The 57671-nt window shown below is 42.5% G+C and carries 49 protein-coding genes and 1 pseudogene (2 of these 50 running past the window's edge); 9 read left to right on the plus strand and 41 right to left on the minus strand.

The genetic code is table 11. From position 1 onward, the window contains the following. Together sppA and IGJ15_RS08580 are read right to left on the minus strand one after the other, a co-directional pair. Positions 1 to 589, minus strand: partial view of a signal peptide peptidase SppA gene (gene sppA, locus IGJ15_RS08575; RefSeq protein WP_086295247.1) — the 5' portion only. Its footprint begins 443 nt before the window's first position; only the first 589 of its 1032 coding nucleotides appear in the window; its start codon is at positions 587 to 589; the stop codon falls past the left edge of the window. A 31-nt stretch (positions 590 to 620) separates the two neighbouring features. Beyond that, entirely contained in the window at positions 621 to 911 is a 291-nt protein-coding gene (locus tag IGJ15_RS08580; RefSeq protein WP_194186084.1) for a hypothetical protein, read from the minus strand. A gap of 445 nt (positions 912 to 1356) precedes the next feature. On the opposite strand from IGJ15_RS08580, the gene glmS reads away from it, so the two are divergent. After that, positions 1357 to 3168, plus strand: coding sequence for a glutamine--fructose-6-phosphate transaminase (isomerizing) (gene glmS / locus IGJ15_RS08585; RefSeq protein WP_144808636.1), 1812 nt, complete (start codon positions 1357 to 1359; stop codon positions 3166 to 3168). A gap of 289 nt (positions 3169 to 3457) precedes the next feature. On the opposite strand, the gene glmM is transcribed toward glmS, so the two are convergent. From glmM to nifJ, 4 genes are all read right to left on the minus strand, one after another. Further along, the gene (gene glmM / locus IGJ15_RS08590) at positions 3458 to 4813 is read right to left on the minus strand and encodes a phosphoglucosamine mutase (RefSeq protein WP_430599017.1); all 1356 of its coding nucleotides are present in this window, start codon (positions 4811 to 4813) and stop codon (positions 3458 to 3460) included. A gap of 39 nt (positions 4814 to 4852) precedes the next feature. After that, a complete protein-coding gene (locus IGJ15_RS08595) occupies positions 4853 to 5944 on the minus strand; it encodes a CdaR family protein (RefSeq protein ID WP_167822811.1) in 1092 nt (363 codons plus the stop codon). Further along, positions 5941 to 6822, minus strand: coding sequence for a diadenylate cyclase CdaA (gene cdaA / locus IGJ15_RS08600; RefSeq protein WP_005235688.1), 882 nt, complete (start codon positions 6820 to 6822; stop codon positions 5941 to 5943). Before cdaA ends, IGJ15_RS08595 begins: the two co-directional genes overlap by 4 nt. A gap of 268 nt (positions 6823 to 7090) precedes the next feature. Next, on the minus strand, positions 7091 to 10774 hold the full coding sequence (gene nifJ / locus IGJ15_RS08605; protein ID WP_194186085.1) for a pyruvate:ferredoxin (flavodoxin) oxidoreductase: 3684 nt from the start codon (positions 10772 to 10774) through the stop codon (positions 7091 to 7093). A 227-nt stretch (positions 10775 to 11001) separates the two neighbouring features. Between nifJ and IGJ15_RS08610 the strand changes: the two genes are divergently transcribed. Beyond that, positions 11002 to 11517, plus strand: coding sequence for a DsbA family protein (locus IGJ15_RS08610; protein ID WP_167822813.1), 516 nt, complete (start codon positions 11002 to 11004; stop codon positions 11515 to 11517). An 88-nt stretch (positions 11518 to 11605) separates the two neighbouring features. Here IGJ15_RS08610 and whiA read toward each other — a convergent pair whose 3' ends face one another. The 7 genes from whiA to uvrB all read right to left on the minus strand — a co-directional run bounded on the left by whiA (position 11606) and on the right by uvrB (position 21659). Continuing rightward, positions 11606 to 12541: a DNA-binding protein WhiA gene (gene whiA, locus IGJ15_RS08615; RefSeq protein WP_005225954.1), complete on the minus strand. Its 936-nt coding sequence runs from the start codon at positions 12539 to 12541 to the stop codon at positions 11606 to 11608. 18 nt (positions 12542 to 12559) lie between these two features. Then, entirely contained in the window at positions 12560 to 13561 is a 1002-nt protein-coding gene (locus IGJ15_RS08620) for a gluconeogenesis factor YvcK family protein (protein ID WP_010748165.1), read from the minus strand. Continuing rightward, positions 13558 to 14448 (minus strand): RNase adapter RapZ, encoded by an 891-nt coding sequence (gene rapZ / locus IGJ15_RS08625; RefSeq protein WP_005225952.1) that lies wholly within the window; start codon positions 14446 to 14448, stop codon positions 13558 to 13560. The genes IGJ15_RS08620 and rapZ overlap by 4 nt, the downstream gene beginning before the upstream one ends. A 113-nt stretch (positions 14449 to 14561) precedes the next feature. Continuing rightward, the gene (locus IGJ15_RS08630; protein WP_194186086.1) at positions 14562 to 15272 is read right to left on the minus strand and encodes an amino acid racemase; all 711 of its coding nucleotides are present in this window, start codon (positions 15270 to 15272) and stop codon (positions 14562 to 14564) included. A gap of 3 nt (positions 15273 to 15275) precedes the next feature. Next, positions 15276 to 16529, minus strand: coding sequence for a carboxylate--amine ligase (locus tag IGJ15_RS08635; RefSeq protein WP_167822815.1), 1254 nt, complete (start codon positions 16527 to 16529; stop codon positions 15276 to 15278). Positions 16530 to 16837: 308 nt separating this feature from the next. Beyond that, entirely contained in the window at positions 16838 to 19654 is a 2817-nt protein-coding gene (gene uvrA / locus IGJ15_RS08640; RefSeq protein WP_005225949.1) for an excinuclease ABC subunit UvrA, read from the minus strand. Positions 19655 to 19667: 13 nt separating this feature from the next. Further along, positions 19668 to 21659, minus strand: a complete 1992-nt coding sequence (uvrB, locus tag IGJ15_RS08645; RefSeq protein ID WP_010748162.1) for an excinuclease ABC subunit UvrB — start codon at positions 21657 to 21659, stop codon at positions 19668 to 19670. Positions 21660 to 21929: 270 nt separating this feature from the next. Here uvrB and IGJ15_RS08650 point away from each other — a divergent pair, with 270 nt between their 5' ends. Continuing rightward, positions 21930 to 24083, plus strand: coding sequence for an amino acid ABC transporter substrate-binding protein/permease (locus tag IGJ15_RS08650; RefSeq protein WP_010748161.1), 2154 nt, complete (start codon positions 21930 to 21932; stop codon positions 24081 to 24083). Between the two features lies 1 nt (position 24084). Beyond that, positions 24085 to 24822, plus strand: coding sequence for an amino acid ABC transporter ATP-binding protein (locus tag IGJ15_RS08655; protein ID WP_005225946.1), 738 nt, complete (start codon positions 24085 to 24087; stop codon positions 24820 to 24822). A gap of 48 nt (positions 24823 to 24870) precedes the next feature. Here the strand turns inward: IGJ15_RS08655 and IGJ15_RS08660 are convergent, their stop codons facing one another. After that, positions 24871 to 25110: a hypothetical protein gene (locus IGJ15_RS08660; protein WP_074536413.1), complete on the minus strand. Its 240-nt coding sequence runs from the start codon at positions 25108 to 25110 to the stop codon at positions 24871 to 24873. A 397-nt stretch (positions 25111 to 25507) separates the two neighbouring features. Between IGJ15_RS08660 and IGJ15_RS08665 the strand changes: the two genes are divergently transcribed. Beyond that, positions 25508 to 26050 carry an outer membrane protein assembly factor BamE gene (locus tag IGJ15_RS08665; RefSeq protein ID WP_167822817.1) on the plus strand — a complete coding sequence of 181 codons (543 nt, stop codon included), beginning with the start codon at positions 25508 to 25510 and terminating at the stop codon, positions 26048 to 26050. 105 nt (positions 26051 to 26155) lie between these two features. Beyond that, on the plus strand, positions 26156 to 26773 hold the full coding sequence (locus tag IGJ15_RS08670) for a Tat pathway signal sequence domain protein (RefSeq protein WP_430599018.1): 618 nt from the start codon (positions 26156 to 26158) through the stop codon (positions 26771 to 26773). 233 nt (positions 26774 to 27006) lie between these two features. Here the strand turns inward: IGJ15_RS08670 and IGJ15_RS08675 are convergent, their stop codons facing one another. The 11 genes from IGJ15_RS08675 to IGJ15_RS08725 form a co-directional block, all read right to left on the minus strand. After that, complete coding sequence (locus IGJ15_RS08675; RefSeq protein ID WP_008382180.1) at positions 27007 to 27462, minus strand: S-ribosylhomocysteine lyase; 456 nt, start codon at positions 27460 to 27462, stop codon at positions 27007 to 27009. A gap of 12 nt (positions 27463 to 27474) precedes the next feature. Beyond that, positions 27475 to 28119, minus strand: coding sequence for a class I SAM-dependent methyltransferase (locus IGJ15_RS08680; RefSeq protein ID WP_005225941.1), 645 nt, complete (start codon positions 28117 to 28119; stop codon positions 27475 to 27477). A 2-nt stretch (positions 28120 to 28121) separates the two neighbouring features. After that, positions 28122 to 29267: a cystathionine gamma-synthase gene (locus tag IGJ15_RS08685; protein ID WP_194186088.1), complete on the minus strand. Its 1146-nt coding sequence runs from the start codon at positions 29265 to 29267 to the stop codon at positions 28122 to 28124. Then, positions 29257 to 30222, minus strand: a complete 966-nt coding sequence (locus tag IGJ15_RS08690) for a PLP-dependent cysteine synthase family protein (protein WP_194186089.1) — start codon at positions 30220 to 30222, stop codon at positions 29257 to 29259. The genes IGJ15_RS08685 and IGJ15_RS08690 overlap by 11 nt, the downstream gene beginning before the upstream one ends. A 409-nt stretch (positions 30223 to 30631) precedes the next feature. After that, complete coding sequence (locus tag IGJ15_RS08695) at positions 30632 to 31732, minus strand: glycerol dehydrogenase (protein WP_194186090.1); 1101 nt, start codon at positions 31730 to 31732, stop codon at positions 30632 to 30634. A 187-nt stretch (positions 31733 to 31919) separates the two neighbouring features. Then, on the minus strand, positions 31920 to 33089 hold the full coding sequence (gene dnaJ / locus IGJ15_RS08700; RefSeq protein ID WP_005225937.1) for a molecular chaperone DnaJ: 1170 nt from the start codon (positions 33087 to 33089) through the stop codon (positions 31920 to 31922). A gap of 126 nt (positions 33090 to 33215) precedes the next feature. After that, positions 33216 to 35045 carry a molecular chaperone DnaK gene (gene dnaK, locus IGJ15_RS08705; RefSeq protein ID WP_005225936.1) on the minus strand — a complete coding sequence of 610 codons (1830 nt, stop codon included), beginning with the start codon at positions 35043 to 35045 and terminating at the stop codon, positions 33216 to 33218. Positions 35046 to 35097: 52 nt separating this feature from the next. Next, entirely contained in the window at positions 35098 to 35685 is a 588-nt protein-coding gene (gene grpE / locus IGJ15_RS08710; RefSeq protein WP_005225935.1) for a nucleotide exchange factor GrpE, read from the minus strand. A 38-nt stretch (positions 35686 to 35723) separates the two neighbouring features. Further along, on the minus strand, positions 35724 to 36767 hold the full coding sequence (hrcA, locus tag IGJ15_RS08715; RefSeq protein ID WP_005225934.1) for a heat-inducible transcriptional repressor HrcA: 1044 nt from the start codon (positions 36765 to 36767) through the stop codon (positions 35724 to 35726). 183 nt (positions 36768 to 36950) lie between these two features. Continuing rightward, positions 36951 to 38141: a radical SAM family heme chaperone HemW gene (gene hemW, locus IGJ15_RS08720; RefSeq protein WP_194186092.1), complete on the minus strand. Its 1191-nt coding sequence runs from the start codon at positions 38139 to 38141 to the stop codon at positions 36951 to 36953. 441 nt (positions 38142 to 38582) lie between these two features. Beyond that, the gene (locus IGJ15_RS08725; RefSeq protein WP_430599020.1) at positions 38583 to 39230 is read right to left on the minus strand and encodes a hypothetical protein; all 648 of its coding nucleotides are present in this window, start codon (positions 39228 to 39230) and stop codon (positions 38583 to 38585) included. A 161-nt stretch (positions 39231 to 39391) separates the two neighbouring features. Here IGJ15_RS08725 and IGJ15_RS08730 point away from each other — a divergent pair, with 161 nt between their 5' ends. Then, a complete protein-coding gene (locus IGJ15_RS08730) occupies positions 39392 to 40213 on the plus strand; it encodes an aldo/keto reductase (RefSeq protein ID WP_430599021.1) in 822 nt (273 codons plus the stop codon). Positions 40214 to 40349: 136 nt separating this feature from the next. On the opposite strand, the pseudogene iadA reads toward IGJ15_RS08730, so the two are convergent. The 4 genes and pseudogenes from iadA to truB form a co-directional block, all read right to left on the minus strand. Next, a pseudogene (iadA, locus tag IGJ15_RS08735) lies at positions 40350 to 41533 on the minus strand (beta-aspartyl-peptidase). A gap of 30 nt (positions 41534 to 41563) precedes the next feature. Beyond that, positions 41564 to 43255 (minus strand): putative basic amino acid antiporter YfcC, encoded by a 1692-nt coding sequence (yfcC, locus tag IGJ15_RS08740; RefSeq protein WP_170927566.1) that lies wholly within the window; start codon positions 43253 to 43255, stop codon positions 41564 to 41566. A gap of 239 nt (positions 43256 to 43494) precedes the next feature. Further along, a complete protein-coding gene (gene ribF, locus IGJ15_RS08745; protein WP_201689011.1) occupies positions 43495 to 44448 on the minus strand; it encodes a riboflavin biosynthesis protein RibF in 954 nt (317 codons plus the stop codon). A 2-nt stretch (positions 44449 to 44450) separates the two neighbouring features. Further along, entirely contained in the window at positions 44451 to 45377 is a 927-nt protein-coding gene (gene truB, locus IGJ15_RS08750; RefSeq protein ID WP_118214884.1) for a tRNA pseudouridine(55) synthase TruB, read from the minus strand. 122 nt (positions 45378 to 45499) lie between these two features. Here truB and IGJ15_RS08755 point away from each other — a divergent pair, with 122 nt between their 5' ends. Further along, a complete protein-coding gene (locus IGJ15_RS08755; protein WP_194186094.1) occupies positions 45500 to 46078 on the plus strand; it encodes a phosphatase PAP2 family protein in 579 nt (192 codons plus the stop codon). 51 nt (positions 46079 to 46129) lie between these two features. Here IGJ15_RS08755 and rbfA read toward each other — a convergent pair whose 3' ends face one another. From rbfA to IGJ15_RS08815, 12 genes are all read right to left on the minus strand, one after another. Beyond that, positions 46130 to 46480 (minus strand): 30S ribosome-binding factor RbfA, encoded by a 351-nt coding sequence (rbfA, locus tag IGJ15_RS08760; protein ID WP_005225925.1) that lies wholly within the window; start codon positions 46478 to 46480, stop codon positions 46130 to 46132. A 32-nt stretch (positions 46481 to 46512) separates the two neighbouring features. Further along, on the minus strand, positions 46513 to 49272 hold the full coding sequence (gene infB, locus IGJ15_RS08765) for a translation initiation factor IF-2 (RefSeq protein ID WP_194186095.1): 2760 nt from the start codon (positions 49270 to 49272) through the stop codon (positions 46513 to 46515). 12 nt (positions 49273 to 49284) lie between these two features. Beyond that, positions 49285 to 49587, minus strand: a complete 303-nt coding sequence (locus IGJ15_RS08770) for a YlxQ-related RNA-binding protein (RefSeq protein WP_005235626.1) — start codon at positions 49585 to 49587, stop codon at positions 49285 to 49287. Then, positions 49580 to 49876 carry an RNase P modulator RnpM gene (rnpM, locus tag IGJ15_RS08775; RefSeq protein WP_005225922.1) on the minus strand — a complete coding sequence of 99 codons (297 nt, stop codon included), beginning with the start codon at positions 49874 to 49876 and terminating at the stop codon, positions 49580 to 49582. Before rnpM ends, IGJ15_RS08770 begins: the two co-directional genes overlap by 8 nt. 16 nt (positions 49877 to 49892) lie before the next feature. Then, positions 49893 to 51107 (minus strand): transcription termination factor NusA, encoded by a 1215-nt coding sequence (gene nusA / locus IGJ15_RS08780; RefSeq protein ID WP_008378144.1) that lies wholly within the window; start codon positions 51105 to 51107, stop codon positions 49893 to 49895. Between the two features lie 21 nt (positions 51108 to 51128). Beyond that, complete coding sequence (gene rimP, locus IGJ15_RS08785; protein ID WP_008378146.1) at positions 51129 to 51602, minus strand: ribosome maturation factor RimP; 474 nt, start codon at positions 51600 to 51602, stop codon at positions 51129 to 51131. A 206-nt stretch (positions 51603 to 51808) separates the two neighbouring features. Next, positions 51809 to 52147, minus strand: a complete 339-nt coding sequence (locus IGJ15_RS08790) for a DUF2752 domain-containing protein (protein ID WP_194186103.1) — start codon at positions 52145 to 52147, stop codon at positions 51809 to 51811. Next, positions 52147 to 52581 (minus strand): DUF4234 domain-containing protein, encoded by a 435-nt coding sequence (locus tag IGJ15_RS08795; protein ID WP_008378150.1) that lies wholly within the window; start codon positions 52579 to 52581, stop codon positions 52147 to 52149. The genes IGJ15_RS08790 and IGJ15_RS08795 overlap by 1 nt, the downstream gene beginning before the upstream one ends. 174 nt (positions 52582 to 52755) lie before the next feature. Then, complete coding sequence (gene thrS, locus IGJ15_RS08800) at positions 52756 to 54696, minus strand: threonine--tRNA ligase (RefSeq protein WP_194186096.1); 1941 nt, start codon at positions 54694 to 54696, stop codon at positions 52756 to 52758. 311 nt (positions 54697 to 55007) lie between these two features. After that, the gene (locus tag IGJ15_RS08805) at positions 55008 to 55184 is read right to left on the minus strand and encodes a 2-hydroxymuconate tautomerase (RefSeq protein WP_005225916.1); all 177 of its coding nucleotides are present in this window, start codon (positions 55182 to 55184) and stop codon (positions 55008 to 55010) included. Between the two features lie 88 nt (positions 55185 to 55272). Then, positions 55273 to 55770 (minus strand): ASCH domain-containing protein, encoded by a 498-nt coding sequence (locus IGJ15_RS08810; protein WP_005235615.1) that lies wholly within the window; start codon positions 55768 to 55770, stop codon positions 55273 to 55275. Further along, positions 55740 to 56612 carry an aminoglycoside 6-adenylyltransferase gene (locus IGJ15_RS08815; RefSeq protein ID WP_194186097.1) on the minus strand — a complete coding sequence of 291 codons (873 nt, stop codon included), beginning with the start codon at positions 56610 to 56612 and terminating at the stop codon, positions 55740 to 55742. Before IGJ15_RS08815 ends, IGJ15_RS08810 begins: the two co-directional genes overlap by 31 nt. A 140-nt stretch (positions 56613 to 56752) precedes the next feature. Between IGJ15_RS08815 and helD the strand changes: the two genes are divergently transcribed. Then, positions 56753 to 57671: the start of an RNA polymerase recycling motor HelD gene (gene helD, locus IGJ15_RS08820; protein ID WP_194186098.1), read on the plus strand. Its footprint extends 1361 nt past the window's final position; only the first 919 of its 2280 coding nucleotides appear in the window; it begins with the start codon at positions 56753 to 56755; the stop codon falls past the right edge of the window.

Here is a 57671-nt window from a genome sequence, read left to right on the forward strand (position 1 = left end):
TTTTATACGTATTGTCTTCGATCCCTAGCTTTTCGAATAAGCCAGCATAGTTTAGCCCTGACATGATCACTCCGATTGAACCAGTAATGGTTTCATCCGTTGCAAAAATTTTATCAGCACCTGCCGAGATATAATAACCGCCACTGGCTGCCATGTTTTTCATACTGACATACATCGGAATCCCTAACTCTTTGATTTTTGCTAACTCCCGAGCGATCTCCGCACTTTCATAGACGCCGCCTCCAGGGGTATTAACTTCCATCAAGATGCCCCCAATAGTTGGATCTTCTTGGATCATCCGTAGTTCTTCCAAAAACCGCTGATGATCATAAGATTCCGTTGTGAATAAACCGCCACTGGAGCTGCTGGCGATGGTTCCTTCTAAAGATAAGCGAACGATGCGATTGTCTTGATCTCCGGCAACTAACGTTGTCTCTTCGATCGCATTACTTCCATAGAACAAAGCATTTAACCCTTGTAACGTCTGAGTTTCCTCTTGCTCTGGACGATTTGTGATTACTGAAAAAACCCCCGAGCAGATAAATAACCCTGCTGCGATCGCCACTGCGATCCATCTTCTTTTATTCATTCTCCCACCTAACTTTTCACCTTTCCCATTTTTAGTATAGATTTTTGATGACGATCACTGCTTCTTCGTCTCCAACCGCATCAAATTTCTCGCTTTTTTCAGCTAAGACGTAGCCACCAAAAAATTCCTTTGTTAGTTCATCTTGGACTTCGAATGTTTGCGCGGTTTCCACGGTGACTGATCCAGGCAAAATTTCTTGCAAGCTGTCCCAGCCCGTATCCAACATGACCTTTGTTTCATCTGTGACATTAGGATCTTTTTCTATCGAAGCTACCATTTTCTTTAGCTCGGAAAAAGTCATACAATTTACAAATTCTGGCATTTCATTCCCTCACTTTCTTACTTTTTTATTGTAGCGAACTTAAAAAAAAAAGCATAGCTTTATGAGGAAATTTCTTGGGAATCTTATTCGACCAAGCTATGTCAGCTGTTTTGATTTCCTTTACACAGGTTCAAATCAACCTTACCAATAACTATACCAATTATTTTTATATAACTTACAGTTGACAGAAACAGGAATAAATATTATGATATTGCTTGTATTTCTATAAAATATCTCACAAGGAGGATAGATAGACCAATAAGGATAGCGCCTGATCTGGAAACAGATGACGAGGAAAGAGTTTATCGAAACATTCGGCGGATGACTCTAGGGACTGCACTCTACAGGCAAGAACAAATCTCATCGTAAGATGATGACAAAGACTTGCTACGCAGATAGAAATACATAATGCCAAACTAAATTTTTTGAAAGTAGGATTATCATTATGTGTGGAATTGTAGGAATCGTAGGAAAATCAAATGCAGAACGAATTATTTTGAACGGATTGGAACGCTTAGAGTATCGCGGCTATGACTCAGCAGGTCTTTATGTCGCTGATCGGACTTCGGATCACTTAATTAAAGCCCAAGGAAGAATCAAAAACTTGGAAGAAAAAGTGACTTCTGAAGTAACAGGAACGATCGGTATCGGACATACCCGTTGGGCGACCCACGGCAAGCCATCAGAAATGAACGCTCATCCTCACACTTCAGCAAACCAAGCACTCGTGTTGGTTCATAACGGTGTGATCGAAAACTTTGAAGAGCTTCATCAAGAATATTTAAGCAACCACCAATTTGAAGGTCAAACAGATACGGAAATCGTTGTTCATTTGATTGAAGCATTGAAGGAGCAAGACAACAGCACGACCAAAGCAGCCTTTAAAAAAGCTTTGTCCTTGATTCGCGGCTCTTATGCCTTTGCCTTAGTAGAAAAAAATGATCCAGAAACCATTTATGTTGCCAAAAACAAAAGTCCTTTATTGATCGGTTTGGGAGATGGGTTCAATGTCATCTGCAGCGATGCCTTAGCAATGCTCGATCAAACGACTCACTTTGTTGAGATCGAAGATGGCGAAATGGTGACCGTAACAGCCGATGCGATCGAAATCGAAGATCCAAAAGGAAACCTTGTGTACCGTGAGTCTTATGAAGCCCAACTAGATCTGACTGACATCGAAAAAGGAACGTACCCTTACTACATGTTAAAAGAAATCGATGATCAACCAACTGTGATGCGCCGCTTGATCCAAGAATATCAAGGAGAATCCGGTGAAGTAGTGATCGATCCAGCGTTAAAAAGCGAACTTTTAGCGAGCGATCGGATCTACATCATTGCTTGTGGTACCAGCAATCATGCTGGCTGGGCAGCAAAAGCCATTTTAGAAAAACTAACACAGATCCCTGTTGAGGTTCATTTATCTAGTGAGTTTGGCTACAACATGCCATTGTTGTCAGCAAAACCCTTCTTCTTGTTCTTATCACAAAGTGGTGAAACGGCAGATAGCCGTCAAGTATTAGTGACGATCAACCAGTTAGGTCTTCCTAGTCTGACGATTACCAACGTTGCTGGTTCTACTCTTTCTCGAGAAGCGAACCATACCTTATTGCTTCATGCTGGTCCAGAAATCGCTGTTGCCTCTACAAAGGCGTATACTGCACAGATCGCAGTGATGACGTTGTTAGCAAAAGCCATTGGTGATGAAAAAGCTGTTCCTGAAGCATTGGACTTTGATGTCTTCCATGAACTAAGCATCGTTGCTTCTGCAATGGAAGCTCTAGTAGATGAAAAAGCTGTTATCAGTCAATTTGCTGAAGATTTCTTATCTGATACCCGCAACGCCTTTTATATTGGTCGTGGAAATGATTACTATGTATCGATGGAAGCGGCATTGAAATTAAAAGAAATTTCTTATATCCAAGCAGAAGGCTTTGCAGCTGGTGAATTAAAACACGGCACCATCGCGTTGATCGAAGAAGGTACACCAGTGATCGGTGTGATCACGGAAGAAGTGACCGGCTCTCATACGCGAGGCAATTTGAAAGAAGTCGAATCTCGTGGGGCTCACACCCTTGTGATCGTTAGTCAAGAGTTAGCAAAAGCGACTGATCAAATCATTTTGCCAAATGTTCACCCATTGGTAACCAGCTTAGTGGCAGTCGTTCCAACACAGCTGCTGGCTTACTTTGCTACTTTACAACGTGGATTCGATGTTGACAAACCAAGAAACTTAGCAAAATCCGTTACCGTTGAATAAGTTTTTTAAAAGATTGAAACCGAATTGGTTATTTTCTGTATAATAAAAAGAACTCCTCGTTCGATAACTCGATCGTTCATAGGGGTTCTTTTTTCTGGTTTTCTGCACAACAAATCCGGAAAGACTTTTAAAAGCAACTATGCTCCGCAAGATTTGTCCAATGCGCGTTCCTTTTAAGCGTCGTCGACAAATCCGTTAACAAGTTTATTTATTTCGCAAGTTGTCTACTTGCTGGCAAGTAGACAAAAAAGACGACCAAAGGATATCTTTGATCGTCTTACTTCTTCATTTATTCCGCACCGATTTCTTCTCGAACGACTGCTGCGATTTTTTCAACATAGTAATCGACTTTTTCAATGGTTGGCGCTTCTGCCATCACTCGAAGCAATGGTTCTGTTCCTGAAGGGCGAACCAAGATACGGCCTTCGCCGTTCATTTCTGCTTCTGTCTCTTCCACGATTTTACGGATAGCTGGAACATCCATCGCGCCATTTTTATCTGTCACTCGAATGTTGACAAGTTTTTGTGGATAGATCGTTACCTCTCCTGCTAATTCCGACAGTTTCTTGCCCGTTTGTTTCATGATATTCAATAGTTGAATTCCTGATAGCAAACCGTCACCTGTCGTATTGAAATCCAAGAAAATCATGTGACCTGATTGCTCGCCACCAAAATTATAATCGTTTTTACGCATTTCTTCGACGACATAACGGTCACCGACTTGTGTGATGACATCTTTCAGTCCAATTGCTTCCACTGCTTTATGGAACCCTAAATTGCTCATGACTGTTGTCACGATCGTTCCTTGGTTCAAGCGCTTTTGCTCCGCTAAATATTTCGCACAGATATACATGATTTTATCGCCATCAACGATGTTTCCTAGTTCATCTACTGCGATGACCCGATCACCATCTCCATCAAACGCAAGACCAGCATCCGCCCCTTTTTCAACGACAAATTCAGCTAACGCTTCAGGGTGAGTCGATCCCACACCATCATTAATGTTCAACCCGTCTGGAGACGTCCCCATTGTGAAGAATTCTGTTTCTAGATCGGCAAACAAACGATTGACATTTGTTGCTGTTGCGCCATTTGCTGCATCAACACACACCGTGATTCCTTCCAAATCATCAGGAATCGTTTGACGTAGAAATTGAGAGTATTTCAACAACCCTTCTGGAAACTCATCCACCGTTCCTAAGCCATCGGCAGAAGGACGTGGAAGTGTGTCTTCCGGCGCATCAAGTAATGCTTCAATTTCAGCTTCTTGTTCATCGACTAATTTAAAGCCATCATTCCCGAAAAACTTGATGCCATTGTCTTGTGCAGGATTGTGAGAGGCAGAGATCATTACACCTGCACTCGCTTTTTGCACTTTCGTCAAGTACGCAACACCCGGTGTAGAAATAACACCCAATTGGAATACCTCGATCCCGACAGATAATAGTCCAGCGATCAATGCATTTTCTAGCATCTGTCCAGAAATCCGTGTGTCCCGTCCCACCAAAACGCGGGGACGGCGGTCACCAGTTTCATGCTGACTTAATACATAGCCGCCGTAACGACCTAATTTAAATGCTAATTCAGGTGTCAACTCCTTGTTTGCTTCTCCTCTAACACCATCAGTACCAAAATATTTTCCCATTTTAATAACCTCTCTTATTCATTCTCTACAGTCAAACGACTAAGAACTGCTTGTCGTCGTGCTGCTTGCGGAATTCTCTGTTTGTTCTTGCGTCGTGTCGACTGTCGAAGAATTGGCTTGAGAATTCGCACTGTTCGTTGCTTCATCGCCATCATTGTTTGATTGATTCTCAGTAGTTGTTTCTGCAACCGGAGTGATTTGGATCGTCACAACTGTTGGATTGATCGTTGTTCCCTCTGGTACTGGAATCGTTACTGTCCGTTCGGTCGTGGTTGTGATCTCACTAACATCCACTGGGACACCGATCTGCTGGGTCTCATCCAAAATACTTTGTGGTCCTGTTAGCACCGCACTGATACTACTCATCCGGTAGATGTAATGAGAGATCCCGTCTGGTGTTGTCCCCTGTTGAGTGACAAACAATTCAATTTCTTTGCTTGGTGCTTCCATCATCAATGCCACATCGACCGAATCTGGCTCAGGAATGATCGCTAAAGGATTGTTTTCACTATCCCAAGCCTCGATCGTTCCATCCACCGTAATCGAATCGCCAGTAATATCATCTGGATTCACGATCGCTACCACTCGGTCGATTTCTGCCAGTGTCTTGTCGCCAGTAGTGATCTCTACTTCTTGCGGTTCAACACTCATTGAATCAACGCCGTAACCACTCGTTGATCCATCAGTCGAGATGACTGGCTCAACGGTAAACGTTTGGGTGACTTTTTTCTCGATCGTCACAGTGACGGTTTTGGGTTCGATTTCGGCTGTCACACTTGAGCTAAGATTTTTCACTTCTAAAGGGACCTCATGGGTTCCTTCATCGAGTCCAGTCAAATCAGCAACTACTCGAAAGCTCCGCGTTTCCTCGCTACGTTCAGCATTCAATTGCACCCGATTTCGACTAGACAAAGTCACGTCTACTGTTGTTTCAAATCCTTGGATAAAGTATTCATCTGTGTCATAGGTGGTCTGAATCGGTACATTATCGATCTCTTCCTCATAAGGATTTGAAGTTCCTGCAAGGTTGACTTGCAGGCTTGATCCGCTGGCGATGAAAAACAGAACCAGACTAAAGAACAGCGCTAGTATACCATAAAATACGTTTTGACGACGTTCTTTCTTGATCATTTTCTTCCTCCTTTGTTGACCCCTTCAAAGAAAGATTGCAGCAAGTTGCGTTTACCAGGCTTTTCTTCTGGCACTAATTCGCGATTCAACACGTCGAGATACTCTTGTCGCGAAAGCTCAGTAAGCATCCGATTATTCAGGGTAATACTGACGTCTCCCGTCTCCTCTGAGACGATAATGGTCAACGCATCACTAACTTCTGAAATCCCGACAGCCGCTCGATGGCGCGTCCCAAATTCTTTGGGAATCAACGGACTTTCTGACAGTGGTAAGTAGGCACTAGCAACAGCGATCTTATCATCTCTTAAGATGACTGCACCATCGTGTAGCGGTGTATTGGGAATAAAAATATTGATCAGTAATTCGCCCGTCACGTCCGCATCTAAAGGAATCCCCGTTTCAATATATTCTTCTAACCCCGTCGTCCGTTCGATCGTGATCAATGCACCAATTTTTCGTTTTGCCATATATTGAACAGCTTTGTCCAACGCTTGGACCAACACTTCATCCCGTCGTTTTTCATTCTTAGAAGTCTTGAAGAAAGAGCTACGGCCAAGATGCTCCAGCCCTCGTCGAATTTCTGGTTGGAAAATAACAATCGCGGCGATCACCCCATATGTGATGACTTGATCCATCAACCAAGATAGCGTCTTTAATCCTACGATACCTGCCAAAAACCTTAGAACAATGAATAGGCCGACGCCTTTAAACAACTGGATCGCTTTTGTTCCTCGCACAAGCTGGATCAGCTTATAAACCAAGTACCAAACAACGATCACATCTAAAACATTTACTAAAAATGACCAAGAAAATATATCAAATGAGAGCAATTCTCTCCAATAATCTAAATTAAAAAAATCCCTGAAATTTATCAACATAAACAGCCTTCCTTTATTCTTAAGACTTCAGATAATAGTATAACATAGGACCTCTTCAAAGATTTGAAAAAAAACAAATTTATGAAAAAGTTTTGAAAAAATAAACAGCTCTTTTACTTAGTTTACCATTATCCTGAAATCATTGTTTGTCAAAGGTCTTAGAAGATTTCATCTAAACGAGCTTCTTGCACTCATTTCTTAGGAAAAACAACAAATGACCCTGAAAAACGGGTCAAACCGTTTTGCAGGGTCATTCCTCAGCGAGCGATTACTCTTGCTGACGGCGCTTTGCGCGCGCTGCACGCCGTGCTGCTCTTTCAGCGAGCTGTTCTTCGCTTAACGGCTGTTTTTCTCTTCGTACACGCTCCGTTTTTACTGCCGTTGGTCGTTCTGCATCAGTACTTACCTTATTTTCAAGCTTTGCTCGTATTTTTTCTTCTTGACCTGCTAAGCGGGCATAGTTGTAGAAACGAGTTTTCGCATCTGAAACGGTTTTTTCAAACAATGCTTGCGCCGCATTCGGATTGGCAGACTGCAAGGATGCAAATCGAACTTGTGTCTGCATAAAGGCAGGCATTTGATCAAATGCTGGCTTTTTGAAATCGAGTGTCATTGGCTGTTTCCCTTTTTCTGCCAACAGCGGGTTATAGCGGTAGAGACTCCAATACCCCGATGCAACTGCTTCTTGTGCTTCTTTCAAGGATTGACGCATTCCGCCTGCAAGACCGTGGGTGATACATGGCGTATAGGCAATGATGATTGACGGTCCTGGGAACCGCTCGGCTTCTTCAAAGGCTTTGATCGTTTGCATTTGATTGGCACCAGATGCGATTTGTGCGACATAGACATGTCCGTAGGTCATCGCCATCATTCCTAAATCTTTTTTGGAAACAAACTTGCCACTCGCAGCGAATTTAGCAATGGCCGAAGTCGGTGTCGCTTTAGAGACTTGCCCCCCTGTATTAGAATAGACTTCATTATCTAACACGAGAATATTGACGTCTGCACCAGAAGCGAGGACATGATCGATACCGCCAAACCCAATATCATATGCCCAGCCGTCACCGCCTATCATCCATTGGCTTGGCTTAACAAACAAATCTTTCTCCTGCAAGATTTTGTTCAGCTGAGGTGTTGTGGCAGCTTCAGCTTCTAAGGCGGCGATCAATTTTGCTGCTCGCTGTTGCGTCCCAGCACTTTCTTCTCGATGAAGGTCCCAATCATCAATCAAAGCCTGCAATTCTTCTGATACATTGGCTTTCAACGACTGCAGCTGGGCCGCTAATTTCTCCCGTCGGGTTTGGTTGGCTAAGAACATGCCATAGCCATATTCGGCATTGTCTTCAAACAACGAGTTTGACCAAGCTGGCCCCTGTCCTAAGTGATTGGTTGTATAAGGGGATACTGGTGAGGTTCCACCCCAAATCGAAGAGCAGCCAGTCGCATTGGCGATCATCATGCGATCACCAAACATTTGGGTCAATAGTTTCACATAGGGGGTTTCCCCACAGCCCGCACAAGCACCAGAGAACTCCAACAAAGGTTTATTGAATTGAGAGCCCAAAACAGTTCCTGGTTTTGCTGGATTTTCCTTTTGACGTAAAGTCATCGCAAAAGCCCAATTTAAAGCTTGTTCTTTTTGTTCTTCGTAAGGACGCATCGTCAAAGCTTTCCCTTTGGCAGGACATGCTTCCACGCAAAGGCCGCAACCTGTACAATCTTCAACGGAAACTTGAATTCGATATTTTTGGCCGTTCGCTCCTCGCATCTCTCTGACGATAAAGCCTTCCGGTGCTTCGATTAATTCATCTTCATCTGCCAAAAACGGACGGATCGCCGCATGAGGACAGACAAAGGCACACTCATTGCACATGGTACAGCGATCTGATAGCCACTCGGGCACTTCAACAGCGATGCCCCGCTTCTCAACCGCTGTTGTCCCGACAGGGATCACCCCTTCGGTCATTTGATTCCGTACGAGGGTGCCCACGGTTAGTTGGTTGCCTTCTTGACGGTTGATGGGTTCCACGATTTCCCGCACAAATTGTGTTGTCGCAGTGGATGTCCTCTCCGGCACTTCGAGAGTTGCCCACTTGCTTGGAACAGGGATTTCTTGTAATAATTCGATGGTACGATCGATGGCTGCTTGGTTCTTTTCAACGATCGCCATCGATTTGTGCCGATAACTTTTCAGTGCCTCTTCTTTTAAAATCGGCAAGATTTCCTCGGTCGGAATGATGTTTGCCAAGTAAAAGAAGGCTGTTTCCATCGCGGTATTGATCCGCCCACCTAAGCCAACTTCCATTGCCAACTGCATGGCGTTGATGGTATAAAAACGGATCTCGTTTTCAGCAAGATAACGTTTCATTTTCTTCGGTAGATTTTTTAAGATTTGCTCTTGTGACCAGGTCGTATTTAATAAAAAGGTTCCGCCTTTTTTGAGTCCTTTCAGCAAATCATACGTATGCAAATACGCAGGTGTATGACATGCAACGAAATCCGCGTGTTCGATCAGATAGGTGGAACGAATGGGGGTATCCCCAAATCGCAGATGGGAAACCGTTAGACCACCAGATTTTTTCGAATCATAGTGGAAATAGCCTTGCACATATTTTTCGGTATGGTCACCGATGATTTTGATTGCTGACTTATTCGCCCCAACGGTCCCATCAGAGCCGAATCCCCAGAATTTCGCTTGGAAGGTGGATGGATCAGTTAGATCTAGCGTGCCTTTTGAGGGCAACGACAATTGCGTCACATCATCCGTGATCCCAATGGTGAAGCGTTTCTTTTGGCTCGCTTTTGGCTTAATCAATTCGTCATAAACGGCAACGATTTGATCAGGCGTCACATCTTTTGACCCAAGACCATAGCGTCCACCAATGATCGTCGGCCGAATCGCTGCATCATACATGGCACTTTGCACATCCAAAAGCAAAGACTCGCCATTGGCACCAGGTTCTTTGCTGCGATCCAATACAGCGATACTTTTAACGGTAGCAGGCAGTTTTTCTAAGAAGACTTCTAATGGGAATGGTCGATACAAATGGATCGACAAGACCCCCACCTTGCGTCCTGAAGCGCACAAATGATCCACCGTTTGCTGGATCGTTTGCGTCGAGGACCCCATCGAAACGATCACTTCTTCGGCGTCCGCAGCACCATAATAATCCACTAAATCATAGTTGGTTCCTCTTAAAGCATTGATTTTTTTCATGTAAAAACGAACGATCTCAGGCAATGTTTGATAATGCTGATTGATCGTTTCCCGCTGTTGAAAATGGATATCAGGATTTTGATTCGTTCCACTCGTCGTCGGGTGATTCGGGTTCATGGCTTTTTGTCGAAAGGCAGTCAATTTTTCATGATTGACCAACTGTGCCAATTCCTCATAATCTAAGACCTCTATTTTTTGAATCTCATGACTGGTTCGAAACCCATCAAAAAAATTTAAAAATGGGATATTGGCTTCGATAGCTGCTAAATGAGCGACTGGCGCTAAATCCATTACTTCTTGGACACTGCTTTCCGCTAACATAGCAAAGCCTGTTTGTCGGGTGGCCATTACATCGGTATGATCTCCAAAAATATTCAAAGCATTGGTGGTCACTGCTCGGCTGGCGACATGAAAGACGCCTGGCAGCATTTCCCCAGCAATCTTGTACATATTTGGTACCATTAATAAAAGTCCCTGGGATGCCGTATAGGTCGTCGTTAAGGCGCCCGTTTTTAATGAGCCGTGAACCACACCGGCCGCCCCTGCTTCAGATTGCATTTCAACCACTTTCACCGGCTGCCCAAAAAGATTATGCTTTCCTTGAGCAGACCACTGATCCACTAATTCAGCCATGGTTGAACTAGGGGTTATCGGATAGATCGCCGCAAGTTCCGTAAAGGCATAGGAAATATAGGCTGCTGCCGTATTGCCATCCATTGTTTTTCTTTTTCTCATCTATATAACTTCCTTTAATCATCATTTTGCACAATAAAACACAATTCATTATAGCTGAAAATCAAGGAATATAAAAGCACAGTCAGGGGATTTTTCATAATTTCGTGAAACGAAATACATAGTATTTAGCTCATTCTCCTCCTCTTTTCACAGACTTAAATCAAAAGACCTGAGGCTTTTCTTTCAGTAGAAACTTCGGTAAACTAAAAGAAAAAGGAGGAATCTTAATGGATATTTCAATCATCAAAGCACAGGAAACAAATGCGGTAACAGGGATACATATCGGAGACCCTTCCGCTAAACCGATCGTCGAATTTATGAATTTGCGCTGTCCTTATTGTCGGCAATGGTTTGAGGAATCGTTACCGATCTTAAGTGAAGCTGTCGCAGCTGGGAAACTACGCCGTGTCATCAAATTATTCGACAAAGAAAAAGAATCATTGCAACGAGGCAATGTGATGCACCGCTTTGTTTCCAGTACAGATCCTCAGGCAACGAGCGCTGAGATCACAAAAATTTATCAAACACAAGACGAATGGGGGCATTTATCTTTACCTGAAGTGGCAGAATATGCGAAAAATACCTTAGGGCTATCTGAACAAAACCATCCTGCGATCGCAGGAGAAATTGTGGAAGAAGCGAAAAACGCCAACATTCAATTTGTGCCAACGATTATCTTAGATGGGCACATTTTTGATGAATCGATCTCTGCTGAGGAATTAACTGCATTGATCAATGAATAACCTCTAACAAAAAAACAGGAGCTGATTTGACACTAAAATCCATGTCAAATGCAAGCTCCTGCTTTTTTGATTTCATTCACTACTTAGATTAACTGACTTGTTCACGCAAATGATCCGCAAATTCATTGATTTTGCGAATGCGATGATTGATTCCTGATTTCGAGATCGCTCCTGATGGAATCATTTCCCCTAGCTCTTTCAAGCTGACCTCGGGATGTTCCAAACGCAATTCGGCGATTTCTTGCAGCTTTTCAGGTAAAGCTTGCAAGCCAACTCGATCTTGAATAAATTCGATATTGTCGATCTGCTTCGAAGCAGCGTCGATCGTTTTGTTCATATTGGCGGTTTCGCAATTCACCAAACGGTTGACTGAGTTACGCATATCACGCACGATCCGCACGTCCTCGAATTTCAGCATGGAATTGGTGGCACCGATCAGTGTCAAAAAATCAGCGATTTTCTCAGCGCCTTTCAAGTAAGAGATATACCCATTTCTGCGTTCTAATGCACGGGCATTCAATCCATATGCGTTTAGCATATCGCAAATATCTTGGTTATGCTCCTCATAGATGGAATAGATCTCTAAATGATAGCGGCTGGTTTCTGGATTGTTGATGGACCCAGATGCCATGAAAGCGCCTCGTAAATAGGAACGCATTTTTTGAGTATTGCCCATGATCTCATCAGAAACATGGCTTTGAAACATCAGCCCGTCCATGATATCTAAGTCCAAAAGCACGCGCTGTGTATCTTGCTTCAAACGAACGATGTAAACGTTGTTCTTTTTTAATTTCATTTTACGACGGACCAGCAATTCGCTGCGCACGTCGTAATGATCTTTTAGTAACGAATAGATGCGTCTGGCAATCGCCGCGTTTTCTGTTTGAACGTTTAAAACAAATTGCTGGTTATTGATACTTAATGACCCATTCATCCGAATCAAAGCGGCCAATTCTGCCTTGGCATGTTCGCGATGAACTTCTAATGCGGTCAATTCTTTTTTTACTTCTGCTGCAAAGGACATAAAAAAATCCCTCCTTTCTTAGATTTTGGCCCCGTAAACGATACGTAGAAGTTCTTCAATCACTTTATCTCCGTCATGAAAAACTCCGCCATCTCTAAGCTCCAGAAAGTCAGCTGAAATGACACGGCTGGCTTCTTCTCGCAGTCCTTGGAAATCGTGTTTCACTTGTACAAGATATTCATCATAAATCTCTGGGTCCATATACCCTTCTGGAACTTTCTCGGTGTTGACTAACACCGTATCAATAAAGGGTTTGCCTAAATGCTTATGCAGGACCCGCACATGGTCGGCATCACTAAAGTGTTCAGTTTCACCTTTTTGGGTCATGATATTACAAATATAAACCGTTTCAGCTTGTGTTTCCAACATTGCTTGGCCGATCTCGCTAATCATGAGATTGGGCAAAATACTAGTAAAGAGACTACCAGGACCCAAGACGATCATATCTGCCTCCATAATTGAAGAAACAACTTTACGAGCTGCTTTCGGCTCATCATTATTTTCTTGATTACGAACAAAGACCCGATCGATCGTTTTGCGATCAACCGCGATCTTGGACTCTCCTACCGCTTCGGTGCCGTCTTTAAAAACAGCGTGCAACACCAATGGCAGATCTGACGAAGGATAAACTCGTCCATCGATATGCATGATTTTTGACAAAATTTGAATGGCTTCATAGGTACTGCTGCGCATTTCAGCAATCGCCGCAATAATCAAGTTCCCCAGGGCATGATTGGCTAAAAATTTGTCTTCGGCTTTAAAACGGTATTGAAAAATATCATTATACAGTTGCGGCATATCAGATAGAGCCGCCAAAACATTGCGCAGATCCCCTGGTGGCGAGATAGAGGAAACCAAATTGCGAATTTCGCCACTGCTACCGCCATCATCAGCGACCGTAACGATCGCTGTGATGTCGACACCCTGATTCCGCAAGCTCTTCAGGATGACTGGTAACCCAGTTCCGCCACCTACCACAACGATCTTCGGCTTTCTGATTCGGTACGTTTTCATTTTCATGAACGATTCACCGTCTCTTTACGCTTATCTTTGTCGCGATGAGTAATATTGACGCGATAGTCTTCTGCCAAAACCGCACCGATGCGCTCAGATAATGCAACTGAACGGTGTTGGCCCCCAGTACAGCCGATAGCCACCGTCAAGCTGCTTTTGCCTTCCTTGACATAGCCTGGCATGATCGTTTGCAACAGTGTACTAAATTGCTGATAGAATTCTTCCGTTTCTGGAAAAGACATGACGTACTCATACACGGGTTCATCTTTACCCGTTAAAGGACGCAACTCTGGAATGTAATGTGGATTCGGTAAGAAACGAACATCCATCACAATATCAGCATCGATCGGCAAGCCATACTTGAAGCCAAACGAAAGTATTTCAATACGAAACCCTGTCTCATGAGAAGCACGAAATTCTTGATTGATTTTTTCTCTCAATTGCCGTGGGGTCAGCGTCGTTGTGTCGATAACAATACTGGCACGCGTCTTCAAATCGTTTAAGATCGCTCGCTCTTTGCGAATCCCTTCCGTAACTAAGCCATCCATCGCTAATGGATGTGCTCTTCTCGTTTCTTTGTATCTTGACACCAATTCATTGTCCGATGCATCTAAAAAGAGCATCCGTGTGTCAATAAAATTCGTGTTTTCAATATCGATCAGCATACTTTGGATTTCTTCAAAAAACGATCTTGAACGCAGATCGACAACTAAGGCAATTTTTGTCACTTTTCCTGATTCTTTGATCAGTTCCCAAAATTTAGGGATCAAGCTTGGGGGCATATTATCGATACAAAAGTACCCCATATCTTCAAAACTCTGGATCGCGACCGTTTTGCCGGCTCCGCTCATCCCAGTAATAATGACCAATTCTAAATGATCCACTTCAGTCATAGGTAAAACTCCTTTCTGAAACAACTCTATTATATCATGCCGGGCGTATCATTGGAACACTGGCATAAAAAAAGACGTTAGCTCAAAAAATGCCGCTAACGTCGCTATCAGCTTTAGATTGATTGGCGATTTGCCAATGCTTTTTCGATCGTCCGATCAACTAAAATCGATTGGGCATCGACGACTGGATACGGATTATCAGTCACAAATTCATCCATCAAGGACAACTCGGTACATCCAAGCACTACGCTTTCACAGCCGATACGTTCGGTGACTTCTTCCAGTATCTCAAAGTAAAGTTCTTGATCCAAATGATCATTTTCTTTGATTCGATCATAAATCAATGTATTGACCTTTTTTTGGATCGTCGGCTCTGGAAGATAGACGTCAAGTCCGAACTTCCGCAATTCTTTTTCATAGATGCCAGCTTTGACACTGCCTTCTGTCCCAAGAAAGGCCACTTTTCCAGTGACGCCTTTTTCAAAAACGACTTTCGCAGCCTCACGAGGCATATGCAAAATCTCGATCTCAGTGGCAGCTTGCAGCTCATCAAAAAAATAATGGGCGGTGTTACAAGTCAACACAATAAAATTTGGCTTTAACAAATTTTGTTTTTCGATGTCGTCCATTAAATATGGAACAGGGTTTTCTAACGTGTTGTCTAAAATATATGCCGTTCGATCTGGGACTGTCGCATGATTGAATAAAACATAGTTCAAGTAATCTTGGTCTTTATGGGTCTGTGTCCGTCGGTTTAAAATGCGGACAAAACTTTCCGTCGCTAACGTTCCCATGCCGCCTAAAATACTAAAAAAATTCTCCATCTTCTAGCCTTCTTTCGTATGGAAATACGTTTTGAATCGTTTGTTGTACAGATGGAACATTCTCTTTAATAGAATCCAACGCTTTAGAGATAAGTCTTCTTTGTAAAAGACAGTCGTTCCCCAGCGATTTTCTGCTAATAATTTTTTTGCTCGTTCTTTCGCAGGATTTTCTTTTGCATAAGTCAAGAAAATGTTTTTTGGTACCCCTAGCCATAATTTCGCTTCTGGCGCGTCAGCTTTGCCATAAACCGTTTCTGTGTAAGGTTTTTCGAAGACTAAATCCTCTGTGATGAACTTCGCCAGATTCAATCCGCTTAAGGTAATAAAGAAACTGCTTCTTCCTTGACGCAAGTTGATTTCAAATAATTTATATTGCCCGTCTCGCGCATCATATTTCAAGTCAAAATTGGCAAATCCAACATATTCAATCTCTTTTAAAAACTTACGGATCATTTGATAGATTTGATCATTTTCATCTGGAATGATCACGACATAATTCCCAACAGCTCCAGGCGTTGGATCCTCTAATAAAGGATGACCTAAACCCATCACGCGAACTTCGTGATTCTCATCAACATAGGCATTTAAGACCCGCATGTTGCTGTCATCGCCAGGAATAAAATCTTGGACGATCATTTCATATTGATAACCCGCTTGATAAATGCGAGAAACGATTTCTTCAAATTCTGTTCGATTGTCAATAATGAAGGCTTTTTTGCGCCCTTCAAAATCAACTGACAGCCACGCGACACTATTTGCTGGTTTCAAAGCCACAGGAAAATCAAAAGGCAACTCTTCTTTGAACGTTCCTTCCGTCAACAGTTCAGGCGTTAAAATGAAGGTCTTAGGATAAGGCAAGCCGTATTCCTCGCAGACTTCGTAAAAACTTACTTTGTTGATCAACCGTTTTAATAGGGAATAGTCATTGGCAATAAAGGTATAATAAGGCTTCAATTCTTCTTTATGCTTCGCTAACAGTTCTGCATAGCCATCTCCGCAGGGAATCAATAAATATTTCATGGCAGGATCGTTGTAAGTATTTTTTCCTAACTTGATCAACGTCTCAGTGAATCCGGGATCATGGTCAAAACCTTCCACTTGATTGATTGTAACAATTTTACTAAAGCGGGTTGGCGCAAGTTCCGCACCAGCATAGGCAACTGATTGAATGCCATATGCTTCGTGGAATGCTCTGGCCATACCATAAACATTCATATCGCTTCCTAATAATATGGGAAGAAAATTTTCCTGACTCATCAAAAATCACTCTCTCTTTTGAATACGAAAAACGACCTCTCTCGTTTCGTTTAATTACAATAGAATTATAATACCACAAAGAAAAAAGCAATCAAAGTATCTATCTTTGATTGCTTTCTCCCACTTTGAACGGATAGAACTTATAGGCAGTTTATTCAATGCGAATATACGTATACCTATTGCTATTCTATCAAATAAAATTTTGATTTCAAGCCCTTATCATGAAATTTGCAGATATTTCACGCTTCCTTAAACTTTAGAGAAACCTATTGACAGACAAGTAAAAAAGTGAGTGCTCTTTTCCTTGCTTAAAGGACTTTTTTCAAATAATGACCGGTGTAGCTTTCAGAAACCGCAGCAATTTCTTCTGGTGTACCAGTTGCAATGATCGTTCCACCGCCTTCGCCACCTTCTGGACCTAGATCAATCACATGGTCCGCTGATTTGATGACATCCAAGTTGTGTTCGATCACTAAAACGGTATTGCCAGCGTCGACAAATCGTTCCAAAACTTTCAACAAACGGGCAATATCATCCGTATGCAGACCAGTCGTCGGTTCGTCTAAGATATAAAAACTCTTGCCATTGGAATTTTTGTGCAGTTCACTGGCAAGCTTCATCCGTTGCGCTTCCCCACCAGATAAAGTAGTCGCTGGTTGTCCCATCGTGACATAACCTAGACCGACATCGACGATCGTTTGCAATTTTCGATGGATTTTAGGAATATGTTGGAAAAATTCCACTGCATCTTCCACAGTCATATCTAAGATTTCCGAAATATTTTTTCCTTTGTAATGAACTTCTAACGTTTCTGAGTTATAACGTTTGCCATGACAAACCTCACAAGGTACGTAGACATCAGGTAAGAAGTGCATCTCGATCTTGATGATTCCGTCCCCTTTACATGCTTCACAGCGTCCACCTTTTACATTAAAACTAAAGCGGCCTTTTTTGTAACCACGGACTTTCGCCTCATTGGTTTTAGCAAATAAATCGCGAATGTCATCAAAGACACTGGTATACGTCGCCGGATTGCTTCGAGGCGTCCGACCGATAGGGCTTTGATCGATATCGATCAATTTCTCAATCGCTTCATAACCAGTAATGGTTTTAAAGCGACCAGGTTTGTTCGAATTCCGATTGATTTTTTGCGCCAAGGCTTTTTTCAAAATTTCGTTGACTAATGTCGATTTACCAGAGCCAGAGACACCAGTAACGGCGACGAACTTTCCTAATGGAAAATCGACCGAAATGTTTTTCAAGTTATTCTCAGAAGCACCGGTCACACGAATCTTTTCACCATTGCCTTTGCGGCGTTCCGTTGGTGTCGGGATTTGTCGTTTTCCTGATAAGTATTGACCTGTTAAGGAAGACGCATTGGCTGCGACTTCATCAGGAGTTCCTGCAGCGACGATCTCGCCACCTGCGTGTCCTGCACCTGGACCGACATCGATCAAGTAGTCCGCTGCCCGCATCGTGTCTTCGTCATGCTCAACGACGATCAGGGTATTCCCAAGATCACGCATTTTCCGCAATGAATCTAGCAAGCGATCGTTATCCCGTTGGTGAAGACCGATCGACGGCTCATCAAGAATGTAAAGCACCCCAGATAAATTGGAGCCGATTTGTGTTGCCAAACGAATCCGTTGCGCTTCCCCACCAGAGAGTGTGCCTGATGCACGACTCAAGGTCAAATAGTCCAATCCGACATTTTTCAAGAAGCTTAACCGATCATCGACTTCTTTCACTATCGGACGTGCGATCATTTGCTCTTGTTCCGATAGTTTCAATTCTTCGACAAAGTTCAACGCATTGTTGATTGCCATCTCGCTCATTTCCCCAATGTGTTTCCCGTTGACTTGCACACACAGCGCTTGGGGGTTCAAACGATAGCCATGACAAGTTTTACAAGTCAATTCCGTCATATACAAACGCATTTGATCACGGGTGAAATCAGAGTTGGTTTCATGATAACGGCGTTTGATATTTGGTAAGATTCCTTCAAAAGCTACCTCAACATCACGCACGCCACCGAAATCATTCTCATAATGGAAATGGAAAATTTCGCCATTCGAACCATTCAAAATAATGTCTTTGTGTTCTTCTGGCAGTTCTTCAAAGGGTGTGTCCATATCGATATTGAACTCTTGACAGGCTTGTTCCAGCATTTGCGGATAATACTGTGAACTGATTGGGTTCCAAGGCAATAGTGCGCCTTCACGCAACGTTTTGCTTTGATCGGGAATCACTAGGTCGACATCGACTTCGAGCTTCACACCAAGACCATCACAGTCTGGACAAGCACCAAAAGGCGCATTGAATGAAAAGAGCCGTGGTTCTAATTCACCAACTGTAAAGCCACAATACGGGCAAGAATAATGTTCACTGAAAAGCATCTCTTCTTGACCAATCACATCGACTACCGCATAGCCATCAGCTAAACGTAATGCCGCTTCAAAGGAATCAAACAGACGAGAACGGATGCCTTCCTTTACAACGATTCGGTCAATGATGATGGCAATATCATGCTTTTTATTTTTTTCTAATTCAGGCGCTTCGGAGACATCATAGACTTCGCCATCCACCCGCATCCGAACATAACCTTCTCTTTGGATACGTTCGAAGACTTTTTTGTGCTGCCCTTTCTTTTGATAAACGATAGGTGCCAACAATTGGATCTTGGTGCGTTCTGGTAATGCCAAAACTTCATCCACCATCTGCTCAACCGACTGACTAGTAATCTCAATATGATCATTGGGACAGATTGGGTGACCGATTCTGGCGTAAAGAAGCCGCAGATAATCATTGATTTCAGTAACCGTCCCCACTGTTGATCGCGGGTTCTTGCTAGTGGTTTTTTGATCGATAGAAATCGCTGGACTAAGTCCATCAATGCTATCTACGTCGGGTTTATCCATTTGCCCTAAAAACTGACGGGCATACGCCGATAGACTTTCGACATACCGGCGCTGTCCTTCGGCATACAACGTATCAAATGCTAAGGAGCTTTTCCCTGAACCCGAAAGACCAGTTACAACAACGAGCTGGTCTCTGGGAATCGTCACATCGATATTTTTTAAATTATGGGCCCGTGCCCCATGGATCACGATTTTATCATTTGCCATATTGTTTCTCCTTCTAATCAGCAGCTTTTAGCTCAAGAATAGTATCTCTCAAGGTAGCAGCCGTTTCAAAATCCAGTGCTTTCGCAGCATCTTTCATTTCTTTTTCTAATTTCAACAACAAGGTTGCTTTTTCTTCACGACTCAATTCTTCATAAGAAGTCGTGGTGTATTCGCCAGTTTCTTCCGCCACTTTCGTGATTGCGATCAGATCGCGAATCTCTTTGATGATGGTTTTCGGTACGATTCCATGTTCTTCGTTATAGGCTTCTTGAATACTTCGGCGTCGCGCTGTTTCGTCGATCGCTCGCTGCATCGAATCGGTCATTTTATCGGCGTACATGATTACTTTTCCTTCTGAGTTACGAGCTGCTCGTCCGATGGTTTGGACTAATGAACGCTCGCTGCGCAAGAAGCCTTCCTTATCGGCATCAAGGATCGCAACCAGGGAAACTTCTGGGACGTCTAACCCTTCTCGCAATAAGTTGATTCCGACCAGTACATCAAATTCACCGAGACGCAGGTCGCGAATGATCTCTGTTCGTTCCAATGTTTTGATGTCACTGTGCAGGTATTTGACTTTGATCCCTAATTCTTTAAAGTAATCCGTCAAATCTTCAGACATTTTTTTCGTCAAGGTCGTGACAAAGACCCGTTCATTTCGCTCGACTCGCTCATTGATTTCTCCTACGAGGTCGTCAATTTGACCCATAATCGGTCGTACTTCGATCACCGGATCTAACAGACCAGTCGGACGAATGATTTGTTGAATGACGGTATCGGTTTGATCGTATTCATATGGTCCAGGTGTTGCTGAAACATAGACGATTTGATTGACATGCTTCTCAAATTCTTCCAAGCGTAACGGACGGTTATCCAGTGCAGAAGGCAAACGGAAGCCATAATCCACTAACATTTGTTTTCTAGCACGGTCACCATTATACATCCCACGAACTTGCGGCATGGTCACGTGGGATTCATCAATAACGATCAGAAAGTCATCAGGAAAGAAATCTAATAACGTATAAGGCGGTTCGCCTTCTTTTCGTCCATCCATGTGGCGAGAGTAGTTTTCGATTCCTGAGGTATACCCCATTTCTCGCATCATTTCAATATCATAGTTGGTTCGCTGCTCTAAACGCTGTGCTTCCAGCAGCTTATTTTCTGCTCGCAAAACTTTCAGTCGTTCATCGAGTTCACTTTGGATCGAAGCGATCGCATGTTCCATATGGTCTTCATTGGTCACAAAGTGCGTTGCCGGAAAGATCGACACATGTTCGGTGTCACTCATGATCTCGCCCGTCAAGGCATCGACTTCACGAATCCGATCGATTTCATCGCCAAAAAACTCAATGCGTAACGCTCGCTCATCACGAGAAGCTGGGAAAATCTCCACAACATCGCCACGTACGCGAAAACGCCCCCGTTGAAAATCGATGTCGTTTCGTTCAAATTGGATCTCGATCAATTCTTTTAATAGTTGATCGCGAGACTTTTCCATCCCTACTCGTAAAGAAACAACCTGTCTGGCATACTCGATCGGCGAACCTAAACCGAAAATACAAGAGACAGAAGCTACAACGATCACATCGTTTCTCTCTAATAAAGAACTTGTGGCCGAGTGACGCAGCTTATCGATTTCATCGTTGACACTGGAGTCTTTTTCGATGTATGTATCACTGGAAGGAACATACGCTTCTGGTTGATAGTAATCATAGTAACTGACAAAGTACTCGACCGCATTATTTGGGAAAAAGTCCTTGAACTCGCCATATAATTGTCCAGCCAGTGTTTTATTATGGGCAATGATCAATGTCGGTTTATTGACTTCCTTAATTAGATTAGAAATCGTATAAGTCTTACCGGTCCCAGTGGCTCCCAACAAAATCTGTGCTTTTTTTCCACCGACCACCCCGTCAACCAATTGATGGATCGCTTCTGGTTGATCCCCAGCTGGTTGATATTTTGATACTAAGTCAAATTCATGGGAAGTTGTTCTTTCGATCATCTTCATTCCCCCTCGATTATTCTAAACGACAACAAAAAAAGAAAAACTCGCTGCCGCTTTTCCATAAATAAGTATATCATAGCGAACATACTTTCGCCATCATTTGCTATGAAAGTTTCATGCGATTAAGCATAACTTAACATGTTTGATTTTCTAACATCTGATGTGAGGTTTAAGCAATTTTGTCATATTTTTAAAGAGAAAGACTTGTGTGTAGAAGAAAAAATCCATATAATCTATAAATACGTTATATCTAAAGGGGGAATTTTCTTGAAAAGAAAACACATGTCCTTCGCTTTAATCGCGCTGATTATCAGCATTTTTACGCTATCAGTAAAGTCAGCAAGTGCGGAGGAAACTACGTATAAGATAGGAACAGATTTAACATTTGCTCCTTTCGAATTCCAAAATGAAAATAATGAATACGTTGGGATCGATATAGATTTATTAAACGCGATCGCTGAAGATCAAGGTTTTGCAGTTGATTTACGTCCTTTAGGTTTTGACGCCTCCATTCAAGGCGTGCAATCAAATCAGTTAGATGGCATGATTGCTGGGATGAGCATCACTGATGAACGTAAAGAAACGTTTGATTTCTCAGATCCTTATTTTGATAGTGGGATTCAAATGGCGGTAGCTGCGGACAATGACAGCATTACTAGCTACGAAGATCTTGAGGGCGAAACGGTCGGTGCAAAGGTTGGTACCGAAAGTGCCCGCTTTTTAGAAGAAAATAAAGACCAATATGGCTACGACATCAAACTTTATGATGACGCTACTGGGTTGTATGGCGCTGTACGCAATGGTACTGTGGCAGCCGCTTTTGATGATTATCCAGTGCTTGGCTATGCCATCAACAACGGCGAACCGATGAAACTTGTCGGCGAACCTGAAAAAGGTGCTTCTTACGGATTCGCTGTCAGAAAAGGCCAAAATCAAGAACTACTTGAAAAATTCAATGCTGGTTTAGCCAACATGAAAGCTTCTGGCAAATACGACGAAATCGTCAATACTTACATCACAACGTCTGATTCAGATGCAGACACCAGTGAAATGGTGAAAGTCGAACCAAAGAAAGATGTTTACCGAATTGCCAGTGACTCCGCCTTCGCTCCTTTTGAATTCCAAAATGAAGACAATGAGTATGTAGGGATCGATGTTGATTTAATGAATCGGGCGGCAGAATTGCAAGGGTTCAACATTGAATTCAATTTCATCGGTTTTTCAGGAGCTTTGCAAGCCTTGGATGGTAACCAAGCAGATGGGATGATCGCTGGGATGACGATCACTGATGAGCGTCGTCAATCTTACGACTTCTCAGACTCTTACTTTGAAAGCGGCATTCAGATCGCTGTAAAAGAAGGCAATGATTCCATCAATTCCTATGAAGATCTAGATGGAAAAACCGTTGGTGCGAAAGTGGGAACAGAAAGTGCAGACTTCTTGATCGCCAACGAAGAAAAATATGGCTATTCGATCAAATATTATGATGCGGCCGATCAATTATATGCGGCTGTTAACGGCGGACAAATCGATGCCATGATGGATGATTATCCAGTGATCGGTTATGCCATCAGCCAAGGTCAAAAACTAGTGACACCGATTGAAAAAGAATCTGGCGGTCAGTATGGTTTTGCGGTGAAAAAAGGCCAAAATCCTGAACTGATCCAAATGTTCAATGAAGCATTGAAAGAAATGAAACGGACTGGCGAGTACGATCAAATCATCAATAAATACATTGAAGATGGCTCTGCCACAGAAAAACGAGTGGATGAATCAACGATCACTGGTTTGATCAGCAACAACTATAACGTCTTATTAAAAGGTTTATGGAATACCCTTTTACTAGCATTGATTTCTTTTGCCTTAGCATTAGTGATCGGCATCATTTTTGGACTATTTAGTGTTGCTCCAATCAAAGCATTGCGGGTTTTTGCAGGGATCTATGTTGATATCATTCGTGGTATTCCTATGATGGTATTGGCTTTCTTCATCTTCTTCGGCCTTTCCGATGCCATTGGTATCACGATTCCCGACTTTGCAGCCGGGGTCATTACATTGACTTTAAATGCCAGTGCCTATATCGCTGAGATCGTCCGTGGCGGGATCAATGCAGTGCCAAAAGGTCAGATGGAAGCCTCTCGTAGTTTGGGGATGACCTACACTCGGACAATGCAGAAAATCATTTTACCGCAAGCGATCAAAATCATGATTCCATCTTTCGTTAACCAATTCGTTATCTCGTTGAAAGATACAACGATCATCTCGGTTATCGGAGTCGTAGAATTATTGCAAACTGGGAAAATCATCGTTGCTCGGACTACGCAAAGTACCTATGTTTACTTGATCATCGCGATTATTTACTTAGTCGTGATCACAGCTTTAACGAAACTTGCAAAAGTTTTAGAAAAGAAGGTGAAATAGCATGAAAGAAAAAATCTTAGTTGAAAATCTTGTAAAAAAATACGGCGACAATACCGTATTGAACAATATCAATGTTTCAATCGCTGAAGGAGAAGTCGTTTGTGTGATCGGTCCTTCAGGATCTGGGAAATCGACGTTCTTACGCTGTTTGAACCGCTTAGAAGAACCAACCAGCGGCGATATTATCGTTGACGGCGCACATCTGATGGATAAAAACACCAATATCAATGCTGTTCGTCAACATATCGGCATGGTGTTTCAGCATTTCAATCTCTTCCCTCACTTGTCGGTTTTAGAAAATATCATTTTAGCACCGATGGATCTAAAAAATGCTTCTCGGCAAGAAGCGGAAAAGAACGCAATTCGTTTATTAGAAACGGTCGGTTTGGCAGATAAAAAAGACATGTACCCTGACAATCTGTCTGGAGGACAAAAACAACGGGTGGCGATCGCTAGAGCTTTAGCAATGAATCCCGATGTGATGTTGTTCGATGAACCAACCTCCGCACTCGATCCAGAAATGGTTGGCGATGTACTCAATGTTATGAAGGATTTGGCAAAACAAGGAATGACCATGGTGATCGTAACTCACGAGATGGGTTTTGCCAAAGAAGTAGCAAACCGTGTGATGTTTATTGACGGCGGGAACTTCTTGGAAGACGGTACACCTGAGCAAATCTTTACCAATCCTAAGCATGAGCGTACCAAAGACTTCTTAGACAAAGTATTGAATATTTAAAAAAGCCTCTGCAACAGTCCGACGAAGGAACTGTTGCAGAGGTTTTCTTTATTGTTTGTTCCGTTTCGTTTCATCTGCGATCCGCTTTTGATTTTCCCCCAAAAACACTTTTGTATCGATGGGGTTTGCTTTGTTCGCCCCGCCGATGCCAGTATCAACCATTTTCCCCCAGCCCTTCAACGGCTCTTTCCCCGCTGCACGAAGCTTGGCATTTTTTAACCGTAATGCCTGTTTTTTTGCTTCTTTTTTCGCTTGATGTTTTGCTTGCCATTGCTTTAAGATGCTCATATTCCTTCCTCCTCTCCGTGTTATGAAAAAAATCATTCCTTACATAAATTCTTAGCAAAAGGTATGCTGGTTCCTGTTGATCTGGTAAGAGTAAACAGGATTCACCTTTAAAATAGCAAATTTTTATTGAGTAGTTAAATCTATTATAACATTTACTTTTCAACATCGTAAGCTGCAGATACCAGTTTTACTAAAACCACGAAAGGATATTGGAAATCAAGTAGCCAGATCGGAAGCAACATGTTACACTTATTAAACAACACTCCCTCCAAATCTAAATAGGTATACAAACATTTTTCTTTTTTATTTTATAGCAACTGACGGGATTTTTCTAATAAAAAACCAACATTAAAATAACAAAGAAAATTCACGAAATCATTTTGGAGGAACCTATCTTATGAAAACCATCTTTTTATTTCCCTTACTAATGTTACTCTCCCTCTTTCTCACTGGCTGTACCTTAATTGACGAAATCATGGATGACACCACCAAGAGTAGTTTCTCACCAGAAGCAACGTCGTCTTCTCAATCTTTGTCAGCTGATTCAGAAACCATAGCTTCTTCTTCCAGAACTGAGAACCACACATCAGAACCCGCATCTGAAACAGCTCGTTCTTCTGATGACTTTGCACAAGCTCAGAGCAGTACCGAAACAGCTGCCCCTCAATTTTCGTATTGTGAACAATTGCAGATCGGGCTGCCGCGACGGTGGAATCGAACAGTCAACAAAGACTTACTCCACCAATTGCAAGAAGGAATGTCCTGCGATCAAGTTCTTGAGATCATGGGTGGACTGCCTTCTTGGCGACTAGCGGTTGTAGGTGTGGAATCTAATGCATGGATCAATTCCGATGGTGAGGCAATCATTGTAACTCTTATTAACCGAACCGTTTCTGATGTGGCCTGGCATGATCAGTTTTCTGAAACAGAAATTGAGTAATCCATTAAGCGATCTCTCGTAACTAAGATTGGCAAAATGCGTGATGAAATTCAAACACCTCTATTATCATGAGTCGTCTAAAAAACTTAGGAGTTGAAGGATAAAATGAAACTGAATCGTCCTCAGAAAAAAATCCGAGAGCATCGCAGAAGAAGTCTTTTGCTTTGTTTGGGCATTAGTTGTTTTTTACTCGGAGCTGTCCTCTTCTACAGCGAAAATCAACCAGCAGCTGCCTACGAGCAGTTTTTAGAGATCGATTACTTAACTGCTTTACTGGAAGAAAGACCTTCCCCTGAATCCATCAGCGATCTTGGCCTCGCTCTCATCAAACGTAGTGATCGGGTAAACCAAGAGCGCAGTGCCATTAACCGAAAGCGGCGCCGCGAAAATGTGATCGTCACGGAAGAGACTAGAAAAGTTTTTTCTCCCGATCAAGGAGCAATGGTTGATGAAGTAAGAAAAGTAACCACTCGTTTACCTGATTCAGCCATTGATTTGTTATCAACGATGGCTGACAGCAGCGCTCTCGAGACAAAAAGAGTTCCTTTAGGTTCAAGGGACAAACTGTCCAAAATCAGCTTTGATTTTGACTCCGATAACGCGGGAAATGAACATTTATCTAGAATCACATTGGTTGATGTCCCAGAATTTTTCGGTATTGATTTCTCACAATTCGGGAAAGAGGATGATATTGAGGAGATCAAAGAGACATTGATCGAATAGTATGGTTTAGATGCTCACATCAGAGACGTTAGCGCCATTCGGAGACTTTTCTTTGTTCATGAAGGATTTGAGTTTTACATTAGTCAAACCTATAATCCAAACGGAGTCGGCATCACTGTCCAAGCAGTAGAACCATAAACAAAAACTATCGAACCCCCGTCTCTTTGCGGGTTTAACAAAAAAGGCGTCTGCGAATCCAAACGCAGGCACCTTTTTTCTACTTCTATTTTTATTTAGGCAAAAACGGTCGACCAATTGTCACGTTCATCAAGAAATTCTTGCGCTAATTTTTGCGCACCCTCTAAGGTATGGTTCGCCGCCCAACCGCATTGCACTTCATTGCTGGCAGGTACTTCAGTTGCTTGCAAAACGTCCTTCATGGTTTTTTCTAGGACGGTCAAAATCTCTTCATAATCGTCGTGATTCAAGACAGTCAAATAAAAGCCGGTTTGGCAGCCCATTGGTGACCAGTCCACGATATAATCCGCATGATTACGAATCAATTCTGCCGTCAAATGTTCTAGCGAGTGCAGACTTGCCATATCCATATGCGCTTGGTTCGGCTGCTTCAAACGGACATCATATTTGATGATGGTATCATTCGTTCCTTGTTTTTTATCGGCAACCCGTACATAAGGTGCTTTGACTTTCGTATGATCCAAATTAAAGCTTTCAACATTCATTTTCATTGTACTTCTCTCCTACTCTTTTTGTGCTTCCACAAGCCAAACATACTCATTGATCTGCTTAAAACGACTGGTAAACCCATGCTGACGAAAGTATCGTTCGATATCCGCTATAACTGGATAGTACTCTCTTTGCAGATCAGCGGCTAGTCGCTGGTGACCAGCTTGCCGTGCTTCATCGATTCGTTCCATTTGGTGGGCTAGAGAAAGAAACATCGTATCTCCGAAAAGCACTTGCCCGCCTTTGGGCAGCATCGCAGCATATTTGCCGATTGCCCGTTGTTTTTCGTCCTCCGTAAGATGATGAAAAACATAGGTAGAAACGATCGTATCAATCACATCCGTGATCTCAGGAAAAACCTCCATATCACCATCTACAAAAGTCACTTTAGAAAGACTGGGTTTTGACTTGGCGATTCGCCGCATCTCTGGCGATGGCTCGATTGCCAGCACGTTTTTTCCTTGATCAAGCAGAGCTTGTGTTAGATTTCCAGTTCCACTACCAAATTCTACCACAGACTGCCCTGCTTTTTCAGCAATTTCAGCGAGTAACTGTTCATATTTGAAAAAAACCGCTCGATATTCTTCATCCTTACCTGCAACTGTTTCATCGTACTCAGCTGCCCAGTCAGAAAAAATTGGAATAAACTCTCTCCCCATCACTAGCTACCTGCCTTTTCAAACGCTTGCTCTAAATCTGCCTGCAGATCCTCACCGTCTTCGATGCCGAGAGACAACCGAATCAAGCCATCTTTGATCCCAGATTGCTCACGAATTTCTTTAGGGATCGAGGCATGGGTCATCACGGCTGGCACTTCTACCAAGCTTTCCACGCCACCTAAGCTTTCTGCTAAAGTAAAAATCTTTAATGATTCAACAAATTCTGCTGTTTTCGATTCATTGTTTAGTTCAAAAGATATCATACCGCTATACCCAGACATCTGTGATTTGGCGATCTCATGTCCTTCATGGGCAATCAATCCTGGATAATACACGTTTGCGACAGCTGGATGTGCTTGTAAGTAGTGAGCAATTTTCATCGCGTTGTTTTGATGTGCTTCCATCCGCAAAGCAAGAGTTTTGATGCTTCGTTGAATCAACCAGCTATCATGAGGCCCCAATACACCACCAATGGCGTTTTGTAAAAAAGCAATTCTTTTGGCGATTTGCGGCTCTTTGGCAACCGCTAACCCAGCTACTACATCACTGTGTCCACCGAGATACTTGGTAGCACTGTGAATCACAATATCTGCGCCTAATTGTAGCGGCTTTTGAAAGTAAGGGGTCGCAAAGGTATTATCCACGATCGTCAAAATGTCCTGTTTTTTAGCTAGTTGGGCAACGATTGCGATGTCCGTGATCTTCAATAATGGATTAGTCGGCGTTTCCAGAAAGATCGCTTTGGTTTCTGGAAGGATGGCTGCTTCAATGGCAGCTAGCTCACTTGTTTTGACAAGTGTATAAGACAATCCGCTTTTTTCTAATACTTGATGGAGCAAACGAAACGTCCCGCCATATACATCATCCCCTAAAATGACATGATCTCCAGTCTGAAACAGCGAGAAGACCGCATGGGTGGCTGCTAATCCTGAGGCAAAAGCAAACCCTTGGGCGCCTTCTTCCAGATCCGCAATCAATTCTTCTAAGGCAAAACGAGTTGGATTGCCTGAACGACTGTATTCATATTGCTTTGGCTGACCAAGAGCATTTTGCCGATAGGTTGATGCTTGGTAAATTGGCACACTAACAGCACCAGTCATTTCGTCTTCGCTGATACCGCCGTGGATTACTTTTGTATTAAAATGCATGGTTTGCTCCTCCTATGAATGGGGTGATTGCTGATTCACCCGCATAAATCTTTTTTGATAGATAGCGATCGCCTCCATCTGGAAAGACGGTAACGATCGAGCTTCCAGTTGGTAATTCGAGGCTTTCTTTTACTGCTGCTGCCATTGCCGCTCCACTTGAACTTCCAACAAGCAGACCATAGTTTTTTGCCAAGTAACGCGTAAAAGCAAAGCCTTCCGCATCACTGATCGTATAAATTTGATCAATAAGCAAATCGTCAAAAAATTGTGGAATGAACTCAACACCGATCCCTTCAATCTCATGTCCATGGGCAGGCCCGCCATTTAAGATCGATCCTTCTGGTTCAACGACAGCAAGTCGAGTGCTTGATTTTTGCTTCTTTAAGTATGTTGCGACACCCGCGAAGGTCCCCCCGCTGCCAGCTCCAGCAACAAAGCTGTCAATTTTTCCAGATAACTCCTGAAAGATCTCTGGGCCTAAGGTTGCTTGGTAGGCTGCAGGATTGTTTTGATTGTGAAATTGCATTGGCATATAACTATTTGGTAGCTGTTTTGCTATTTCCTTTGCTTTTTCAATCGCACCTTGAATGCCTGCTTCAGTGGGCGTATGAACGATGGTCCCGCCCAACGCTTCAATCAGTTGCTGCTTTTCAAGGCTAAATTTTTCAGGAATGACAAAAATCATTTTTAAGCCATACTCGATCCCAGCTAAAGCTAAACCAATTCCAGTATTTCCCGCTGTCGGTTCGATAACGGTTGTCTCATGATCGATCACATGCTCACGAAACGCTTCATCGATCAAATACTTTCCTAAGCGGTCCTTGATACTTCCACCAGGATTTAAATACTCAAGTTTCGCATAGATGGTACTTCCCTTTTTGCCGCCAAATGCTGCGGCATCAAATTCAAAGAATGGGGTGTGCCCAATCAATGCTTTTATATTATTAACGATCATCGCTCGACTCCTCGCTCAACTTTGTTTGGTACAGCTCGTATGCTTCATGTACTCATTTTCATTTGCTATCATCAGCCGTCGCCAATGAAAGCGGTAAAAAACAGCAAACAAAAAGGGGTACTGACTATTACATCAGTACCCCAAAAACATGTCGTCTTATCCGGATAGAAGTGAATCACTAAAGAAACTTCAGCGATCTTCTGCGACAAAGGAACTAATAATAGGCATGACAAATCGGTATGCTGCTTTTTGCACCATACAACAACAACAGGTAGTTTGTGTGTTGACGTTTGTCATGTCTTGTTCCCTCCTTTAATTTGCTTGTTATCAAAATAGCACGACTCTTTTTTATTGTCAAACATTTTTTGAAATCACCGAGCACACATTGATGGTCTTTAATAAAATAACATCATAGAGGATAGTAAGCACTCACATAGGCATCCACGGCTTTGATCGCTGCTGCAACATCTTCTGCAGAAACTGGGAATGGCATATTGTGGATCGTTTCCCCTTCGATGGTTGCTTGCTCGCCAATTTTTAATAGGTCTGCATCGCTGGCTTCCGCAAGATGCATGTCGGATAATGTCGTCGGTAATTCTAATGCCTGATACAATTCTATATATTGGTCGAGCTCTTCAGGATCTGCATTTTCCAGCATCAATTGAGTGAGTGTTCCGTAAGCAACCTTCTCACCATGGGTCAGATCATGAACGTCTCCTTCAAGGGCTGTCAAGCCATTATGAATCGCATGAGCTGCTGCCAGACCTGCACTTTCAAAGCCTAATCCACTTAGCAAAGTGTTGGCTTCCACGATTTGTTCAAAAGCTTCGGTAACGACTTGTTTTTTATTCGCTTGATAGGCTTTTAAGGCATTCTCAAAAAGGATCTCTTCGCATTTTTCAGCGATTGCCATGCTGGCAATTGGTTGCACGCCGCCAACCATATTTTTACTATGGCTTCGAGCAACAGCACGTGCCTCGACATAGGTTGCGAGTGCATCCGCAATACCAGCGGCTAGCAATTTGGCAGGCGCTTTGGCAATCACAGCGGTATCCACTAAGACAAGTTCAGGATTTTTGTTATAAAAACGATACTTTTCAAAACGACCTTCATCAGTATAAATAACAGAAAGTGCCGAAGTTGGTGCATCAGTGGAGGCAATCGTTGGCAAAACAGCGATCGGTATTTTCAATTCATCCGCAACAGCTTTCCCAGTATCGATGGCTTTCCCACCACCTAATGAGGCAATCACTTCGATTGATTCACTTTTGGCTTTAGAGACGATACGATCGATTTCATTTGCAGAAGCTTCTCCACCAAAAATTTCTTTTACCGGTTCTAACTCGGCTGCTTTCAGGTTCTCAAATAGTTCTTCACCGGCAATTTTCCAAACCGTTTCATCGGTCAAAAGAAGCACTTTCTTTCCTAAATCTTTGATATGGGATAACCCATGCTTCAAGACCCCTTTTCCTTGAACGTATCGTGACGGACTCGCAAATATTCTTTCCATTGTATCTCCTCCTTTAATTGGTCTACTTTTATTGTGACACACTAAGCAAGCGATTTCAAAGGAAAAGAAAAAAAGATGGCCAAGAAGATTCGATTCTTGCCCATACTGCACATTTATAGCCATACAAACACTCATGCCCTTATAAAACGGATGGTTTTATAAGGGCATGAGTTGGATTTTTTCATGGTTATTTCTTTTTCCCACCAAAAGCATCTTTCATTTTATCAAAAAATCCTTCTGGTTGTTGTTCGTTCGTTTCATGGCCACTGGCTTTTGCATAAGCCCGCAATGCCTCTTTTTGTTCCTCATTTAAGTTCTTAGGTGTGATCAGCTTCACTTTGACCTGTTGATCGCCATTGCCGCCTCCCCGTAAGCGAGGGGCTCCCTTACCGCGTAAGCGGAAGTTTGTGCCTGTTTGCGTACCAGCTGGAATTTTTAATTTCACATTCCCATGAACCGTTGGTACATTGACTTCGTCGCCTAAAGCAGCTTGGACAAAGTTTAACGGCAGTTCGTAATAAATTTCCGACCCATCACGGTCAAAAATATCACTTTCTTCCACTCGGAAAACAACGTACAGATCACCATAAGGACCACCATTGGTGCCAGCTTCTCCTTGACCAGACAAGCGCATTTGTTGTCCATCTTCGACACCTGCAGGTACGTTGACTTTCACACTGTGTTTTTTCTTTTCATGGCCAGTACCATGACATGTTGTACATGGTTCTTTGATTTCTTTCCCAGTTCCATGACAAACATCACAGGTTTGACGGCTCATCACACGACCAAGCGGTGTTTGACGTTCAACATTGATGGTACCTGCACCATGACATTTATGACAGGTTTCTGGTGAAGTACCTGGTTTTGCCCCGTTCCCACCGCAGGTATGACAGGTTTCTTCACGATTGTATTGAACAGTTTTTTCCACTCCGAAAATCGCTTCTTCAAAGGAAAGATCAACCGCATATTGCAAGTCCGCTCCTTGTCGAGGTGCATTAGGATTGGCTGCTCTGCCGCCTCCACCACCGAAAAACGATTCGAAAATGTCTTCAAATCCACCAAAACCGCCACCGGAAAATCCGCCACTGTTAAAGCCGCCGAATCCACCGCCATAACCGCCTCCGTAGTTCGGATCGGTACCAGCATGACCATACTGGTCATAAGCAGCTCTTTTTTGGGAATCACTTAATATTTCATAGGCCTCAGAAATCTCTTTAAACTTTGCTTCTGCATCAGGTTCTTTATTGATGTCTGGATGATATTGTTTTGAAAGCTTACGATAAGCTTTTTTGATTTCGTCATCCGAAGCCCCTTTTTGTAGACCTAAGACCTCATAATAATCTCTTTTGTCTGCCATTGGCTTCCCTCCACTATATTCTTGCGTCTCTCGTATTTTAGCATATAATTCGCTCTAGAAAAATACGTTTCGCAAATTCATAAGAAAAAGCCAAAGCGGTGACTTTGGCTTTTTCACAAACAGCGATTATTTATCGTCACCGTCTACTTCTTCAAAGTCGGCGTCAACCACATCGTCTGCGCCGCCTTGTGCAGCTTCTGGATTTTCTTGTGCTTGTTGTTGTGCTGCTTGTTCGTATAATTTAACAGTTAAGTTTTGTACGATTTCATTCAAAGCATCACGTTTCGTTTTCATTTCTTCTAAGTTGTTTGCTTCAAGTGCAGCTTTCAACTCATCACGAGCTTCTTCCGCTTTTTTGACTTCGTCTGCATCCACTTTGCCTTCAAGCTCTTTCAATGTTTTATCAACAGTGAACAACAAAGCATCGACGTCATTGCGTAGATCAACTTCTTCTTTGCGTTGTTTGTCGGCTTCAGCGTTTGCTTCAGCATCTTTTACCATGCGTTCGATTTCTTCATCTGATAAACCTGAAGATGATTTGATCGTGATTTTTTGTTCTTTTTGTGTACCTAAATCTTTTGCAGAAACATTGACGATCCCATTTTTATCGATATCAAATGTTACTTCGATTTGAGGGATGCCACGAGGTGCTGGTGGAATATCCGTCAATTGGAATCTACCTAATGTTTTGTTGTCAGCTGCCATTGGGCGTTCTCCTTGCAAGACATGGATATCAACGGCTGGTTGATTGTCTGCTGCAGTTGAGAAGACTTGTGATTTACTTGTAGGGATCGTTGTGTTACGATCGATCAGTTTTGTGAAGACGGCACCCATTGTTTCGATACCTAATGATAATGGTGTAACGTCTAGTAAGACGACATCTTTCACATCACCTGTGATCACGCCACCTTGGATCGCAGCACCCATCGCTACCACTTCATCTGGGTTTACTGATTTGTTTGGTTCTTTATTGGTTTCTTTACGAACAGCATCAACTACTGCTGGAATACGTGTTGAACCACCAACTAAGATGACTTCATCGATTTCTGATTGTGACAAGCCAGCATCTTTCAAAGCTTGGCGTACTGGAATTTTTGTCCGTTCGACTAGGTCTGCGGTCAATTCATCGAATTTCGCACGAGTCAAGGTCATTTCCAAGTGCAATGGACCAGCATCACCAGCTGTGATAAATGGCAAGCTGATTTGAGTACTTGTTACACCTGACAAGTCTTTTTTCGCTTTTTCAGCAGCATCTTTCAAACGTTGCAAGGCCATTTTGTCTTTTCCAAGATCAATGCCGTTTTCTTTTTTGAATTCTGCTACCATGTGGTCGATGATTTTGTTATCAAAGTCATCCCCACCTAGGTTGTTGTCCCCAGCAGTTGATAATACGTCAAAGACGCCATCCCCTAATTCAAGGATCGATACGTCGAAAGTACCACCACCTAAGTCAAAGACTAGGATTTTTTCATCTTTATCTGTTTTATCTAACCCATAAGCTAAAGCTGCGGCAGTTGGTTCGTTGACGATCCGTTCTACTTCAAGACCGGCAATTTTACCAGCATCTTTGGTTGCTTGACGTTGTGCATCGTTGAAGTATGCAGGAACAGTAATGACTGCTTTTTCAACTTTTTCACCTAAATAGTCTTCAGCAAATCCTTTGATGTATTGAAGAACCATTGCGGAAACTTCTTGTGGTGTGTAAGATTTGCCTTCAACTTCTACTTTGTATCCAGCTTCACCCATATGGCGTTTAATAGAAGAAATCGTATTCGGGTTTGTTACTGCTTGGCGTTTTGCAACTTCCCCTACTTGGATCTCACCGTTTTTGAATGAGACAACAGAAGGTGTGGTACGGTTTCCTTCTGGATTCGTAATGATTTTTGCTTCGCCGCCTTCAAGGACAGCAACAGCTGAGTTTGTTGTTCCTAAGTCGATACCGATAATTTTACTCATAAGTAATACACTCCCTTTTTTAATTTAAACATCTACTTATAGATAGAAAGAACTATTGTGCAACGATGACCATGCTTGCACGCAAGACACGATCATGCAATTTATACCCTTTTTGCAAGACAGTAACGATTGTGTCTGCCGGTGTTTCATCAGAGGCAGGTACAGTCTGCACCGCTTGATGCAAGTTCGGATCGAACATTGCACCTTCAGCAGGAATCTCTTCGATTCCCTCTTCTTTTAAGGCTTGACGCAGACTTTCAAGAACCATTTCAACGCCTTTTTTCAAATTCGCAGCTTGGTCTTGATCGACATCTGCTGCCATCGCTCGTTCCAAATTGTCGATTGCTGGCAACAGTTTTTTGCCAAGATCTTGCGAGCGGTATTTTTGTAAAAGTTCCCGCTCGTTGCGGTTACGTGAAGTGATATTTGCGATCTCTGCACGAGCACGCAGGAATTGATCTTCCAATTCGTTATTCTTTTCTTGCAAAAGTTCCAATTCGCTTTTTTCCACTGCTTCTTCCTCTGGTTGAGGAGTCTGTGCTTCAGTTTCAGTTGATTCATTTGAAGATTCAGTTGTTTCTGCGGTTTCTTCAGCAGTTTTATCTAATTCTTCATCTAAACGCTCTTCTTTTTCCGTCACGTTTCAACCATCCCTTCTACGATTTGTTTCATTGCCGCTTATTCATTGGCAGCGTCTAATGCGCGATAATAATCGGCCAATTTTTTTGCTAACTCGCCTCGAAAAACTTCCATCAATCCAAACATCCGTGAATACGGCATACTTGATGGACCTAATAAAGCGATCGTTCCTTGTCCATGACCTTCGATTTCATAGCTGGCTTGGATCAAACTCATATTTTGTAACAAGTCGTTGCCAAGCTCAGAGCCGATTCTGATTTGAATCGCAGAATCTCTTGGCGCCAGCAGCTGTGTCAGCTGATCTGCGTTTTTCATAAATGAATACATCGATTTGAACTGACTAACATCTTGCGTCGGTTCAAAATCCAGAAGATTCATTCGCCCGCCGACGAAGATTTTTTCTTCAAAAATATGGCTCAGCATCGTATCAAAGAGATCAACGATTCCGTCAGTCGTTTGAAAATACTTATGCAGAATCATAGGAATCTCGGTTCTTAATCGATGGTAGACCGTCATTAGAGGTTCACCGATCAATTTGTCGTTGATGATCCTTACCATTTTTTCCAAATCTTCGCTGCTCATTGATTCAGGAAGAGTAAAGACTTGATTTTCGACATTTCCTTTATCCGTCACGATGATCGCGATGATCTGTCGTGCATTCAAAGGGACGATTCGAAAGCCCGTCAATTTCCTTTCCTTCATATCTGGTCCGAGAGACAACGCTGTATAGCTAGTCAAGTTGGACAAGATCGTGGCAGACTGCTGGATGATTTCATTGATTTCATGAAAATCTTTTCCAAAAGAATGACGAATGGTTTGAATTTCGTTTTGGTCAACTTCAGATGGCTTCAATAAGTGATCAACGTAATAGCGATACCCTTTTATTGATGGCACACGCCCTGAAGATGAATGTGTTTTTAGCAGAAGACCAGCTTCTTCCAGCGCCTTCATCTCATTACGAATGGTGGCAGAGCTAGCTTCAACCCCATCTTCCATCAATCGCTTCGAGCCCGTGGGCTGACCAGTATTCGTATAGTTTTGGATGATGAGGTGTAAAATCATTTGTTGTCTAGGTGTCAACATTTTATCCACTCCTCCGTTAGCACTCATTCCTATTAAGTGCTAACACGATTATAAATATACCATATTTGCTAGGAATGTCAAGTATTTGCATCACTTTTTTAGCACTCTTTCTAAGAGAGTGCTAAAAAAAGAAATCAAAAAAAGAAGCAGCGCGAAATGGCTACTTCTCTTCCTTGTTCTTTCTTATTTTTCTCCATCCAAGAGAAATGCTTCAAACACTTCGTTGCCAATGAACATCCCAGCTTTCGTTAAAAAGACACGATCACCTTGACTAGCCAACCAGCCTTTTTGAACCAACTGTTCGCTAGTTGAACCATAGATTTCCTGAAAAGACTTCCCGAATTTTTCTGCAAAGCGTATTTTTGAAATGCCAGCCTTTTTACGAAGGCCTAAAAACAGTTCCTCTTCCATTTGATTACTGGTTGTCAATTCTTCGGTTTCATGGATTGGCAATTGATTTTCCTGTAATGGTTTCAAATAATGCTGGATTGGACCTTTATTCTTGTAGCGGGTCTGTCCAAGATACCCGCTGGCGCCTGCCCCAAAGCCAAAATAATGTTCATTGTTCCAATACACTAGATTATGCAAGGACTCATACCCTGGTCGTGCAAAATTACTGATTTCATATTGATTCAAGCCAGCTTTTGTCATCGCGGCGATCGCCTCATCAAACATCTGCGTTTCAGCTTCTTGAGAAGGCAGCGCCATTCTCCCTTGGCGAACCCAGTTCATAAACATGGTTTTGTTTTCTAAAATCAAGGAATACATCGCATAGTGAGGCAACCCGAGATCAATCGCTCGCGTCAGTGTATCACGGAAGCTTTCTATGCTTTGTCCCGGAAGTGCATAAATCAAATCGATCGTCACATTCTGAAAATCATGTTTTTCCAGCAGCTGAATGGTTGAATAAACATCTTCAGCGGTATGCTTGCGGCCAATTTTTTTAAGCAAGCGATTATCAAAGGTTTGGACCCCCATCGACAAGCGAGTGACTTGATGGTTTTTCAAAACCAGCATTTTTTCTTCACTCAAATCACCAGGATTTGCTTCCACGGTAAACTCTTTGGTTGTGTGGGTCGGCAGCAATTCATGCACACCTGAAAGCAATCGATCCAGCTGGTTCGCCGAAAGCGACGTTGGCGTCCCGCCGCCGATATAAATTGTTTCCACCTCATTGATAGGCTGACGCAAGAGGGTCAGCTCAATTTCTTTTAGTAACGCTTCGATGTACTCATCCACTGGCTGCCCTTCTAAAAACACTTTGTTGAAGTCACAGTAATAGCAGATATGTTCACAGAATGGTATATGTATATACGCAGAAATATTTTGCGCGCTTTTTGTAGATGGATCGTTTATTGTTTGACCTTCAGGCATTCCTAAGTGATTCTCCTCTACCTTCTTTTTACTCCCATCGCTGAGAGCATCGGCACTCATTGTAGCATAGTTCTTAGAATTCTCCTATCACTTGGACTATTTTGGGCAAGAAAAAACACCACTTCCAAGAAGTGATGTCTTCAAATAGTCATAGCAAAAATTAAGAGCACTCCTCTTATTAAGTACGGTAAAATACCGCTTTTGTTCTTATCCCACCCAGAAAAAAATCTGTTTGTTACAAGAACTAACACTTCCCCCAAACTGTTAGCGCCACAATAGATAAGCTGTTGCTGACGGCTTACTTAAAAAGAGCAGGACTCTTATTCTTGAAAGACAATTGCTTGTCTTATCTGACTTAAGTATACCTTTTTTTAAAAATTAAGTCCTATCATCTTTTTCACCAGTCTATGAAAACGATGAGAATCATCCCCTTGGCGACCGTTATAGAATGTGTAGCAAAATATCGATCAGATAACGGATCAACCGATACGCAATAAATAAGAAGAAAATATTTCCCAGCAAGAATTGAAAAACATTGCCGATCGATCCCTTAAAGGAGCGAAAGCTGAAATAACGCGACCAACGATTGAACCCGTTTTGGCGATTTCGTTTCAAACGATACGCTTCATCATATTTCATTTCCAAGAGGTCATAGTAAAAAATCATCAAGGGTTGTTGCACAAAGAAAACTTTTTTATAGCCTGCCATCAACGTGTACTGTTTATTATTGGAAGGGAAATTGCGATTGCCGTTTTTCTTCACGCGCATCGTTGTTCCATCGTTCATTGGGAACGCATAATGATCCTCGAATTCTGTCAGTTGATGAATTTGCGGCACCTGATTTTCTTCTTCAAAAGCACGTACGACCTCACTCGCTTTCTGAGAAAGTGAAACCAGCCACGCCATCATCCCTAGCAAAATACCTAGCAAGATGATATTTAAAAGCAAACTTTCTTGTAACAAAATTAAATAACCTAAGATAATCAAAATCGCCACACCCAGGGCAATCATTCTTCTACGGAAATAACTGCGATACATCAATTCAAAAGAGCGCCGATAATAGGCATAATCTTCTTTTACAAAATCCATTTTTTCCACATCTTTCTGCGTTTAGGTTGCTGATAATGTATCAAAGATCCTTTTGAAAGTCAATTTACCGAAAAAGTTTCAGCGTCTGATTTGTTTCAAACAAGAAAACGTTTTATAATGGAAGATGTAACAAAAAAAGCGATGAAAGTAGGTTGAGATACGTGATATTACAAGAAACATTTACCTTGCAGAACAAACTGACGATTCCTAAGATTGGCCTTGGAACCTGGCAATCTTCTCCAGAAGATGCTTACAACGCCACAAAATTTGCCATTCAAAACGGTTATCGACATGTCGATACAGCGGCAGCATACAAAAACGAAGAAGCGGTTGGGAAAGCTGTGCGCGATTCAGGCGTTGCCCGCGAAGAAATTTTTGTTACCACGAAAGTACCTGCTGAGTTGAAGACCTACCAAGAAGCGGTTGATAGCATTGATGCTTCTCTAAAAAAACTTGACTTAGGGTATATCGATTTGATTTTGATCCACGCCCCTCGTCCTTGGAAAATCATGGGAAACAATCCAGAAAACAAAGATTTTTATCTTGAAAACATCGATGTTTGGAAAGCATTAGAAGAAGCCTACTTAAGTGGGAAAGTAAAATCAATTGGTGTTTCCAACTTCGATCAAAAAGATTTACAGAATATTTTTGATCATTGCGATGTGAAACCGATGGTCAACCAGTTTGTTTACCATATTGGACGCACAAATGAAGAGTTATTGGCATTTTGTAAAGACCACGAAATTTTAGTGGAAGGCTATTCTCCAATCGCCACCGGTCGTTTACTCGATAACGATGCAGTGAAGACGATTGCGGAAGCTTATGGAAAATCTATTCCACAACTTTCAATTCGTTACTTGCTACAAAAAGACATTCTGCCATTGCCAAAATCCGTTCATGAAGAATACATTTCTGACAATGCCAAAGTTAACTTTGAAATTTCTGAAGAAGACATGAAGAAATTGGATGCGTTGCAAGCTTAAGAATGCTTGCGTTTAATTGAAAAAAGCAGTCCGATCAAGTCCAGTAAATGCTGGTCATGGATCGGGCTGCTTATTTTGTTCTAAAACTCTGTTTAAAAAAACAACCGTTTCTTAGTTTGTCAAAGCTGGAATCTTCTTATGTTAGTTGCTCAAAGGTACCCCACACTTTTACTTCTTGTTTTTCTACCATCGTTCTGCCTTTCGCTAGAACCGTTTCTACTGTTAATGATTCTTTGTTCAGCAAGCAAATATCAGCATCCATCCCTGCTGCAAGACGTCCCTTTTGATCAAGCTTCAATACTTTCGCTGGATTAGAAGTGATTGCTCGAATGGCGATCTCCAATGGAATCTGCTCTTTTTGGACTGCTTCTTTAATGCCTACCATCAGCGCTCGCGAACTACCGACACCCAGACCTATGAATTGATTGTTTTCATCAAAGTACGGGAGGCTGCCTTGCCCATCAGAGGTCATGGTAAATTGATCCAGCCCGATCCCTTCTGCTAACAAACGCTTCAGTCCTTTACTGAAGCGAACCTCATCGTCTTCTTTTTCCCAGAAATCAGGATCCTCACTCGCCGTAAAATCAATCGTTCCACCCATTTTTGCAAAAGCAATACTTGCTTCGAAAAGCTCGCTAGTCCGATTGGCATGTGTCGGTAAAAATTGGCTGATTGGAATCTCTGTTTCTTCGATAGTTCGTAAAAGCAGCTCATATTTTCTCTTTCCTCCCCCTAAGTGGACGTTTACGATGCCTGCTTTTCCAGAGAGCATCCCACCAACACGGGCATCCGCCACCGCGCGGGTAAATTCTTCGAAACTCGGTTGTGAAGAACGATGGTCAGAAACGGCAATTTCACCGATACCAATGATTTTGTCAATAGTCAAAAAATCTTGAATGATAGAATCGGTGACCGGAGTCAATGGCAATCGATAAGAACCGTCATACAAGTACGTCGTGATGCCTTCTGCCTCTAGTCCACGGGCCTTACTGATCAAGGCAGTCATATCTCTGCCTACTCCGTCAGTACCCAAACACCCAACCACTGTCGTTACCCCCGCTGAGGTCAGCTGAGACAATTTCACTTCTGGTGTCCGGTTCTGAAAGCCACCTTCCCCGCCACCTCCTAAGATATGAAAGTGGCAGTCAATAAAGCCGGGAACAGCAAGTAACCCTGTGCCATCGATTTCTTCAAGAGGAACCCCTGAGAATCCTCCTTCGATCGAATCTTCAATAGCAATGATCTTGTCTTCGCTTAAAAGAATATCTTTTTTCCTAAATAGTCAGGCGCATAAACCTCCGCTTGTCGTATCACCTTCATGAGTGCTTCCTCCTCGTGTCTGATTGCTTCTTATTGCAAGCCGATCGCGACTGCAATAAAGATGAAGATCGTTCCTAATACAAATAAGAACCCTTGCATTTTGATCTGGAATTTCGCCCATTTCACCCATTCGATTCTTGCGACACCTAGCACACCGATCAGACTTGCCGATACTGGAGTGAAGGCATCCATGAAGCCTGAGCCTAATTGATAAGCCAATACAGCGATCTGTCTGGAAACACCTAAAAGATCAGCTAATGGCGCCATGATCGGCATGGTCAATGCAGCCTGACCTGAATTGGAGGTCACGATCAAATTGAAGAAGCTTTGGAAAATGTACATGAACCATGCCCCAATAAATGCTGGAACATTGCTTAACAAACCACCGATGCTGTGCAAAATCGTATTCAAGGCTGACGGCACGTTGGCATCAGAACCGCCGAGAACCAGAAGAATCCCTTTGGCCATCCCTACAACGATTGCAGTTCCCGCTAATTCTGAGGCCCCTGATTGAAAGGCACTCGCCACATCATTCAAGCCCATATTTTCTAATTTGAAAAGAACCGCTATGATTCCTGCCCCTAAGCCCATAACAAAGAATTGAGAAGCGATCTCGGGAATATAATAGCCTTTTTGTGTCACACCCCATACGATCCAGATCAAGACCGCCAGCATTTCAACCAAGATCAATTTATGACCTAATAAAAATGGTTTTTGCTCACTGGAGGTTTTTTCAAGATGATTTCGAAAATACGCATCTGATTGATACGTGAGCGATTTCTCAGGATTCTTGCGAATTCTTTCGGCATAGATCATGAGGTATCCTGCGGATAATGCGGTAACCACGACCCACATGATGATTCGGAACGTTGCGCCTGAAAGAACGGGAATACCTGCGATCCCTTGAGCCACTGCCACACTAAATGGACTCATCCACGAGGTGGCATTCCCAATCTGGGAGGCGACATAGGTGACAGTGACCGCCACGATCGAGTCATACCCTAATGCGATCACGAAAGGCACCATGACCATCGAAAACGGAATGACTTCTTCTGCCATCCCAAAAGTAGCACCACCAAATGAAAAAGCAAAGAACAACAGTGGCAATGCCAAACGTTCTAATCCACGGGTTTTACTGATAAATGCAAAAATCCCCGCATCGATCGCTCCCGTTTGCATGATAATACCAAATGCACCACCGACCACTAAAATCAGTGCTGCAATCCCTACTGCTGAGCCGTATTTGTCGCCAGAAACCAACCCTTCAAAAACAAAATTTAAAAAGCCGAAACCGCCAAAGTCATCGGTTCCCCAAACCTTGGCTGTTTTATGCAGTTTTTCTGAAGTATCATAAATCTTTTCGCCATAAAGGCTGTAAAGGGTGTCATCCGTTAGCCCGACCTCATCTAATTGACTCTGGGACAACTCTTTAGGCCCTTCAGCTAGAACAGCTGCTAAAGCCTCAGGATCGACATCTAATTCTTCCAGCTCTTGTGGATCGTCTTCCAATTGATTCAACTGTTGATAGACGTATTCGTTATCTAACGGGTAGGCATAACGAAACGAATCTTGCATCAAGACCGTTCTGGTACTTATGTCCCCATTTGCATCGGTATACTCGATTTCTTGTGTACTAAATTTCCCAGCAGGAACTAAGAAAGTCAGCAACCATGCCAACAGCACGACCCCAAAAATGATGACATACGTATGCGGCGTTTTCATTTTGGTTAAATCTTTCTTTTCTTTCCCCTTTTTCGCTTTTTTTCCAATTGTCACTTTTTCTCTCCCTTTCCCTTTGCAGCGTACTGCATAAATTATCATTTTAGCCTATTTTTTAGTATATCGAAAAAACGTTTTTTCCTCATGGGGAAAGCATTAGAATTCAAATAAACTACGTTATAAAAAGAGAGAAAAAGAAAAAGTGAAAAGAAGCCAGAAACGCTTCTTTTCACTACGAACGACTAGTTTTCTTCAGAAAGCCCATCAAAATAAGCTTCAGTGTCTCGTTCATCTTGCTTTAATTGCTCGATCAACGCTTGTGCGCCATTGAAAGCGACTTGATCACGTAAGAAATGATGCCAACGGATCGTCACGGTTTCACCATAGATATCTTGGTGAAAATCGAGAATATAAATCTCTACTGTTAACTGGCGACCTTGACCAAACGTATCATTGTGACCAATCGATCCCATCGATGGATACCACTTGTCACCAACTTTGATTTCCGTCACATAGACGCCTTCTTTTGGCAACCGAACGGTGCTCTTCACTTTGATATTTGCGGTTGGAAACCCAAGTTCTCGTCCTCTAGCATCACCGTGAACGACGGTTCCTTCAAATTCATAAATATACCCTAACAAGCGATTGACTTGCACCATATCACCATTTTGTAGTGCAGAGCGAATGCGTGTGGAGCTGACCTTTTCCTCATGAAACGATTCTTGCGCGACAGTCACGACTTCAAAACGTCCTTCTGCATAGGTTGGCAAAAGCGCCATGTTGGCTATCTCTTTCTTGCCATAGGTATAGTCAAAACCTGCAACAACAACTTTTGCATGCAGTCCGATCATGTATTCATCTACAAATACTTGCGGTGCCAAATTTGCAAAAGCAGAAGTAAATTCAATGATATAAAGAATATCTACCCCAAGTTGTTCCAGGTGCGCTTCTTTTTGCGGCAAACTGGTCAGGTATTGCATTTTTTCAGGATCAACCTTTTGAAAAACGATCGAGGGATGCTGATTAAAGGTCATCAACGCCAATTTTAACCCTTTCTCCTCTGCAATCTTTCGTCCTGTTTCAATGACTTTTTGATGACCTAAATGTACGCCATCGAAAAAGCCTAAAACTAAGACGATCTCCTCATCAGGAATCGCTGCGTGATCATAAGGGTGTCTTATTTCAATGATTTCCATATTCATTCTCCTATTTCTGTACGGATGACTTTTACCGGTTTCATCATATCATGGTATTTGTCATGAGCTTTATAGATACTGATCAATTGTTCTCGATAAAAAATCGCCACTAATTCCTCTGGGCGCTTTGGTAATCCAAACGCGCTGAAGGGCAAACGCATGCCATTTTTTACTTTCTGCCAGAGGTCTGCATCGATCGTCACTTGAAGAAATTCTGATACCCCGTATTCTAAAGGTAGTAGTAGTTCCGAAACACGTTGTTCATCGACTGCCTTTTGCACCTCTGCAATCGTGTAGGATTGTTCTTTTGAAAAACCACCGCTTTTTAGGCGAGTCAAATCAGACATATGCGCGGGTACACCCAGCAATTTCCCTGTGTCGACCGCTAATGTGCGAACATAGGTCCCTTTTCCACAAGCAACTTCAAAACGCCAGCTTTGCGTATTGTCCTCATGAATAATCGGCTCTGAAATTCGTTCAAAGGAATAAATTTCTGCTTTGCGCTGTGGCCGCTCGACAGTTTCATTGTTACGAGCATATTCGTAAAGTCGTTTGCCATTGACTTTGACCGCCGAATACATCGGCGGGATCTGGGTAATCGTCCCCGTCAACTGTTTCATTGCCTGATCGATCTCTTCCTTCGTAAACGGACGAGTTAGTGCTTGTTGTTCAACGATATCCCCCGACCGATCTTCTGTAGTGGTACTGAAGCCCAAAGTGATTTCCCCGGTATAGACTTTTCCAGAATCAACCAAGTATTCGACGATCTTCGTTCCTTTTCCGATACAAATGGGCAAGACACCATCCACGTCAGGATCTAGTGTGCCGCTGTGTCCGATTTTTTTTGTCTTTAATATTTTTCGTAATTTAAACACGCAGTCGTGACTTGTTTGTCCACGCTCTTTCCATAATGGTAAAATCCCGTCCATCGTATTCCTCCATTTCACTTCAACTTGCTTATTATAACATATAAAAAAAATTCATTGCACGACAAAATCCTTTTCGCTCTTTCTCATTACATGATAAACTAAGCATATAAGGAGGTCCTAAAATGGTTGTTTTAACGATAGGGTCATTTATTGGATTTGCCATTTTTTTGATCATGATTCAGCTCGGCACGATGCAGCGTTGGGAAGAAGCGTTTGCTTTGCAGATCATCCAAAGCCGTACGCCCTCTTTGACGCGCATGATGCACTTTTTTACCAATTTAGGAAAAGCCTTTCCGACAGTTGCGATTGCTTTACTGTTGTTTGCCTTTCCATTATCGCGGGCGGATCTTGCACCAAAAACAGCAGTCAGTATCTTCATAGTATCAGCAGCTGCTTACTTGATCAAACGAATCGTCCGACGAGATCGTCCTATTGATCATCGTTTAGTTGAAGAAAAAGATCACAGCTTTCCTAGTGCTCATGCTGCCACATCCGCTGCCATGTATGGAACGATCGCCTTGAATCTTGGACAATTGGTTCCCTCAGCTGTCATCCCGATGACCTTACTGGCAATTTTGCTTAGCTTTATGATTGGCTTTAGCAGAGTCTACTTAGGAATCCATTTTTTAACAGATGTGATCGGTGGTTGGCTCTTAGGGGCAGGTGTTGCTGGACTGGTTACTTTACTGATGAATACCTGATGCTCTTTTCAAATAAAAAAGAACAGCTTCGATTGGAAGCTGCTCTTTTTTTTATTCTTCTGAGTGCAATGCGCGAATCATTTCATCAATTTTATTCCCGTATTGTACTGATTCATCCAATTCGAATTGGATTTCTGGAACTTTATAGAGCGTTAACGCTTGACCTAATTCACGACGAACCAAGCCAGTTGCTTTTTCCAGTCCTGCTTGGGCTTTTTGCTTATCTGAAGCTAAGTCCGTTAGGGTGCTGTAAAAGATCGTTGCTTGCTGTAAATCTCCAGTTACTCGTACATCTGTGATCGTCACATCTTGCACGCGAGGATCACGAACTTTTTTACGAAGAATTTGATTGACTTCTTTTAAGATTTCTTGCGCCACTCGGCGATCTCGATAGTTAGCCATTCAAAAAGCCTCCTTGTATAGTTGTCATTCCGTTATTTTGTCGGTACTTCTTCCATGACATAGCCTTCGATCACGTCATCAACTTTAAGATCGTTGAATTTCTCGATCATCGCGCCACATTCAAACCCTAGCTTCACTTCTTTGACATCATCTTTGAAGCGTTTCAAGCTGGCAAGTTTTCCTTCATAGATAACGATGCCGTCACGGATCACGCGGACGCCACTGTCACGGCGAATACTGCCTTCCGTTACGTAGCAACCTGCGATCGTGCCCACTTTAGATACTTTGTATGTTTCACGAACGATCATTTGACCAGTGATTTTTTCTTCGAATTCAGGATCAAGCATCCCTTTCATCGCGGTTTCGATTTCTTCGATCGCTTTGTAGATGATGCGATGCAAACGAATATCGACTTTTTCCGCTTCCGCTTGCTGTTTGGCTTGCGGTGTTGGACGTACGTTAAATCCGATGATGATGGCATTACTTGCTGCTGCTAGCGTTACATCACTTTCATTGATTGCACCAACGGCTGAATGGACGATGTTCACTCGCACACCTTCAACATCGATTTTCTTCAATGAAGCAGCTAATGCTTCAGCTGAACCTTGTACGTCTGCTTTGATGATGACATTTACTTCTTTCAGTTCGCCTTCTTTTAGACTTTCAAACAAGTTATCCAATGTCACACGACTGCTTGATGCGCGTTGCTCCATCAAGGCACGTTTTGCACGTTCTTCACCTGCTGCCCGAGCCGTTTTTTCATCTTCAAAGGTAACGAAACGGTCACCTGCTTGAGGGACATCGTTCAATCCTGTGATTTCGACTGGCGTTGCAGGTCCAGCTGCTTTATCACGACGACCTAAATCATTCGTCATCACGCGGACACGACCGAAAGTGTTCCCTACAACGATTGGATCACCAACATGAAGAGTTCCTTGTTGTACCAATAGTGTTGCTACAGGACCTTTGCCTTTATCAAGGCGCGCTTCAATAACGGTACCGATCGCTCGTTGGGTAGGATCAGCTTTCAAATCTTCGACTTCTGCTACTAAGAGGATCATTTCAAGCAATTCTTCAATGTTTTGCCCAAATTTCGCTGAGATTTCAACGAAGATCGTATCCCCACCCCAAGCTTCTGGGATCAACTCATGTTCACTTAATTCTTGCATCACATGTTGAGGGTTAGCACCTGGTTTATCGATTTTGTTAACTGCAACGATGATTGGCACTTTTGCTGCTTTCGCATGGTTGATCGCTTCCACCGTTTGCGGCATGACACCATCATCAGCTGCGACAACTAAAATCGTAATATCAGTGATACTTGCTCCCCGTGCACGCATACTGGTGAACGCCGCGTGTCCAGGAGTATCTAAGAAAGTGATTGGTTTGCCATTGATGTCGATTTGGTAAGCCCCAATATGCTGCGTGATTCCTCCAGCTTCACCACTTGTTACGCGTGAATGACGTAATGTATCAAGCAATGTTGTTTTCCCGTGGTCAACGTGACCCATGATGGTAACAACAGGTGGTCGTGATACTAAATTCTCTTCAATTTGTTCTTCTGCTTCGAAGAATTTATCGATATCTGCGATATCCACTTGAACTTTTTCTTGTGGTTCGATTCCGTAATCGGTAGCAAGCAGTTCAATCGTATCTTTATCTAAAGGTTGGTTTTGATTGACCATAACCCCCATCATAAAGAGCTTCTTGATGATCTCTGCTGGTTCACGGTAGATTTTTTTCGCGATATCCGCTACGTTCATGCCTTCTGTATATTCCAATACTTCTGGCAGTTCACGGAATTTACGTGCTGGAACTGGCGGTTTCTTTTCCGTCTGCTGACGGCCTTTTTTCCCTTTTTTGTTAAATTTATTGCGATTGTTGTTGTTGAAATTGTTATTGCGTCCACCGTAATTTGACTTGCCGCGGTTTTGATTTCCTCCACGGGAATCATTCGAGCCTTGCGTACGGTTGTTGTTGCGGTCTGCCCCTTGCGTATTTCCTGCAGATTGAGCGGCTGGACGGTTTTGTTGCCCTTGGTTATTTGGACGGTTTTGCTGTCCTTGGTTTGTTGGGCGATTTTGTTGCCCTTGATTATTCGGACGGTTTTGTTGTCCTTGGTTTGTTGGGCGATTCTGTTGCCCTTGATTATTCGGACGGTTTTGCTGTCCTTGATTGTTCGGACGATTTTGTTGCCCTTGGTTGTTTGGACGGTTTTGCTGTCCTTGATTGTTCGGACGATTTTGTTGCCCTTGGTTGTTTGGACGGTTTTGCTGTCCTTGGTTTGTTGGGCGATTTTGTTGCCCTTGATTATTCGGACGGTTTTGTTGTCCTTGGTTTGTTGGGCGGTTTTGTTGCCCTTGATTGTTACGATTCTCTTGGTTATTCACTCGATTATGACTTCCTTGGTTATTTGGTCTGTTACTTCCTTGACTGTTCGTGCGATCTACTTGTCCTTGACCAGCAGGACGGTTATTGCTTTGCGTAGTTCGCTGTTGACTTTGATTGTTATGACGGTTTTGGAAGTTAGGATTATTTCTTTGCGTTTTAAATTTCTTTTGTTCTTGTTTTTCCGGCTGGTTGGCTGGTTTCTGATTTGCGGGATTTGAGTTTGCAGATGTTTTACCATTTGGATTGCCGCCTAATGACTGCTGCAATTTTTGCGCCTCTCCATCTGAGATCGCGCCCATATGATTTTTGACATCAAAGCCTAAAGATTGTGCTTTTTCAACAACCTCTTTGCTCGACTTATTCCATTCTTTTGCAAGTTCATAAATTCTTTTTTTTCCCATGCAATCACCTTCCTAACCTAATATTAATTCCTGCACCTTCCTTGCAAATCCTTGATCTAAGATGCCAATGACCATTCTTGGTTTCCCAATGGCCGCACTGATTTCATCAGCAGAAAATGCATCTAGGAGCGGAATTTCGTAATAAGAACTTTTGTCCTTAATTTTCTTTTGTGTATTTTTACCAGCATCACTGGCGATAATGACTAAAGCAGCTTTCTCATTGCGAATCTCTTTTAAAGTCATTTCTTCACCAGTTACTAATTTCCCAGCACGCATGGCTAGTCCTAACATATTTAATGCTTTGGTTTTATTCATTTGCAAATAACTCTTTTCGCGCTTTTTGGTGCGTTACATAGTCCAATAGTTCTTGGTAAAATTCATCTGTCAATTTCGTTTCCAGCACTCGATCCAAGATACGCTTATCCCATGCTTTCTGGGCTTCAGCCGGTTCGATCGCTATATAAGCTCCCCGACCTGGCATTTTTCCTGTCGGATCGATGGAAACAACGCCTTCTTTTGAACGAGTGATACGAAGCATTTCTTTCTTAGGTAGCATTTCGCCTGAAATCACTGATTTTCGTAAAGGAATTTTTCGTTTTTTCATCACGATCTCACCTCAACTATTTTTCGTCAAACTCAACATTTTCATAATCATCCGCAGTCATGTCTGATGGAAGGATCGCTTCATCAACTGTTTCTGCAGATTCTGTTGCTTCTGTGCTGATTTCTTCAGCAGCTTCTGAAGCGTTGGCATCATACTCATCGATATAGTCGCCTTCATCCAGCTTCGCATAAAATTCTTCCATGTCTGTTTCTGATTTGATATCGATTTTGAAGCCAGTCAATTTGGCTGCTAGGCGAGCATTTTGTCCGCGTTTACCGATCGCTAATGATAGTTGGTAATCAGGCACGACAACAGTACAAGCCTTCGGATTATCAACATCAAAAATAACGTCGCTGACTTCTGCTGGATTCAACGCATTGGCGATGAAGATCGCTGGATCTTCATTCCATTCCACGATATCCATGTTTTCGCCTTTTAGTTCATTAACGATCGCTTGAACCCGTTGACCTTTAGGGCCAACACAAGTGCCGACTGGATCGACGTTGGCATCAAAGGAACGAACAGCAACTTTGGCACGATCCCCTGCTTCACGAGCAATACTTACGATCTCTACAGTACCATCATATACTTCTGGCACTTCTTGTTCAAATAATCGGCGCAGCAAATCTGGATGGCTGCGGCTAACGAATACTTGAGGCCCTTTTGAAGTATTTTCAACACGAGAAACGAATACTTTGATCCGATCATGGGGTTGATAAAACTCATTTGGCATTTGGTCTTGTTTTGAAAGCACGGCTTCAATTTTGCCTAAGTTTACATAGATATAACGATTGTCTTGGCGTTCAACGATTCCTTGCAAAATGTCTTTTTCGTACGCACTAAATTCGTTATAGATAATGTTTCTTTCCGCTTCACGGACCCGTTGCAAAATGACTTGTTTTGCCGTTTGCGCCGCAATACGACCAAAGTCTTTAGGCGTTACTTCAAAGCGGATTTTGTCGCCGATTTCATAAGCGGGGTTGATTGTCATCGCTTCTTTTAATGAAACCTCTAGTTGCGAGTCCATGACTTCTTCTGTCACTTCTTTGACTGCATAGACGTGGATATTGCCTTTTTTCTGATCAAATTCTACTTCCACATTTTGTGCTTGCCCGTAATGACGTTTGTACGCTGAAACCAATGCCGCTTCCAAGGCATCGATGACAATCTCTTTTGAAATGCCTTTCTCTGCTTCTAATGCATCCAATGCATTCAACATTTCTTTACTCATGATTCTTTCATTCCTCCGTGTTTAAAATTGAATGGCTAAACGAGCTTTGGCAATATTTTTCCGGTCGATCGTTCGTTCTTTTTCTCTGGTTTTGATTCGGGTCTTCATAACTAGCTGATTTTCGTCGAATGACTGTAAAAAGCCTTCGAACTGTTTTTCTCCATCAATCGGTTGATATAAAGAAACATGAATGTACTCGCCGACTGCCCGTTGATAATCTGCTTCTTTCTTCAATGGACGCTCGGCGCCAGGGGAAGAAACTTCCAAGAAATAGGCCTGTGGAATAGGATCAGGTTCGCATTGGTCTAATTGTTCACTAAGTTGTTCACTGACAAAGGCACATTCCTCGATATCGATTCCGCCTTCTTTATCAATGAACACACGAAGAAACCAATTTTTCCCTTCCTTCACGAATTCTACTTCAACTAATTCAAATTTTTGCGCATCCAGAATAGGGGTCACTATATCTGTAACAGTTTCCACTACCGTACTCACAACATCGCCTCCTTTATTTCTCAACGAAACGAACTTCATTCCATTAAAAAGAGTGAGCGAAAAAACCGCTCACTCACTCTAAGTATCATTACATTGTAAATATAACACAATTTTCATAAAGATTCAACTACTGTCGCATGTTCCCTTCGCTTTCAGAAAAAACAAAGTATTTTCTTAAAGATTTTTAATGCTTGGGTGAATGGCTGTTAGTGAATCACTTGACCAATCCGACGTAGTAGTTGTGGGAAAATGCTCTCTGGATCAAAGTCCATTGGCGCGTCATGTGGGAAATGAAGCCAGAGCCGACCACCATAAACCACTAGTACCAAAAGTGTCAATGTCACCCACAGGTTGTGACTGTAGTAAAGTTTGCTGATTTTCGGATTTTTTTTGAATAAAACAATTCCGAATACGATCGGCACTAACCAAAACAAGGGATGAAAATGCAGCGCACCTTCAAGATTACCCTGAAATAAGTGCAAATAGGCGCGCGTCATGCCACAACCTGGACAAGGAAACCCCGTTAACCATTTAAACGGACAAATCAATAATCTACCCAATCATCTGAATCAGACGAATCGTTTGTATTGTTAGATGAGGTCATGGCATTTTGATCAGCCGCTTCCCACATTTGGTTCATATCACCTTGTAAAATCGCCATGTTGATGAAATCAAAAGCAAACAGGCTCAAGACGACAAAAAGAATTTTGTTGTCACTCAGACGAGGCATATTCGCTCGTTGTTGTGCACTCATAAAGATATCCGCAATTCGGTACCACCAATAAATTTGATACAATCCACAAGTAAGGATCGTGAGTAAAATCGACGTTTCTGGCGAAAGACGATTATCCCCGCTGTATTCTGCCAGCTCTTTGGTTGTTTGGTACATCCAAAAGAATGTATAAATGCCACAAGTAATAAATGTTAATAAAATGACCGATACAACCGATTTCTTTCTAACTCCGTAATTATAATTCATCACAAACTCCTTCTAGTTTATTCCTTTTTATCACTTACTAATTATACACGATTTTATTCACAAAAACAAAAAAAATCTAAATATTTTATTTTATATAGATTAAAAAAAGTAAATAGCACCTACTGAAAGCAGGTGCCTATACTATAAAATCATTCGTTTTCTTTGAACCAAAAGCTATGCTCGACTATAATTTTTCACTTCAGCAGCCATTGCATCAACAAACAAATTCAATTCTTCGACTTGGGTCTCCTTGCTGCCGTAGCGACGGATATTGACTGTCGCATCATTGACTTCTTGATCCCCAACAACAATTTGGTAAGGAATTTTTTGGGTTTGTGATGAACGGATCTTATACCCCATTTTTTCGTTGCGGTCATCCACTTCCACTCGCAGTCCTTGCGCTTGCAGGCGTTCTTTGATTTCGTAAGCATAGTCGCTGTGGGCTTCGACTGAGACCGGAATGATCGATGCTTGGATTGGTGCCAACCAAGTCGGGAATGCCCCTTTATAGACTTCTGTCAGGTAAGCCACAAAACGTTCCATCGTTGAAACGATTCCGCGGTGGATCACCACTGGACGGTGATTGTTTTCGCCATCTTCACCAACATATGTTAGATCAAACCGTTCAGGCAATAAGAAATCCAATTGGATCGTTGACAAGGTTTCTTCCATACCTAAAGCTGTTTTCACTTGGACATCTAGTTTAGGTCCGTAGAAAGCTGCTTCACCGTCAGCTTCAAAATAATCCAATTCTAATTCATCCATGGCCGCTTTTAGCATTGTTTGCGCATTTTCCCACATCGCATCGTCATCAAAATATTTGTCTTTGTTTTGTGGATCGCGATAACTTAAACGGAAACGATAGTCAGTAATATTAAAGTCTTCGTAAACGCCCACCATAAGATCCAGTGTCCGTTTGAATTCTTCTTTGATTTGATCAGGACGAACAAATGTATGACCATCATTTAAGGTCATTTCCCGAACCCGTTGCAACCCTGATAGTGCCCCTGATTTTTCATAGCGGTGCATCATTCCTAATTCAGCGATCCGAATTGGTAGTTCACGATACGAATGGATGTCATTTTTGTAAACCATCATGTGATGTGGGCAATTCATTGGTCGTAGAACCAGCATTTCGCCATCCCCCATATCCATTGGTGGGAACATGTCCTCGTGGTAATGATCCCAGTGCCCTGATGTTTTGTATAAATCCACGTTTGCCATGATTGGTGTGTATACGTGTTGGTACCCAAGGCTAACTTCTTTATCCACGATATAACGCTCGATCGTACGACGGATCGTGGCTCCTTTTGGCAACCAGAAAGGCAAACCCGCGCCGACTTCAGGGGACAACATAAACAATTCTAATTCTTTCCCTAATTTACGATGATCGCGTTCTTTTGCTTCTTCTCGTAAACGAATAAATTCCTTCAAGTCTTTCTTATCGAAAAAGGCTGTTCCATATACCCTTTGCATCATCTGGTTGTCAGAACTTCCACGCCAATAGGCTCCGGCTACTGATAACAATTTGTACACTTGGATACGACCTGTCGATGGGACATGAGGGCCGCGGCATAAGTCAACAAATTCTCCTTGCTGATAGGCAGTAATCGTTTCGTCATCTGGTAATTCTGTAATCAACTCAACTTTGTATGGATCTTCAGCAAAAAGAGCCAAAGCTTCCTCTTTTGTTAATACACGTCGTTCAATTGGCAGATTTTCTTTAATGATTTTCATCATTTCTGCTTCGATTGCTGGTAGATCTTCCGCAGTTACTGGGTTTTCCCCATTGTCTGTGTCATAGTAAAAACCAGAATCAATTGCAGGTCCTACTCCAAAATGGATCGATGGATAGAGTCTGCGCATGGCTTGAGCCATTAAATGAGCTGTCGAATGACGAAGTAAACCTAAGGCGTCTTCATGATCGGGTGTCACGATCTCAATCGTTGCATCTTCTTCGATCGGACGTGAAAGATCGATCAGTTGTCCATTGACTTTTCCAGCTAAGGCTTTTTTTGCAAGACTTTTCGAGATACTTTCAGCAATCTCTTTAGTTGTTACCCCAACAGCAAATTCTTTTTTTGCGCCATCAGGAAATGTAATAAATAATGACATATGAATGTCCTCCTTTGAATGATTTCAATCAATAAAAAAGTCCTAGTATCGGTTACGATACTAGGACGATCACTCGTGGTTCCACCTATTGTTCGAAAACAGAAAAAGTCTGTTTTCCTCTTCATGAGATAACGGTTCAACCGCCTCCGTTTCGACAGAGGTCTAAAAAAAGTGGTCATCCTTTGGTTTTCTTCCAGGAAATTTTCAGCCAAGATTTCCCTCTCTTATCGAAGACTCTCAAACTCAGGTGTCTTTTTTATTGATCGATTATGGCTCAATTAAACCACTACCTACAAGAAAAAGCAAGAGAATTATTTCCAATCGCCATTCACAGCATAGGTTCCTTGCTTCATTTCATTGATGATGACATGGATATGCTCCTTAGGGGCACCCGTATTTTTATGGACCGCCTCAGTGATTTCTTTCATCATATTCGTCAGTTGTTCTTGCGAACGCCCTTCAACTAGTTCGACATGAATAAATGGCATACGATTTCCTCCTTTGTTTGCTTTTGATTATACACCTTTTTCAAAAAGACAAAAGCTATTCCCATGATTTCCAAAGAAAAACGTGTCTTTATTCCTCCTGATACACGACAGAAAACTTTTCACAAACGCATAGCATTTGATCGTGAAAAGACAACCCCGCTGAGGCATAAGCTCGTCGAAAAAAAGCTTCATGAACACGGCGCCAATAAGCCAAAGTGCGATCTCCTTCCCCTTCTAAAAAGGCAAACGCTGCTGTCACTTCATCAAATGGCACGATCGACACTGACTCTAAATAAAGAACAGCTCTTGGTACATCCGAACCATCTAAAAGGACACTATACGTTTCTGATTGTGGCAATGCTTCTTGCTCGATTTCATAGAGCGCAGCGGCGGAGGTCGTCGCTGTCTTTTTGCCAGCTAAAACAAGTGCTGCCAGTTCATCCGCCATTTCTGAAGTATCACCAAAGGACCAAGCATCTTCATAGGTCAGAGAAGATTGATTTCTTGGATTTGCTTTTAAAAACCGCTGCCAAAACGCTTGAATCTGACTGTCTTTTATTTTTGGTTCTCTGGTCTCATCTGCCAATTTTTTTCACTCCAATACTTCGTATATGTTTGGACATTCTCAGCTTCTTGCCAATCATAGGCCAACCCTAATTTCTCGCTGATTTTCTTTGCTTGCTTATCAAATCGTTTTTGCATCTTCAAGAGGGACTGACCGCAGGCAGTGATCGTGGAAAAATCAAGCAATGAGGTCAATTCCCGCCACTCCTTTTCCGTTAGAAACTCCTGTAGGTATTTATGATTTTTCCCTGTACTCACCTGAAATTGCTGAGCTTGGGCAACGAACAAATCTTCAATCCATAACAATTCTTGCCAACAAATAGTGTATAAATGATCCGCAGCATAAATCAGCTGCTTTCGAAGCAGCCCTTTCACGACATACGTGCTTACCCACCAAAATTCGTTGCAGTGTTCCTGAAAAGCGGCTTGGGTCGGGCGCTTGATCCAGTAATGCGAATGATTTGCTTGATTAGCAAAACTTAGTATTTGGTCTGGATCAAGCAGCGGCTGCAAGCCTGGTTCGTTAGCCAGACGATCGACCAGTGCAAGAGGACATAGCATGAGATCGATTCTTACTCCGTCTAAAAAATGCATCAAGTACGTAAAACACCCGCCCAAACTTGGCGGATAGATGGTGCTAGCTTCCGGTGTTTGCCTGATCATGATCGGTCCAAAGGCTTCTAACCATGAAGGATCATCGACCAAGGGCTGAATATCATCCATTACGTAAACCACATCAAAGTCTTGCAAAAAATCTTTTGGCGCCTGTGGATCGGTCCGTGAACCAGATAAACCGATGGCACGTGCCCCAACACGTTGCCCCACAGACAGGATCAATTGGTGCAATTCTGCTTCTTCCCTCACCGTCTCCACCTCTTTTTCGTTTCGTTTTTGAACACCTAAGCTCTTTTTATAAATATTAGCATAGTTTCTTTTTTTCCACGACATTCGCAGGGAAAATATGCTATAATTTTATGTCGCAATTTTTTTAAGGAGGATCCTTCGTGAACGAACGTCAAAAAGAACAACAACATGTCAATGAAACCATTGCTCTGATCCACAGAGAACAAGCGATCCTTTCGCAGCAAAAACAAGAGTTAGCCGCTAAAATGGATGATCAATTAAAAGAAATCGCCGATAAGAAAATTCGCGGGGGCGACAGTGAAGCCTTTTATGAATCAGTGATCGAGTACCAGCAGCATGAACAAGAATTGCTGATAAAATACCAAACCGCAGAATCACAAGAAAAACGCGTCAAAACCTTAACAACGATGGCGGGCAATCCGTATTTTGCTCGAATCGATTTCAAAGAAGAACAAGAAACCGAGACCCTCTATTTGGGGATCGCTTCATTGCGAGACAAAGATGAAGAAACGATCGTCATCGACTGGCGCGCACCGATCGCCAATCTTTATTATGAAGGAGAGCTTGGTGAGACCTTCTACGAAACAGACACTGATCGGTTTACGGTAGAATTGCTTTTGAAACGCCAATTTAAAATTCAAAATGGTGAAATCTTGTCGATGGTCGATACTTCGGAGATCATCAATGACGAATTTTTGTTGGAAATATTGGATGAAGCCTCTTCTTCTCAAATGCGTAACATCGTTTCGACGATCCAAAAAGCACAGAATCAAATCATTCGTGATACCACCAATAAATTCTTACTGATCGAAGGGATTGCTGGAAGTGGGAAAACCTCTGCTTTGTTGCAGCGGGTCGCCTTTTTACTTTATCGGAATCGCAAATGGTTGGACGAAAAACAAGTCTTGCTGTTTTCACCCAATCATTTGTTTTCTGACTATATTTCCATGGTCCTGCCTTCTTTAGGTGAAAGTGAAGTGCCCACAAGAACCTTCCACCACTTTATCCAATTGATTCTGACTGGCTATGAAGTGACGAAAGAAACCCAACAAGAAGAAA

The organism is Enterococcus sp. AZ079, from assembly GCF_050547255.1.
Taxonomy (GTDB): Bacteria; Bacillota; Bacilli; order Lactobacillales; family Enterococcaceae; genus Enterococcus_D; species Enterococcus_D casseliflavus.

What these genes read in the sequence shown, in the direction of transcription:
- IGJ15_RS08580 (WP_194186084.1), bottom strand. Translation starts at nt 911, where the DNA reads ATGCCAGAATTTGTAAATTGTATGACTTTTTCCGAGCTAAAGAAAATG.
- glmS (WP_144808636.1), top strand. Translation starts at nt 1,357, where the DNA reads ATGTGTGGAATTGTAGGAATCGTAGGAAAATCAAATGCAGAACGAATT.
- glmM (WP_430599017.1), bottom strand. Translation starts at nt 4,813, where the DNA reads ATGGGAAAATATTTTGGTACTGATGGTGTTAGAGGAGAAGCAAACAAG.
- IGJ15_RS08595 (WP_167822811.1), bottom strand. Translation starts at nt 5,944, where the DNA reads ATGATCAAGAAAGAACGTCGTCAAAACGTATTTTATGGTATACTAGCG.
- cdaA (WP_005235688.1), bottom strand. Translation starts at nt 6,822, where the DNA reads ATGTTGATAAATTTCAGGGATTTTTTTAATTTAGATTATTGGAGAGAA.
- nifJ (WP_194186085.1), bottom strand. Translation starts at nt 10,774, where the DNA reads ATGAGAAAAAGAAAAACAATGGATGGCAATACGGCAGCAGCCTATATT.
- IGJ15_RS08610 (WP_167822813.1), top strand. Translation starts at nt 11,002, where the DNA reads ATGGATATTTCAATCATCAAAGCACAGGAAACAAATGCGGTAACAGGG.
- whiA (WP_005225954.1), bottom strand. Translation starts at nt 12,541, where the DNA reads ATGTCCTTTGCAGCAGAAGTAAAAAAAGAATTGACCGCATTAGAAGTT.
- IGJ15_RS08620 (WP_010748165.1), bottom strand. Translation starts at nt 13,561, where the DNA reads ATGAAAATGAAAACGTACCGAATCAGAAAGCCGAAGATCGTTGTGGTA.
- rapZ (WP_005225952.1), bottom strand. Translation starts at nt 14,448, where the DNA reads ATGACTGAAGTGGATCATTTAGAATTGGTCATTATTACTGGGATGAGC.
- IGJ15_RS08630 (WP_194186086.1), bottom strand. Translation starts at nt 15,272, where the DNA reads ATGGAGAATTTTTTTAGTATTTTAGGCGGCATGGGAACGTTAGCGACG.
- IGJ15_RS08635 (WP_167822815.1), bottom strand. Translation starts at nt 16,529, where the DNA reads ATGAGTCAGGAAAATTTTCTTCCCATATTATTAGGAAGCGATATGAAT.
- uvrA (WP_005225949.1), bottom strand. Translation starts at nt 19,654, where the DNA reads ATGGCAAATGATAAAATCGTGATCCATGGGGCACGGGCCCATAATTTA.
- uvrB (WP_010748162.1), bottom strand. Translation starts at nt 21,659, where the DNA reads ATGATCGAAAGAACAACTTCCCATGAATTTGACTTAGTATCAAAATAT.
- IGJ15_RS08655 (WP_005225946.1), top strand. Translation starts at nt 24,085, where the DNA reads ATGAAAGAAAAAATCTTAGTTGAAAATCTTGTAAAAAAATACGGCGAC.
- IGJ15_RS08660 (WP_074536413.1), bottom strand. Translation starts at nt 25,110, where the DNA reads ATGAGCATCTTAAAGCAATGGCAAGCAAAACATCAAGCGAAAAAAGAA.
- IGJ15_RS08665 (WP_167822817.1), top strand. Translation starts at nt 25,508, where the DNA reads ATGAAAACCATCTTTTTATTTCCCTTACTAATGTTACTCTCCCTCTTT.
- IGJ15_RS08670 (WP_430599018.1), top strand. Translation starts at nt 26,156, where the DNA reads ATGAAACTGAATCGTCCTCAGAAAAAAATCCGAGAGCATCGCAGAAGA.
- IGJ15_RS08675 (WP_008382180.1), bottom strand. Translation starts at nt 27,462, where the DNA reads ATGAAAATGAATGTTGAAAGCTTTAATTTGGATCATACGAAAGTCAAA.
- IGJ15_RS08680 (WP_005225941.1), bottom strand. Translation starts at nt 28,119, where the DNA reads ATGGGGAGAGAGTTTATTCCAATTTTTTCTGACTGGGCAGCTGAGTAC.
- IGJ15_RS08685 (WP_194186088.1), bottom strand. Translation starts at nt 29,267, where the DNA reads ATGCATTTTAATACAAAAGTAATCCACGGCGGTATCAGCGAAGACGAA.
- IGJ15_RS08690 (WP_194186089.1), bottom strand. Translation starts at nt 30,222, where the DNA reads ATGATCGTTAATAATATAAAAGCATTGATTGGGCACACCCCATTCTTT.
- IGJ15_RS08695 (WP_194186090.1), bottom strand. Translation starts at nt 31,732, where the DNA reads ATGGAAAGAATATTTGCGAGTCCGTCACGATACGTTCAAGGAAAAGGG.
- dnaJ (WP_005225937.1), bottom strand. Translation starts at nt 33,089, where the DNA reads ATGGCAGACAAAAGAGATTATTATGAGGTCTTAGGTCTACAAAAAGGG.
- dnaK (WP_005225936.1), bottom strand. Translation starts at nt 35,045, where the DNA reads ATGAGTAAAATTATCGGTATCGACTTAGGAACAACAAACTCAGCTGTT.
- hrcA (WP_005225934.1), bottom strand. Translation starts at nt 36,767, where the DNA reads ATGTTGACACCTAGACAACAAATGATTTTACACCTCATCATCCAAAAC.
- hemW (WP_194186092.1), bottom strand. Translation starts at nt 38,141, where the DNA reads ATGCCTGAAGGTCAAACAATAAACGATCCATCTACAAAAAGCGCGCAA.
- IGJ15_RS08725 (WP_430599020.1), bottom strand. Translation starts at nt 39,230, where the DNA reads ATGGATTTTGTAAAAGAAGATTATGCCTATTATCGGCGCTCTTTTGAA.
- yfcC (WP_170927566.1), bottom strand. Translation starts at nt 43,255, where the DNA reads ATGAAAACGCCGCATACGTATGTCATCATTTTTGGGGTCGTGCTGTTG.
- ribF (WP_201689011.1), bottom strand. Translation starts at nt 44,448, where the DNA reads ATGGAAATCATTGAAATAAGACACCCTTATGATCACGCAGCGATTCCT.
- truB (WP_118214884.1), bottom strand. Translation starts at nt 45,377, where the DNA reads ATGGACGGGATTTTACCATTATGGAAAGAGCGTGGACAAACAAGTCAC.
- IGJ15_RS08755 (WP_194186094.1), top strand. Translation starts at nt 45,500, where the DNA reads ATGGTTGTTTTAACGATAGGGTCATTTATTGGATTTGCCATTTTTTTG.
- rbfA (WP_005225925.1), bottom strand. Translation starts at nt 46,480, where the DNA reads ATGGCTAACTATCGAGATCGCCGAGTGGCGCAAGAAATCTTAAAAGAA.
- infB (WP_194186095.1), bottom strand. Translation starts at nt 49,272, where the DNA reads ATGGGAAAAAAAAGAATTTATGAACTTGCAAAAGAATGGAATAAGTCG.
- IGJ15_RS08770 (WP_005235626.1), bottom strand. Translation starts at nt 49,587, where the DNA reads ATGAATAAAACCAAAGCATTAAATATGTTAGGACTAGCCATGCGTGCT.
- rnpM (WP_005225922.1), bottom strand. Translation starts at nt 49,876, where the DNA reads ATGAAAAAACGAAAAATTCCTTTACGAAAATCAGTGATTTCAGGCGAA.
- nusA (WP_008378144.1), bottom strand. Translation starts at nt 51,107, where the DNA reads ATGAGTAAAGAAATGTTGAATGCATTGGATGCATTAGAAGCAGAGAAA.
- IGJ15_RS08795 (WP_008378150.1), bottom strand. Translation starts at nt 52,581, where the DNA reads ATGAATTATAATTACGGAGTTAGAAAGAAATCGGTTGTATCGGTCATT.
- thrS (WP_194186096.1), bottom strand. Translation starts at nt 54,696, where the DNA reads ATGTCATTATTTATTACATTTCCTGATGGCGCAAAAAAAGAATTTGCT.
- IGJ15_RS08805 (WP_005225916.1), bottom strand. Translation starts at nt 55,184, where the DNA reads ATGCCATTTATTCATGTCGAACTAGTTGAAGGGCGTTCGCAAGAACAA.